A 57,671-nucleotide genomic window follows, 5' to 3' on the forward strand; every position below is an offset into this window, starting at 1 on the left:
AGTTGCGCTCGCGTCACACACCACGGTCTACCGGATCAGGACCCGCCGCGAAGGTGAATCACACAGATTGATCACGACCGAATACGCGCCCTAGTACCCGTTGAGCTACGCCGAGACCGCAACGGTCGCTCACGTCTTCATGCTGCCGAGGATCAGGACGCCATCCACAACCCCGCACTCGCCGTCAAGCTCGCCCGGATGGGAGTGGACTGGACTTCCGTCGGAAAGGCCGACGTCTCCGATCTCGGTGCGGTGCTCGCGGCGGCACGGCGCATCGCTGCCGGCCGACAGGGCTGGACGGTGAACGAGCGGGTCGTACTCAGCCTGTTCGCCTCCCACAAGGAGGCGATGTACCAGGACCTGCAGCAGAACGAGGAGAAGATCCTCGCCCACCCCCTGGTCCGGGCGGTAGCCCTGGGACCGGATGCAGGGCTCCCCGGTGACCTCGTCGGCTTCGACCCGCCCAGCCTGGACCGGATCGACGACGTTCAGCCGCCCGAGCGCACTCCCCTCGTACTGGACGCGGACGCCTCCCAGCGGCAGTGCATCGCGGCTGCCCTCGACGGCCGCTCCTTCGTCGTGAGCGGTCCTCCGGGGACGGGCAAGAGCCAGACGATCACCAACCTGATCGCCGCACTGATCCACGCCGGCCGCACCGTGCTGTTCGTCAGCGAGAAGGCGGCCGCGCTCGACGTCGTGCGCAACCGCCTGAGGGACGTCGGCCTCGCGGACTTCGTCCTCGCCCTGCACAGCGGTGACACGTCCAAGAAGGCCGTGGCGACCGAGCTGGGCCGGGTGCTCAGGACCGAGGTACGTGCCAACGGCGCCGCCGCACACGAACTCGACAAGGCTCGTGAACTCCGTGAGGCCCTGTCCGCGTACGCGACCGCGGTGAACGAACGCCGCGAACCCCTGGGACGCACGCTGCACGATGTCCTCGGACGCCTGGTCATGTTGGAGCGGGGAGACGCCGGCCAGCCGGGAATGCGCCTCGACGGAGCTCGGATCAGCCGGGAGCTCTCCGCCTCCACCTTGCAGCAGATGCTCGGCGCGGCAGAGTCGATCAGCCGCGCCTGGCGCCCGGCCGTCGAGGGCGAGGATTTCCTGTGGCGACAGCTGATCGGAGCGTCACCGCTTGACGTACTGGCACAGGCGGACGACGCGCTGGAACAGGTCGAGGCGGCGTGCCGACGGCGTCCCCTCGCCGAGTCCGAGAGCGAACCGAGTAGCGCCCGGGAGCTCACGGCACTGATTGAGACGCTTCGCGTAGGACTGCCCACAACCGCCGCCCCGGCTCAGACCTCGCTGCCGGACGATCCGTCGGCCATGCTCGCCGAACTGGCCGACGCCTTCGGCATGCCCAAGCCCACGACCGCAGCAGCAGCCTTCAACATGCTGGAACTCGCCGACCTGGCCGGAGCCGATCACCGGCCACTCGCCGCCTGGCTGGATGCGGGAACCTTGGCGCGTGTGGAAGCGGCGACGGTCGAACTGGCCGGAGCCGTCACCGCAAAGCGGGCGGCGGCGGAGCGGGCTGCCGACGTGTTCGGCGACCAGGTGCTCAAGGCCGAGGATCTGGAGGCTCTGGTGCAGCGGTTCGCCGAGCAGCACCACGGTCTGCTGGTCCGCTTCTCCGGCCAGTACAAGGCCGACCGGGCCGCTGTGGCCGCCCTGACCAAGACCGGTGCCTGGCACAAGGATCTGCCCCGCCGACTCGGTGACGCGCTTGCCTGGCAGCAGGCCACAGCCAAGGCCGCCGCACTGCTCAGCGACCACGGATCCTTGCTCGGCCACTACACCCCGCGGGACGCACTCGGCTTCGACCGACTTCAGCAGGCCCTGACAACCACCCGGCGCGTCGTTGCTCTCTCCGCAGCGGCCGACCGACCGGATCTGGTGGCGGCCCGGGTCGCTGACGGCGCTGCCGCCGATCCTCAGATCCCGCTGCTGGCTCGTGCGGTACGTGGTGCTCTGACGGGCTGGTGCGACATTGCAGACCGGCGACTCCGTCGATGGACCGAACAGGTCGGCGCGCTGATCGGGCTCTTCGCCGACTCCCGTACCGTCCAGCTGTCACTCCAGCTGTCGGGCACCTTCGGACAGGCGCGTGCCTTGGTCGACCGGCTGCTCCAGGACCCGCAGGGCGCGGAGGAATGGCGCGCGTTCAGCGCAGGCTTGGAACAGCTGCGCCCGCTGCGCATCGACGAACTGGTGACGCGCAGTGTGGAGCGGGGAGTCGCGGCGGCGGACTTCCCTGCGGTCGTCGAAGGTGCACTGCTGCGAGCGTGGGCCAACGCCGTGCTCGACGCGGATCCCCGGCTGCGGGTCAGCCGCTCGACCGACCTGGACGCGAGGACCGAGGACTTCCGGGAGGCCGACCGCCGGCTGGTCGCTGCAGCCAGAGGCGCAGTGATCGGGGCGGTCAACAGCCGTCGGCCTCGCAGCTTTGCCGGCGGTTCCGCGGCCGTGATCGCACGGGAGGCCGAGAAGAAGACCCGTCACATGCCGGTCCGAGACCTGCTGTCCCGGACCGGTGAGGTGGTGCGGCTCGTCAAGCCCTGCTTCATGATGAGCCCGCTCACTGTCAGCCAGTTCGTCCCGGCCGACTACCAGTTCGACGTCGTCATCTTCGACGAGGCGTCTCAGGTGCGGCCCAGCGACGCGGCCAACTGCATCTACCGTGGTACGGCCCTGATCGTCGCGGGAGACGAGAAGCAGCTCCCACCGACGTCGTTCTTCGACTCAGCAGTCGGAGACGACTCCGACGAGTGGGACGAGGACCTCCCCGACAGCTTCGAGTCGCTGCTTCACGCCTGCCGTGCCGGAGCAATGCGCACGCTGGACCTTCGCTGGCACTACCGCAGCCGTCACGAGGACCTGATCACCTTCAGCAACCGTTCGTTCTACGGCAACTCGATGGTCACCTTCCCCGGAGCCCATGAGTCCGGCAACCACGTCGGCGTCGAGTTCTTCCGGGCCAATGGTGTCTATGACCGCGGCGGGCGCGCAGACAACGTGGTGGAGGCAGAACTGGTCGCACAGCGCGTCCTGCACCACTTCGACACCCGCCCCGGCCAGAGCCTGGGCGTCGTCGCCCTCTCACAGGCGCAGGCTTCCGCCGTCGAACTCGCGGTCGAGCAGGCCCGCCAGGCACGCCCCGACCTGGACCGGTTCTTCACCGAGGACCGACTCGACGGCTTCTTCGTCAAGAACCTGGAGTCGGTCCAGGGAGACGAGCGCGACGTCATGATCATGTCGGTCGGCTATGGGCCGGACCAGCACGGCAGAATGTCGCTGAACTTCGGCCCCATCAACCGGCCGGGCGGCTGGCGCCGCCTCAACGTCGCCGTCACCCGCGCCCGCTACCGCATGGAACTCGTTGCCTCCTTCGCCGGGGACGAGCTCGGCGACAGCGACAACGAGAGCGTCCAGCACCTCAAGCGCTACCTCCAGTACGCCCAGCACGGCCCGGCCGTCCTCGCCCAGCAGGTCGTTCAGGACGAGGCGGTGCCGGAGAGCCCGTTCGAGGAGTCGGTGCTGGAAGTGCTCCAGGACTGGGGATACCAGGTGCAGCCGCAGGTGGGCGTGGCCGGATACCGCATCGACCTCGGCTTGAGACACCCGGACGCACTCGGCTCCTACGCTCTCGGCATCGAGTGCGACGGGGCCATGTACCACTCCTCGAAGGTCGCGCGCGATCGCGACCGGCTGCGCGAGGAGATTCTGGCGGGCCTCGGATGGAAGCTGTACCGGATCTGGGGGACCGACTGGTACCGCGACCGTGTCGGAGCGCAGAGCCGGCTGCGGGCCGCCGTCGAGGCAGCTGTTGCCAAGGCGCCCGGTGCGATGACCCCCACCCCAGCGCCCGCCCCGGCAGCGGCACCCGGAGTGGGGCGCCAGCCGGACCAGAACGTGGACCGCCCGCACGGTGAGCCGGAGCGGGTTGCCGTCGACGCCGACCACGCACGAAGGTGGGCGGCGCCGTACCGTACGGCGCAGGTTCAGACCTTCTCCAGGTACGACATGCACACCGTGGAAGCGCGGCCCGAACTGCGTCGACTCCTGTCCGCCGTCCTGAAGACCGAGGGCCCCATCCACGAGGACCTCCTGATTCTCCGCGCACGTGAAGCCTGGGGTGTGGCCCGCTCCGGCAGCCGGATCCGCGACAACATCCAGGCCGTGCTGGCCGGCTTGGTGCGTGCCGGTAGCGCCAGGAAGATCGAGTCGGGCGTCTACGGTCCTGCGGGAGACGCCCCTCTGCTAGCCCGCACGCCTGACGCGCACGGGCCCCGCAAGGTGCTGCACGTGCCGTCGGCCGAGCGCCGACTTGCTCTGTACGAACTCGCTTCGGAGTGCCCGGGCATGAGCCGGGAGGAACTAGTCCGGGCAGCTTGCGACTTCTTCGGCTGGGGGCGCCTGGGAACCGACATCCGTTCTGCGCTGGAGGCCGACATTGCTCAGATGTTCAAGGACAGGCGGCTGACCGGTACAGGCGACTGCATTACGGCCGTGCCGCTGAGCTGACGAAGTCGGACCGCAGAGGCCTGCGGCTTTCTGCTCACGCAGTTCCTCGCAGTGTTGGGTGGGCTCGATGAGGACGAGCGCGCGGCCCCGATTCCTGCGAGCGCTATGGGGCCGGCGTGCGGGGGCCATCTGCCGTTGCTCGCATGACACGGTTGTGGTCGGCGGGGCTGCAGCAGGCGTGGCCGACCTGCCGCGTGTCCCTTCGTAGATGCGGCAAGGCCATCGGGCCTCGCGGCCTGATCGCCCTTGAAGTACTTGCCGCTGTGGTCCAGGCCGAGGCGTTCGGCGCCCCCGCATCGCCTGGGTGCGTGGTCAGGCCCTTCCTCTGCGGTATTGGACTGGATGACCTGGTGCTCGATACGGCAAAGTTCGAACCTGATCGAGAGGTCGGAATCACTCTTGAGAGGGAACTTTCAGCCCCGTTTTTCGCGAGACAGGCTGGCGTCCATCATTGCCTCTGAGGTGTCACTAGACGCCGCCCGGTTGCTGATTGGGCGCTGATTTCCCCGCATGCTTCCTTGTGCCGCATGGGGTCATCCCGCCGATATGCGGCACAAGGATGCATGCGGCCACGTGCGACGTGAGCGCGCGAGTGGATGCCGGGCGCATGGGGGAGGTCTTGGTGAGGCTTGCGACCGCGACTTTGCTGCCTCTAGCGTGATCACTGCGACGCCCGCTCAGACCTTTGGGGAGATTCGTATGGCCGGCGCATCTGAAGGTATGCGCGCGACGAAGCAGGTGCTTCCAACCGCACGTGTGCACCCGCCGAACGCCATCAAGCTGGCGAACGCCGTCGTGGACCTCAGCGGCGAGAATATCGAGCCCGTCAAGATCGAGGATGCCGCAGACCGGATCGGTATGAGCCGACAGCATGCAGCTATGGTGCCTCGTTTCATGATCTCGTGCGATCTGATGATGGCCGCAGACGGCGGAAAGTACGCCCCGACCACTGGACTTCTTCGGTTCTGTCGTCTGTGGAAGCAGGGTGGAGACCGCCAGCCGGCCCGGGAAGCGCTCGGCGAGATCCTCGGTCGTTTGTGGTTCGCCACAGAGGCGCGATCGCTCCTTGCGTCGGGTCCGCGACTCGTCGAGGACCTCACCGAACGGCTCCGCCTGGCGGCCGGGGTGGACACGAACAAGAACAGTGCAGTGGCCCTGGCCTACCTGGTCGAATGGATGATTATCGCGAACCTCGTGCGACGGGACGAGAAGGGCCAGATCGTCCTGCCGATGCCGGCTCGGGAATCCCGGAATGAGGAGCCGATGAGCACTGTCGGAGCTGAAGGAAAGGTGCCTCTGCAGGCGAAGTCCGAGGATCGACAGGAGCGCCGCGCCTCATCATCGACTGCTGACGAAGTCTCGTATGCCGTTAGTGTGGATATTCGGTTGACGCCTGCAGATATCGCACTGTTCGATCCGAAGGAATTCTCTGACATTATGATTGCGATGTGCAAGGTCATGCGAGTGCAGGCGGCTGAAGCTGTGGCCTAAAGCCGGAGCGCCCGAAGAGGTCGAATCTGCGAGGATTTCGTAACTCTTCGGACGCTCCAACGGGTGGCGGCTGGTCCCGAGCAGGCCTCTGGAAACCTTTGCATCGGAGGGTTCAAGTCCCTCGCCATCCACGTGACGAACATGATGCCAGTTCTCTAGCGGGCACCTCGCCGCCTCGGCGGCGGTTTCCTGCTGTTTTCCATGGCTAGCCGATAGCGGATTCACCCGATTGGGTGGTTCGTTGTGGCAGGCTGGCCAGTCCGGGCCACAGCTCGATGTCGAAGACGACCTCGAGTCGGGCGAGCGTCCCCAGATCCGGAAGCACCTCTCCGCGCAACACGCGCCCGATCGTGGTGTGCGTGAGGCCCGCCTCGTCGGCCAGAGTGCGCAGGCTGTGCCCGGAGGAGTGGAGTGCCGCCTCAAGGTTCCGGGCAAGAGCCTGCGAGTAATGGGCGCTGGCCGGCGCGTCTTCCCGAAGCTCTGCGCGTGGCCATGTCCCGGAGCTGACGTACTCCTTCGGGACTTGGTCGTTGCTGCTTCGGGGCATGCCGAGATCATCCCATGTACCCACGGCTCCAATCCCTTCCGGTTGCCGAGTCGCGATACGACTTCCACGATGGTGCAAGTATGCACCGCACTCTATGTGGAAGAGCAGCCATGTCCCTCGCTTTCGGGCAGATGTCGCCGCGTGTCATCGCCGCCACATTGGTGGGCAGTTGGCATGGCTGAGAGCGTGGCCCTGTTGGACGCTGTGGGTGACGTCCTCGCTGCATGGCACCTCGACACGGAGCGCGGCGCGCTGTCCGTTCAGTCCCTGGACAAGTTCGGGTTGCTGATCGGCCGGTTCAGCCGCTTTGCAGCAGCGAACGGTGTAGAGCTCGTCGGGGAGGTTTCCGAAGCCCTCGCGGACGACTTCATCCATGCTCGGGGCAGGACTCGCCATGGACGGATCGATGACGTTTCCCTGTCCACCAGGCACCTTCGCCGCTCCGTCCTTCGGATGTTCTTCCGAGCCGCTCGTCAGCTGGGGCTGGCCGACAACGATCCGACCTGGAGTATCGAGCTGCCTCCCCGCACCGGGCAGTCAGCGAGGCCGCTCACCACAGAGGAGGCCGCCTGCTGCCGCCTCTTCGCAGAGTCGACGGCTGACCGCACCAGGCATGCCGCCGTGGCTGCACTGGCGTTGGCGGGAGCCAACACTGGTGAGATCGGCCATATCTGCGGAACAGACCTTGATCTGGAGGCCAATCGAGTATGGGTTCACGGGTCCAGCAAGACCGACGAACGATGGTGCGCCCTCGATGCCTGGAGCAAGAACATCCTCGTTCTGCGCATTCACCAACTGGCTGGACGGTACCCGGCGTCCCGTCGCCGAGAGCCGCTGGCAACCAGCCGTCATGGCAGTGATGCTCAACGCCAAGCGCGGGCCTGTGTGGCCCTGCGGGATGTTCTCGTGCAGGCAGGATTGGGGCGCGAGAGCGACCTCAAGCCCGCATCCGTCACGGCGCATGCCGGCCTGACTGCATTCACGGCGAGCGGCCGCATCGAGGACGCGGCCCGCCTGCTCGGGCTCAGGTCCCTCGACCGGGCTGCAGCGGTCATCGGCCACCACTGGCGTGACGGGAGTGGCTGACGCGTGCCTACGGACATCTTCGGAGAGGCCGTCCCCAAGGGGGAGCGATCACCGCGCAAGAGCTCAAGGGACAAGGACGCGGTCACTCGCGATGACTGGATCGCAGCCGTCGCCGCTCACCCTGCCGTTTACGAACTTGCCCGCCTCATCTCCCCGCACACCCCCAAGAATGTTGGACGCCCCGGCCACTACCCGCCCTATGTCTACGTGATCTTCAACGCCCTGACCATGGTGTTCGGCTCGGCGCGGAGTACCGCGGCACACCTGCAATGCGGTGAGATCTGGGGTCGCGTCCGTGAGGGTGTCGCCGCCAACCTCGGAAAACAGGAGGCCGATGCGTTACCGGCCTGCGGCCCCACCAGGCACCACTGGCTCTACAACCGTACGCGGCTGCTGTTGCCCCGCCTGGCCGACCTCCTGGAGGCTCATCGGGCCTTGGCGGTGCGGCAGGCAGAGGCCCAAGGCCTCCTTGACCCTGGCGCCCCCAAGAACTGGTCCAATCCGATGAGGCAGCAGCTCATCGTCGGTGACGGCACGGTGGTCAAGGCGCCCACGGCGGCCACTGCCGCCGAGACAGTCGACACCACCACCGGCGAAATCAAACGCCACCGCTTCGATCCTGGCTCCGGCCTACATGCGGAGAGCGGGGACAAGACGATGGTGTGGGGGCCCAAGTTCGTCCTGTTCTCTGCGCGCGGCGACGACTACCGCGACCGCGTCATCCTCGAAGCGCGCCATCAGCCCGCCGGCCAGGAGGGTGGTGAGGCCCGGGTGGCCCTCGACGGTCTCAGGGAGCTGTTCCGGGAAGCCCGTGGTGCCCTCGGTACGGTCTGGGATGGCGCTTTCCGTGGGGTTCATCGTGACGAGATCGCTCGCCAGGGCAAGTTGGTGGTCAACAAGCAGCACGGCACGTGCGGCCCGAGGCGCCTCGTGCCCTATCTCGGTTCCAAGTGCCGTCATGACCTGTGGGCCGTCGACGGGCGGGTCGCCGAGCGTCGCACCACCGAAGACGGCACCAGCGAGAACATCCAGTTGCCGGTCGTCAAGCTCGAGCAGCGGCCCTCCGTCAACGATTGCCGGTGGTACCACCTGCTTCGGATCCCGTGCCGCCACGGGGACCACAAGGTGCGCATCCGGGTGGCCACCAATGCGAGCGACGAGGACCTGGGGCAGATCAACCGCCCCGAGTGGCTCCGCCAGATCCCACCGGGCACCAGAGCCTTCCAGAAGCTCGCCGGCTACCGGGCAGACGCGGAGTCCACGAACGCCTCTCTGGACAGGCGGCTCTGGAACGGTCGCATGATTGCCTACGGCGCTCCCCGGCAGACCCTCGTCATGCTTGGATTCGTGATGGCGGAGAACGCTGCCAGCCGTGCCCTCCACCGTCGACGGAGTGGATCATCCGCCGGGTAGGTGCCCACCGGCAGGCGGCTCGTAGCTCGACTCGCAAACCCGCACCAACATCACGGCGCTGGTCCGCTAGGCTGTCCCCAGGTCCACCACGGGACTCCGCCAGCTGCGCCACCTGCATGGGTGTCGCTGGTTCCGGAGCCTGCGAGGGGCCGATCGACTTGTTGGGGCCTTGGCCGCAGACTCCGGTGGGAGTTTTCTACAAGGATTTCGACACGTCCCGCCTCAGTAGCTCAGGGGATAGAGCACGGCTCTCCTAAAGCCGGTGTCGCAGGTTCGAATCCTGCCTGGGGCACAGAGAACGCACAGGTCACAGGCCCTCCGCCCACCCGGGCTGGAGGGCCTGTGGCGTTCCGGCGCACATGCGGTACACGTGGTCGGGGCGGGGCCGCCCGGGAAGCGCCGCCGCCCCCGCCGCCGGTTCGCCGGCCATGGGCCCGGGCCGGGTTTCGGGGGAGGTGAGGGTCGGCCTACGCCCGGGGGAGGAGGCCGGACGGGACGGGGTCCGCCTCGGGGATGATCAAGGAACCGACGTTGTGGCGACGGAAGCGGACGCTGTCGCTCCGTAGGCTCTTCATGATCCTGACGGCGCATCATGGCTGATCAGAGGCGTGAAACCGAGGAACGATGACGACGTACAGGTACACCATGGCCGAGCTGCGCGGACAGCTTCGGCAACTGCTCCTCACCGGGGCGGCGATCGCGATGGGCGTGGCCTTTCTGATCGCCTCGGTCAGCGGGAGCGGGGCGCTGGTGGACTCCTTCAGCCAGACGGCGGCCGCCGAGGTGGGGCCGGGCGATCTCCAGGTGACCGGGGCCACGGCGCAGAGTGTGCTGGACGAGGGGACGGCCGCCCGGGTGCGGCAGGTGGCCGGGGTGACGGAGGTCTCGCTGCGGCAGACCGGCAGGGGTGGCGTACTGACCCCGGCCGGTCTGCCGCTGGACGAGACCGCCGTGGTGAGCTCCGTGGCGTCCGACCCGGCCCTGCGGTGGCAACTGCTCAAGGACGGCCGGTGGCCGGGCGGCCCCGGCGAGGTGCTGCTCGACGCCGAGACCGCGCGGCGGATCGACGCCGCGCCAGGTGCGGACGTCCGGCTGGCCCTGGCCGACGGCGGCACCGCCACCGTCCGGCTGGTCGGGACCCTGGACGGGCGCGGCGCGCCCAGCTTCGCCGGCCGGCCCGTGGTCGCCGTCCCGGACGGGCAGGTGGAGCGGTACGCGACCGGCGTCAGCGGCACCCGGCTCGACCTCCGCCTCGCTCCCGGCACCTCCCGCTCGCAGACCGCCGAGGCGCTGCGCGGCGTCCTCGACGGCCAGACGGAGGTCCGCACCCGGGAGGCCTCCGTCGCCGAGGCGACCAAGCAGAGCCGCACGCTCTACGGGGTGGTGCTGATAGCCGCGCTGTCGTTCGTGCTGATCGCCCTCGCCGTCGCGCGCATGGTGGTCAGCAACACCTTCGCCGTCGTGCTGGCGCAGCGGACCCGTCAGCTCGCCCTGTTGCGGTGTGTCGGCGCCGACCGTGCCCAGATCCGGCGACTGATCCGTCGTCAGGGCCTGTTGCTCGGCGCGGGCGCGTCGGCCGCCGGAGTGCTGCTCGGCACCGGGTTGTGCGCGGTCGGGACGGCGCTGGCCGGCACCGTCGACCTCGGACCGGTGCACCTCTCGCTCATGCCGTCCCCGCTCACCTGTGTGCTGGCCGGGCTGTTCGGCGTCGCACTCACCGTTCTCGCCGTACGCGGCCCGGCGAAGGCCGCCGCGGCGGTGCCGCCGATCGCCGCGCTCGGCGGCGCGCACAGCGCCGGCAGCGGTACGGCCCGGCTGCGCGCCGCCGCGCTGTCCGTGCTGCTGCTGGTGGCGGGCGTCGGTCTGCTGGCGGCCGGGGTGGTGGCCGGACCGCCGTTGTCGCTGCTCGCCGTCACCCTCGGTGCGATCAGCAGCTTCTTCGGCGTGCTGCGGCTCTGCCACCGACTGCTGCCCGCGGTCGTCGCCGCGCTGGGGGCACCGGCCCGACGGCTCTGCGGCACGGCGGGGCGGCTCGCCACGCAGCAGTTGCGGCTCAACCCGGCCCGGACCGGGGCCACCGGGTCGGCGTTGCTGCTCGGTGTGACGGTGATGGTCAGCGCCGTCACCGCGCTGGAGATCACCTCCAACTCCCTGGTGCCGGCGTTCTCCGCCCGCCAGCCCGGTGTCTTCTCGGCCACCGCCACCGGTGGTACTCCGCTGCCCGCCGGGGCGGTCACCGCGCTCGGTGCGGAGCCCGGACTGATCGTCACACCCGTCCGCTCGGCCACCCTGGAGGTCGACGGCCGCAGTCTGCTCGTGGCCGGCGCCGACCCGGCCCGGCTCAACGCGACCGCCGACGGCGTCGACCGGGCCCGCGCGCTGGCCGACGGCGCCGCGCTGACCGGCTTCGGGGACGGTCCGGCGGGCACCGGTGCGGCCGGTGCGCACCAGGTCGCGGGGGCGGTGGGACAGCCCGGCACCACCCTGCGGGTCGAACCCGGGCGCAGCGCCCTGCCGTTCACGCTCCAGACCGGGGCCGCGCTGTTCGTGACCCCGGCGACCATGGAGCGGCTCGCCCCCGGTGCGGCCGTCACCACGGTGTGGATCAGTCCCGCCGAAGGCACCGACCGGCTCACCGCCCGCCGGGCGATGGACCGGGCGCTGGGCGGATATCCGCACGTCGACGTCGTCGACACGGCTGCCCAGGCCGAGACCATGCGTTCGCTGCTCGACCGGATGATGCTGATCACCATGGCGCTGCTCGGCTTCTCGGTCCTGATCGCCGGGCTCGGTGTCGCGGCCACCCTGATGCTCAGCATCAGCGAGCGTGCCCGGGAGATCGGCATGCTGCGGGCGATCGGGATGTCCCGGCAGCAGCTGCGCCGGATGCTGACCCTGGAGGCGGTGCTGCTCTCGACGGCGGGCGCGCTGGTCGGTACCGGCCTCGGGCTGGCCTACGGCTGGGCGGCCGCGCGGTCGGTCACCTCCACGCTGGGGACGACCGGTGGCCCGCCGGTCCTGCTGGTGCTGGCGGCGCTGGTGCTGACGGTGCTGACCGGGCTCGCCGCCGCCGTCCTGCCGGCTCGGCGGGTCGGCCGGATGACCGTCGTGGCCGCGATGCGGGCGGTCTGACGGCCGGCCGACGAGGACAGCCGAGCGCGTGGCCGCCGTCCGGAGCGGCCACGCGGCAGGCGCGTCAGCGGACCGCGCTGTCCGGGTGGCCGGTGCCCTCGTCGAGGGCGTTGTCGTAGGCATTGCCGAGAGTGCTGCCGAGGGTGCCGTCGAGGGCCGGGCCACCCGGGGCGGGGCCGGCCGGGGAGACGAGGACGCGCTGGACCCGGGGTCTGGTCCGCCAGTTGACCCGTCGGACGTCCCGGGCCAGGGCGCCGGGGCGCCAGAGCTCGATGACGGTGGTGACCGTACCCAGCACGATTCCGGCGGCCAGCCAGCCACCGAGGACGTCGCTCGGCCAGTGCACCCCGAGGGCGGTCCTCGTCCAGCCGATCGTCAGCACGGTCACCGCGGCGACGGCGCAGGCGGCGATGCGCCCGCCGCGCCCGACCCGGGGCCAGAGCAGCCCGACCAGGACGGCGCAGGTGGTCGCGGAGGCCATCGCGTGACCGGACGGGAAGGCCGGGCCGCCGGCGTGTGAGACGGGGTCGCTGAAGTGCGGCCGCTGACGGTCGAAGGAGAGCTTCAGCAGCCACTGGCCACCCCAGCCGACCAGGGTCTGCGCGACCACCCAGCCGGCCAGCACACGCGCGCCGATCAGCCAGAGCCAGAGGGCGGCGATGCCCAGCAGCGTACGCATGGTGATCGTGCCGCCGATGTCGGAGAGCGTCTGCACCGCGGCCGTTCCGGCGGTGTGCTCCCGGGCGTAGCGGTGCATCCGGTCGATCCAGCCGTGGTCGAGGGCGCTGAGCGGGTGCCAGCCGGTCTGCACCAGGGCCGCCAGGACGCCGAACAACGCGGCACAGCCGACCGCGAGTGCCGAATACCGGAGCAGGCGACGGTCACGCGGGGTGATGGTGGATGCGCTGTTGGTCAGGTGCATGGCTGACACCTTCCCAGTGCGCCGGGCCGATCGGGCAGCGGGGTGATAGCGATTTTGCATCTTTTGTGCGGAGAACTTGCGCACGCCGGGGTGTGTGCGCCGGTGAAAGCGAAGGCGCTCGCCGTCGGGTCCGGCGGCAATGTTGGCCGGACGGTGCGGGAACGTGGGCGGCGGCCCATGGGTTCACGATGTGGAGGAGTTGCGAAGCGGTGTGCCGCAACGGGGTGTCTGTTCCGAATCGGCCGCCCGATTGGCACCCGATGTGTCGGGGCGGTCACCCTCCGTCCAAAACCGGGGTGAAAATCGGCAGGATACTGCATCGCTGGAAGAATCTGAGCGACTTGGGAATGTTGTCCGGAATCTGTTCGTTAGATCGTTACGTGTGAGCCCTGCGGGGCCCGCATTTCTTGCCCTCTCGGGGCAGGCAGGCAGACCCCGGCAATACCAGCAAAGGGAGCAAGCATGGCCACCCGTGCCGTCGTTCGCGACAGGGCCGACCGGACTCGCGCGGCCCGCCCGACCAACCTTGAGGCCGACCGCGACCTGGTCGGTATGTACCTCGACGAGATCGCCAGGACGCCCCTGCTCGATGCCGCCGAGGAGGTCGAGCTCTCGCTGCGGATCGAGGCCGGTGTGTACGCCCAGCACCTGCTGGAAGCGGGCGAACTGCCGAAAGGCGTGAAGCGCAAGGAGCTGGAGGCGATAGCCGAGGACGCCGAGCGCGCCAAGGACGTCTTCATCCGGTCCAATCTCCGTCTCGTGGTCGCTGTGGCGCGCCGTTACCCGCGCAGTGGCCTTCCCCTGCTGGACCTCATCCAGGAGGGCAACGCGGGCCTGGTGCGGGCGGTGGAGAAGTTCGACTACGCCAAGGGGTTCAAGTTCTCCACCTATGCCACCTGGTGGATCCGGCAGGCGATCACCCGGTCGATCGCCGACCAGTCGCGCACCATCCGGCTGCCCGTCCACCTGGTCGAGGAGCTGGGCCGGATCCGGCGGGTGCAGCGGGAGAAGTCCAAGGAGCTGGGCCGCGAGGCCGAGCCGGCCGAGATCGCGGCCGAGCTGGACACCACCGAGGCGCGGATCAAGGACGTGCTGGACTGGGCCCGGGACCCGGTCAGCCTCAATATGTCGGTCGACGACGAGGGTGAGACCCAGTTCGGCGACCTCGTCGAGGACACCGGAGCGACCTCCCCCGAGGACGCCGTGATGGTCATGCTCCGCCGTGAGGAACTGGACGGTCTGATCGGGCGGCTGGACGACCGTACGGCATCGATCATCCGGTCGCGGTACGGGATGGAGGACGGCCGCGAGCGCACCCTGACCGAGGTGGGCAAGCAGCACGGGCTGACCCGTGAGCGGATCCGCCAGATCGAGAAGCACGCGCTGGCCGAGCTGAAGCGGATCGCCGACCACTCGGGCTTCGAGGCTGCCTGAGCTGCCTGATCTCCCAGCCCGAGGGGAGCGGCCGGCAGGCCGCGTGCGGGTGTGCTGTGCGTGCCGTGACCGTCGTGGCGGGCCGTGCTGCGGAGCGCTCCGCACCAAGGCCCGTTCTCTCCCGACGGCGGCGGCTCGGCGAGCTTCTAGGCTGTAGGGGCAGGTGGGGGTACGGGTAGAAGCGGCAGGGGATCGGGACGACAGTGAACAACGGAGGCGGGTCGGTGAGCGAGCAGGATTCGGTACGGGGTGCCGAGAGCGCCGAGAGCGCCAAGGGCGGGAACGAGGACAAGAAGGCGCCGAAGGCCCGGCTGGTCTTCCGGGACCCGCTGGACCAGCAGTCCCGGGACGACACCGACGCCGGCTGGGGCGACCGCCCGGGAGCAGGCTCCGGGGGCGGTGGCGGACGGGGGCTGGACTGGTACCTGAGCCAGCGCCCGCCGCACCACGGGGACTGAAGGGGTCGACGGGTCCGCCGTCGGCGGGGGCGGTCAGCGCTCCCGCGTGACCAGCGCGTCGCGGATCTCGGTGAGCAGGACGACCTCCTTGGCCTCGGCTTCGATCTGCGTCTCGGCGAGGCTCTTGCGCTTGGCGGCGAACCTGGTCATGGGCAGGATCAGGCAGAAGTAGACGACGGCCGCGGTGATCAGGAACTGCAGGGCCGCGCTGAGCACGGAGCCCCACAGGATGAAGACGCCGGAGGTGACCTCGCCGGTCGCGCTGACCGCACAGGGACCCTTGAGGCAGGAACTGTAGGACGCCAGATCCTTGGCTCCGAAAACACCGACGATCGGATTGATTACGCCCTTGACGAAGGCGTTGACGATGTTGGTGAAAGCCGCACCGATGACAACGGCGACGGCGAGGTCGACGACATTTCCACGCAGCAGGAATTCCTTGAAGCCTTTCATGTCGCGTGAACGACGAAGTCGTTGTCCGGTTACGGGTGATCTTCCTCCTTTCCCAATTGGCAACCCGTTTGGTGCAGGGCCGCGGCTCCCGGTGGCCAGAGCGCCGCTCGCGCCGGTCCACTGGCGAGCGCGGTGACCACGGCGAGCAGGACCAGAACCGGCACCCCGCCCCGCCGCCGTACGGGGTGCCACAGCCGGTGCCACCCGCCGGCGCCGCGCCGGATCGGCGGAAACCGGGGCACCTCCCGCTGCGGCGGGACGGCCGGCGCGGGCGGCGGAGCGGTGTACCTCCGGGCCGGAGCCGACTGCGGGGCGCGGGGCAGCGGGGACGAGAGCGGGAGAGTGAGGGGGAGGGGGAGCGTGAAGCTCGGGGTCGTCATCGGGCACCACCGGTGGTCGCAGGGCGCCGGCCCCAACCGGGCCGGTCTCTTGTGACCCACACTCTGCGCCGCGCCCACAGCGGACGGAACCCCTCTTTCGGATCCTGTGGAAAACCCGGGGTTGTGGATAACTTCGTACACCCACACGGGTGAGCCTGCCCGTTTCCGGGAATGCGACGGGAATGCGAAAGGCCCGCCGACTCCGCCAAAAAACGGGTCAACGGACCTTTCGAATGCCTGGATCGGCCGGGGTGCCAGAGGTTCGGCGGTACCCGGCCTGAGCCGCTCCGGCTCAGCCGGCCGACTTCGCCGCGGGAGCCGGGCTCGCCGCGGGGGCCGAGCCGTTCGAAGCAGCGGTCGACGGGGACGACGCGCCGGACGACACCGAGGACGAGCCCCCCGCCGGGGACGACGAAGCGGCGCCCACCGAACTGCTGGAGGACGAACGGCTGTCGGTCCGGTAGAAGCCCGAGCCCTTGAAGACCACGCCCACGGCCGAGAAGACCTTGCGGAGCCGCCCCTGGCAGTCGGGGCACGTGGTCAGTGCCTCGTCGGTGAACTTCTGCACCGCCTCCAGGCCGTTGCCGCACTCGGTGCACTGGTACTGGTACGTGGGCACTTGTCTTCCTCCTGGCACTCTCGCCTGATGAGTGCTAACGATGGTCAATGATGCGGCATTCCGCTGGATCAGTCCAGCGACTCCGGTGTGAGATGAGCCGGGGCGCGACCGCGGACCACCGCCCGGACCGGTCGGCTCAGCCCTTGACCGCGCCCACCAGCTGCGCCGTCGCGGTCCGCCCGGACGCCTCCACGCCCGGCGAGTCCACCGAACCGACCGCGCCCGCCGAGTCCGGCGTGCCCGCCGAGTTCGCCGAACCGGCCACGCCCGGCGCGACCAGCAGGTGCCGCAACGCGATCAGCGTCACCAGGCCCAGCCCGGCACCGGCCACCGTCACCAGGAACCCGGCCGACGGGCCCCACCCGTCGATCAGCTGCCCGGCCACCGTGGACCCGGTCGCCAGACCGAGGCCGATGGCACCGGTCAGCCAGGTGAAGGCCTCGGTCTTGGCGCCGTCCGCGACCAGCGTCTCGACCAGGGTGTACCCGGTGATCAGCGTCGGGGCGATGGCGAGGCCGCAGACCAGCCCGGCGGCCGTCAGCGCGACCAGGTCGGGCATCGCCCAGAGCGTCGAGCAGCCGAGCACCAGCAGCGCGTAACTGGCGAGCAGCCGGTGCCTCGCGGCCCTGCGCCAGGCGACCAGACCGTACAGCACACCGGCCAGCATCGAACCGCCGGCGAAGACCCCGTACACGATGCCACCGGCCCCGTGCCGTCCCACCGAGTCGGCGAAGGCGGTCACCGAGACCTGCATGGCGCCGAAGACGGAGCCGACCCCCAGGAACACGCCGGCCAGCAGCCGGACGCCCGGGGAGGCGAGCGCGGAGGCACGACGGACGCCGGGCTGGTGCGGGTGCCGGGCCGGGGCGGTGCGGCGCTGGGCGGCGAAGGCCAGCCCGCCGGCCACGGTCAGCGCGGCCTCGCCGATCAGCCCGGCGGACGGGCTGACCGAGGTGGCGATGGCGCCGGCCAGCACCGGACCGATCACGAAGGTGAACTCGTCCGTCACCGACTCGAAGGCGAAGGCGGTGTTCAGCTTGGCGGCGGGCGCGCCGTCCGCGGAGAGCTTGGCGACCCAGCGGGCCCGGACCATCGCGCCGACCTGCGGCACGCTGGCGCCGGCCGGGGCGGCGGCGAGGAACAGGCTCCAGACCGGGGCGTGGCCGAGCGCCAGCGCGATCAGCGCGCCGACCGAGAGCGCGTGCACCAGCACGGTCGGGACCAGTACGGCCGCCTGGCCGTAGCGGTCGGCCAGCCGGCCGGTCTGCGGGCCGATGAGGGCCTGGGCGACGGCCGAGACCGCCGCGACGCTGCCGGCCGTGCCGTACGAGCCGTGGGTGTCGAGGACCAGCAGCACGATGCCCAGGCTGAGCATCGCGTAGGGGAGCCGCGCGGCGAACGCGGGCGCCAGGAACGTCCAGACGCCGGGCGTGCGCAGCAGCGCGCCGTACCCGATCCGGGCGGGCGCGCCGGCACCGGTGTCCGGGGCGGTACGGGCGTCCGCGGTGTCCAGGGCGGCGCGGGTGTCCGCGGTGTTGTCGACCGTTCGGCGGGCCGTCACGGTCGGTCCTTCCTGCTGCCTGGTAGCGCGGAAGGGACATGGGACGGCCCCGACGGCGCCGAGAGTCGTCCTCTCGCGCGTCGACCGGGGTAGTTACCGGGCCGGGCCGGCGCGGTGCGCCGAGGGCCGGGCCGCGGCCGCCGAGCGGTCGCGCCAACTCTGCATCAGGCAGATGCTGGGTGTGTATCAACCATCATACGTATACGCGCGTAGATAGCGCGCTGACCCCCACTTTACAGGGCAGATCCAAAACTGTCCCGCCGGATGAAGGCGCCGGGCCGGTGAACAGCGGTGAACGCGGGGAGAAGCCCCCGCGCCCACCGCCCGGGACCGCCCGGCCGGCCACCCGCCCGTTCAGTCACCCCGCCCGTTCAGCCACCCCGCGAGCTTGCCGCCCTTGTCCACGGCCCGCAGCCGCCGCTCCGCCGCCTCGCCGACCTCGTCCGTGGTGACCACCAGCAGCTCGTCGCCGCCGCGCAGCACGGTCGCCTTGTCGGGCACGAAGCTGTTCCCCTCGCGCACCACCAGGGTCACCGCCGCGCCGGCCGGCAGCCGCAGCTCGCCGATCTCCACGCCGGACATCCGGGAGGCGGGGGAGAGCGCCACCGACAGCAGGTGGCCGTGCAGCTTCTCCAGCGGCGCGGACTCGATGCCCAGGTCCTGGCCCATCGAGCCCTCGGAGATCCGCAGCCGCTTGGCGACCCAGGGCAGGGTCGGGCCCTGGAGCAGGGTGAAGACCACGACCAGGATGAAGACGATGTTGAACACGTCCTGGGCCCTGGGCGTGCCCGCCACCATCGGGATGGTGGCCAGCACGATGGGCACCGCCCCGCGCAGTCCGGCCCAGCTCAGCAGCGCCTGCTCGCGGCCGGGCAGCCGGAACGGGGTCAGCGTGAGCATCACCGACAGCGGCCGGGCCAGGAAGACCAGCACGGTGCCTATCACCAGCGCGGGCACCACGGCGGAGCCCATCGTCCCGGGGGTGCAGAGCAGGCCGAGCAGCACGAACATGCCGATCTGGCCGATCCACGCCAGGCCGTCGGCGAAGCCGCGGACGGCCGGGCCGTGCGGCAGTTTGGCGTTGCCGAGGATCACGGCGCTTATGTAGACGGCGAGGAAGCCGGAGCCGTGCAGCAGGGCACCGCCGGCGTAGGCGAGCACGGTCAGTGCCATGACGGCGATGGGGTAGAGGCCGGAGGACGGCAGGGCGACGTGCTTGATGCCGTACGCGCCGAGCTTGCCGATCGCGAGGCCGACCGCCGCGCCGATCGCCAGCTCGGCGGCGATCGTGCCGATCAGGACGTACCAGGAGTCCAGCTCGCCGGTGGTGGCGAAGGCGACGACCAGGATGACCACGGGCGCGTCGTTGAAGCCCGACTCGGCTTCCAGCAGGCCGGTCAGCCGGTGGGGCAGCGGCACCATCCGCAGGACCGAGAAGACGGCGGCGGCGTCGGTGGAGGAGACGATCGCGCCGAGCAGCATGGAGGTGCGCCAGTCCAGGCCGACCAGCCAGTGCGCGCCCGCGGCGGTGACGAAGACGCTCACCCCGACGCCGACGGTGGCGAGCACGGTGGCCGCCGGCATCACCGGTTTGACCTCGCGCCAGCTCGTCTTGAGACCGCCCTCGGCCAGGATCACCACCAGGGCGGCGTAGCCGAGCACCTGGGTCAGCGCGGCGTTGTTGAAGGAGACGCCGAGGCCGTTCTGGCCGAGGGCGACGCCGATCCCGAGATAGATCAGCAGGCTTGGTAGCCCTGATCGGGTCGAGATGCGCACGGCAACCACCGCGACCAGCAGGATCACGGAGAACTCGAGGAGCAGCTGGTTCAGGTGGTCGACATTCACGCAGGGGCACCTCGAGCGGGCTGGGGGCGGGCGGGGTGTCTGACGGCGGTGAGGCCGAAGGGGGAGCCGACCGGCAAGGGTCGATGCTCCCCTTGCGGATCGTTACTCAGTCTAACATTTTGCCATATCTTTAGTTTCGCTTCTCACACAGGCCTTCATCGGGCGTCCGGGGCTTCCCAGTTGACCTCCTCCGATCCCACGGTGAGCGTCCCCCGTGCACGCCCGCCAGCCGACTCGGCCTAATGTGGTGCCCTGCCATGGCCGAGTGCCCTGGACACGCCCGCCCGCCCCCCAGTCGAGGACCGCAAGGACCCAGATGCCCCGCTCGAAGAAGTTCCGGCGCGCCCGTCTGATCGTGATCGTGCTGGTAATGCTGCTGGTGGCCGGCGCCGGCTACGGCGGCTACCGGGGGGTGGCCGCGGTCCGCGCGTCCTTCCCGGAGGTCGACGGCAGCGTCAAGGTGGCGGGCCTGAGCGCGCCGGTCGACGTCAAGCGGGACGCCAACGGCATCCCGCAGCTCTACGCCGACACCTCCGCGGACCTCTTCCGTGCCCAGGGCTATGTGCAGGCCCAGGACCGGTTCTGGGAGATGGACGTCCGACGGCACATCACCGCCGGCCGGCTCTCCGAGATGTTCGGCGACGGCCAGGTCGAGACCGACTCCTTCATCCGCACCATGGGCTGGCGCCAGGTGGCGCAGAAGGAGTACGACACCCAGCTCTCGGCGGACACCAAGAAGAACCTCCAGGCGTACGCGGACGGCGTCAACGCCTGGCTCGCCGAGCATCCCGGCGGCCAGAGCGCCTCGCTGGAGTACACCCTGCTCGGCGTCGTCAACAGCGGCTACAAGCCCGAGCAGTGGACGCCCGTCGACTCGGTCGCCTGGCTCAAGGCGATGGCCTGGAACCTCTCCGGGAACCTCCAGGAGGAGATCGACCGCTCGCTGCTCGCCCAGGACTTCAGTCCGGAGAAGATCGCCGAGCTGTACCCGGAGTACCCGTACGCCCGCAACGGCACGATCGTGAAGACCGGCACCGTCGTCGGCGACAGCTACCGCCCGGCCGACGGCTCCAGCCAGGCCGGTGCCGGGACCACCGCCCAGGGCGCGGCCGCCACCAAGGCGATGCTCAAGGACGTCACCGACCGGATAGACGCGATGCCGCAGATGCTCGGCCGTCAGGGCCAGGGCATCGGCTCCAACTCCTGGGTGGTCGCCGGTACCCACACCACCACCGGAAAGCCGCTGCTGGCCAACGACCCGCACCTCGGCCCCGGCCTGCCCTCGGTCTGGTACCAGATGGGCCTGCACTGCCGCACCGTCTCGCCGACCTGCCAGTACGACGTCTCGGGCTTCACCTTCGCCGGCATGCCGGGCGTGGTGATCGGCCACAACAAGGACATCGCCTGGGGCTTCACCAACCTCGGCGCCGACGTCACCGACCTCTTCCTGGAGAAGGTCACCGGCCCGGACACCTACCAGGTCGACGGCAAGGACGTGAAGTTCGAGCTGCGCAAGGAGACCATCAAGGTGGCCGGCGGCGAGGACCGCACCATCACCGTCCGCACCACCCAGACCGGTGCCCCGCTGATCTCCGACCAGAGCACCGAGCAGCAGAACGTCGGCAAGTACGCCCCGAACGGCAGCGCCGCCCCGGACCGCTCCACCAGCGGCTACGGCGTCGCCCTGCAGTGGACGGCGCTCAGCCCCGGCAAGACCATGGACGCCGTCTTCGAGCTGGACCGCGCCAAGAACTGGGAGGAGTTCCGGGCCGCGGCCAAGGACTTCGCCGTCCCCGCCCAGAACCTGATCTTCGCCGACTCCAAGGACATCGGCTACCAGGCCCCGGGCAACATCCCGATCCGCGGCAAGGGCGACGGCAGCAACCCGGCGCCCGGCTGGGACTCGGCCTACCAGTGGAAGGGCTCGGTCCCCTTCAGCGCCCTGCCGTACAGCATCAACCCGTCGTCCGGCTACATCGTCACCGCCAACCAGGCCGTGGTCGATCCGTCGTACAAGTACCTGCTGACCAAGGACTGGGAGTACGGCACCCGGGCCAAGGAGATCACCGACCAGATCGAGTCCAAGCTCAAGAACAACGGCAAGATCTCCCCGGACGACATGCAGGAGATGCAGCTCGACAACACCAGCATCCTGGCCAAGACGCTGGTCCCGCTGCTGCTCAAGGTGCCGATCGACGACCCGTACGTGCGTGAGGCGCAGGACCTGCTGAAGGACTGGAACTACCACCAGGACGCCGACTCGGCGGCCGCCGCCTACTACAACGGCGTCTGGCGCCAGCTGCTCAGCCTCTCCTTCGGCCAGAAGTTCCCGGCCGACCTGCGGGCCAAGGGCAACTGTCTGCTGGTGCGTCAGCAGGCGGATCCGACCAAGCCCGACACCGGCACCAGCGCCCCCATCGTCACCGAGTGCGGCACCCGCGACCCGGGCAAGGCCCAGCCGGACGGCGGCGACCGCTGGACCGAGGTGGTGCGCCAGCAGCTGGAGAAGCCCGACAGCAGCTGGTGGACGTACATCGACTCGCAGCACCACGAGCAGAAGGGCCTTGACCACCTGCTCGCCGAGGCGATGAAGAACGCCCGCCAGGACCTCACCGCGCTGCTCAGCAAGGACGTCTCCACCTGGAGCTGGGGCCGCCTGCACAAGCTGACGCTGCGCGAGCAGACCCTGGGCACCGACGACTCCTCGCTCGCCTCCGGGGCGGTCCACCGGCTGCTCAACCGCGGCCCGTACCGCCTCTCCGGCGGCTCGGCGGCGGTCGACGCGGCCGGCTGGAACGCGGCCGCCGGGTACGAGGTGGACTGGATCCCCTCGATGCGGATGGTCGTCGACCTGAGCGACCTCGACGCCTCGCGGTGGGTCAACGTCGGCGGCGCCTCCGGGCACGCCTTCCACCCCAACTACAACGACCAGACCGACCTCTGGCTCAAGGGCAAGCTGCTGACCTGGGCCTACTCGCCGGACGCGGTCGAGAAGGCGACCAAGAACAAGCTGGTGCTCACCACCGGCTGACCCCGCCCCGCCACGGCGGCCCCGCCCACCCCGGGCGGGGCCGCCGTCGTTTCCGGCCCGCCGGGCACCCGGCCGCCCGTTCGCCCGGCACCCGCCCGCTACCGCGCCAGCCGGTGCGGCCCGGCCGGAGTGAGCGCGACGTCCACCGGCAGATCGTGCGGTTCGGCCGGCACCCGCTCCAGCAGCTCGTGCTCGTACAGCAGCACGGCCAGCAGCGGCCGGGCCCCCGCACGGCCCAGCCGGGCCAGCACCCGGTCGTACGAGCCGCCGCCCCGGCCCAGCCGCAGCCCCCGGCGGTCCACCGCCAGGCCGGGCAGCAGCACCAGCGACGCCCCGGTGACGGCCTCCGGGCCGAGCCGGGCGCCGACCGGCTCCACCAGCCCGCGCCCGGCCGGCGCGAGCGCCTCCGCCCCCTCGTACTCCGCCCAGTCCAGGTCGTTGTCGGCCAGCAGCACCGGCAGCAGCACCCGCACCCCGCGCGCCCGCAGCGCGTCCAGCAGCGGCCGGGTGCCCGGCTCGGCCCCGACCGACACATACGCGGCCACCGTGGCACCCGGCCCGGCCAGCTCCCCGGCGTGCCCGGCCAGGGCGTCCGCGGCCGCCTCCCGGGCCCGCGGTGACAGGGCACGCCGCTCGGACAGCAGCCGTGTCCTCAGCGCGCTCTTCTCGTTGTGCATGCGATCCTCCACAGCTCTGGGTCCGTGACGCTCAGAGCCTGACACGCGGAAGGCGCCCCGATGTCCACCCCGCTGCTGGTCCAGGCCCTGGCCGCGCTCAGCGTCCCCGCGCTGGCCGGCACCACCGTGCTCGGGCTGCGGCTGCGCCGGGGGGACGGCGCCGCCGCCGTCCGCGAGGCCGGGCTGCGCGAACGGGTCGGCGAACTGGAGGCCCGCTGCGCCGAGCTGGAACGCACCGCCTCCTGCGACCCGCTCACCGGGGTGTGGAACTACCGGCACCTCCAGCTCACCCTGGACCGGGAGATCGGCCGGGCCCGCCGCGGCGAGCAGACCGACCAGCAGGGCGGGCCGCGCCCGCTGGCCGTCCTGCTGCTGGAGATCGCGGGCTTCGACGCGGTCATCGCCGAGCACGGCCGGGGCCGGGCCAACGCGATACTGCGGGACCTCGCCCAGCGCCTCGGCATGGAGATCCGCCGCTCGGACACCCTCGGCCGGTACAGCGGGGAGGAGTTCCTGATCGTCCTGCCGGACACCGGGGCCGAGGGCGCCGCACAGGTCGCCGAACGCCTGGTCTGGTCGGTCCGCCGCCACCTGCTGCTGGACTGGTCCTCCGGCCCGCGCGAGGGCCGCCCCCCGCACGGCAACGGGCTCACCGCCGCCGTCGGGGTGGCCGTCCTGCCCGAGCACGGCACCCACACCGCCGTCCTGCTCAGAGCCGCCGACGGGGCCCTCGCCGAGGCCCGCGCGGCGGGCGGCGACTGCTGGCGCGCAGTGGTCTCCCCACGGTCGGACAACGGCTCCGTGACCGAACCTGATCGTTCGGGAAAGCCCGGTAGTCTGTCGCCCTGTGTCGGAGGGGACCCCCTCGCCTCCCCCGTCACTTCCCATACGCATGCCACTGTGGCCGGGCCCCGCGACGTGCTGCCATAGCCGTTCGACCGCGCTCGGCCAGGCGAAAACGTGCCTTAGTAAGGTAAACGCATGACGACGACCAACACCCGAATTCCGGTAACCAAGGCCGTGGTACCCGCGGCCGGACTGGGCACCCGCTTCCTCCCGGCCACCAAGGCCACGCCGAAGGAGATGCTGCCCGTCGTCGACAAGCCGGCGATCCAGTACGTCGTCGAGGAGGCGGCCTCCGCCGGGCTGTCCGACATACTGATGGTCACCGGCCGGAACAAGCGCGCCCTCGAGGACCACTTCGACCGCGCCTACGAGCTGGAGGAGCTGCTCGCCCGCAAGGGCGACCAGGACCGGCTGCGCCGCGTGCGCGAGTCCGTCGACCTGGCGAACATGCACTACGTCCGCCAGGGCGACCCCAAGGGCCTCGGCCACGCCGTCTCGGTCGCCGAGCAGCACGTCGCCGGCCAGCCCTTCGCCGTCCTGCTCGGTGACGACCTCATCGACCCGCGCGACCCGCTGCTCGCCCGCATGATCGAGGTCCAGCAGGAGCTCGGCGGCTCGGTCGTCGCCCTGATGGAGGTCGACCCCGCCCAGATCCACCTGTACGGCTGCGCGGCCGTCAAGGCGAACGGCTTCGGCGAGGACGTCTTCCAGGTGACCGACCTGGTCGAGAAGCCCGACACCGCCGACGCCCCGTCGAACTACGCGGTCATCGGCCGCTACGTCCTCGACCCCTCGGTCTTCGACGTGCTGCGGGAGACCGAGCCCGGCCGCGGCGGCGAGATCCAGCTCACCGACGCCCTGCGCGAGCTGACCACCCGTGACCCGGAGACCGGCGGCCAGGTCCACGGCGTGCTCTTCAAGGGCCGTCGCTACGACACCGGCGACCGCGCGGACTACCTGCGCGCCATCGTCCGGCTGGCGTCCGAGCGTGACGACCTGGGCCCGGAGTTCCGCTCCTGGCTCCGTGAGTTCGTCGCCTCCGAGATGCAGGACTGACACACCGACAGAGAGTGAGTGAGCCGATGACCGGGTCCACGGAGAGCACCAGCCCCGCCGCAGCCTGCTGCGACGAATCCGCGGACCCGGCACCGGACGCCCGCCCGGACCGGCTCTGGACGGTCGACGAGCACCTCGCCGACGTCCTGGCGGCCGTCGCCCCGCTGCCCGCGATCGAGCTCCAGCTGCTCGACGCCCAGGGCTGCCGGCTCGACGAGGACGTGATCGCCGACGGCGACCTGCCGCCCTTCGACAACAGCTCGATGGACGGCTACGCCGTCCGCACCGCCGACACCGTGGGCGCCACCGCCGAGTACCCCTCGGCGCTCACCGTGGTCGGCGACATCGCCGCCGGCGCCGGCGCCCTGCCCCGGGTCGGCCCCGGACAGGCCGCCCGGATCATGACCGGCGCCCCGGTGCCGCCCGGCGCCGAGGCCGTCGCCCCGGTCGAGTGGACCGACGGCGGCACCGGCACCGGCCGCGCCGCCGACGCGATGACCGCGCCCGTCGCCGACGAGGAGGTCCGGGTGCTGCGCCCGGTCGCCGAGGGCGCCCACATCCGCCGCCGCGGCAGCGACGTCGCCACCGGTGCGCGCGTCCTGGACGCGGGCACCCGGCTCGGTCCCGCCCAGCTCGGCCTGCTCGCCGCGATCGGCCGGGCCACCGTGAAGGTCCGCCCCCGGCCCCGGGTCGTGGTGCTCTCCACCGGCAGCGAGCTGGTCCAGCCCGGCGAGCCGGTCGGACCCGGCCAGATCCCCGACTCCAACAGCTTCACCCTCACCGCCGCGGCCCGGGACGCCGGAGCCATCGCCTACCGGGTCGGCGGCGTGCCGGACGACGCGGCCCTGCTGCGCGCCGTCCTGGAGGACCAGCTCGGCCGGGCCGACCTCATCGTCACCAGCGGCGGCGTCAGCGTCGGCGCGTACGACGTGGTCAAGGAGGTCTTCGAGTCCTACGGCGGGGTCGACTTCCGCCGGCTGCGGATGCAGCCCGGCAAGCCGCAGGGCTTCGGCCGGATCGGCGCCGGGGCCGGCGTGCCGCTGCTCGCCCTGCCCGGCAACCCGGTCAGCGCGTACATCTCCTTCGAGCTGTTCGTCCGCCCGGTGATCCGCACCATGCTCGGCGCCGCCGACGTGCACCGTCCGGTGGTCCGGGCCGTCTGCCCGGTGACACTGCGCTCACCCGCCGGGCGGCGGCAGTTCCTGCGCGGCCGCTACTCGGCCGCCGACGGCATGGTCGAGCCGGTCGGCGGGGCGGGATCGCACCTGGTCGGCGCGCTGGCCAGGGCGGACTGCCTGATCACCGTGGAGGAGGACGCCGTCGAGCTGCCGGCCGGCAGCGAGGTCGACGTCGTGCTGCTGGGCGGCTGAGCCTCCCACCTGCCCCGGGCCGTCCCGCGCACCGGCATGGCCCGTCCCACGCACCGGCCTGGGGGAGGGGTACCGTAGCGCGGTATTCGACCTGCGCGTCCCCCTGGAGCCACCCGTGACCACCTCACCCCCCGGCGACCGCCTCACCCACGTCGACGACCAGGGCGCGGCCCGGATGGTCGACGTCTCCGAGAAGACGGCCACCGTGCGCACCGCCGTCGCCGCCGGCCGGGTCCGGGTCGCCCCCCGGGTGGTCGAGCTGCTGCGCGGCGAGGGCGTCCCCAAGGGCGACGCGCTCGCGGTGGCCCGGATCGCCGGGATCATGGGCGCCAAGAAGACCCCGGAACTGATCCCGCTCTGCCACCCGATCGCGGTCTCCGGCGTCCAGGTGGACCTCACGGTCACCGACGAGGCGGTCGAGATCACCGCCACCGTGCGGACCGCCGACCGCACCGGCGTCGAGATGGAGGCGCTGACCGCCGTCGCGGTGGCCGGCCTGACCGTGATCGACATGGTCAAGGCCGTGGACAAGGCCGCCGCCATCGAGAACATCCGGGTGCTCGGCAAGACCGGCGGCAAGAGCGGCGACTGGTTCGCCCCGGAGACCGCGGAATGAGGGCCCTCGCCGTCACCGTCTCCAACCGCGCCTCGGCCGGCGTCTACGAGGACAGGGGCGGCCCGCTGCTGGTGGCCGGCCTGCGCGCGATGGGCTTCACCGCCGACGGCCCCCGGGTCGTCCCGGACGGCGAACCGGTCGAGGCGGCGCTGCGCGAGGCCGTCGCGGCCGGCTACGACGTGGTGCTGACCACCGGCGGCACCGGCATCTCGCCCACCGACCTCACCCCCGAGATGACCGCCCGGGTCGTCGACCGGCCGGTCCCCGGCATCGCCGAGGCCATCCGGGCATACGGGCGGGAGAAGGTCCCGGCCTCGGCGCTCTCCCGCGGGCTGGCCGGCCTCGCCGGACGCACCCTGATCGTCAACCTGCCGGGTTCCACCGGCGGTGTGAAGGACGGCCTGGTGGTCCTGGAGCCGCTGCTCGCGCACGCCGTCGACCAGCTCGGCGGCGGGGACCACCCCCGGCCCGACACACCTGCCGCCGGGAGGGCGCACTGAACGCCGGCTGGCCGGTGGAGCTCCACGAGGGGGAGGTCACGCTGCGCCCGATCCGGGCCCGCGACCAGCGCGACTGGCAGGAGGTCAGCCTCCGCAACCGGGACTGGCTGCGGCGCTGGGAGGCCACCGTGCCGCCCGGCGCGGCCGGCCGGAGCGCCGGTCCGCGCCCGACGTACCGGCAGATGGTCCGCTTCCTGCGCGGCGAGGCCTCGGCGGGCCGGATGCTGCCCTTCGTGGTCCTCTACAAGGGGCAGCTGGTCGGCCAGCTGACCGTCGGCGGGATCACCTGGGGCTCGATGTGCTCGGCCAACGTCGGCTACTGGATCGACGAGGCGGTGGCCGGCCGGGGCATCATGCCGACCGCCGTGGCGCTCTCGGTGGACCACTGCCTCGGCACCCTGGGGCTGCACCGGATCGAGGTCTGCATCCGGCCGGAGAACGGCCCGAGCCGCCGGGTGGTGGAAAAGCTCGGGTTCCGTTCGGAGGGAATGCGGCCCCGCTATCTGCACATCGACGGTGACTGGCGGGACCACCTGGTGTACGCGCTCACCGCCGAGGAGGTCCCCGAGGGGATGCTGGAGCGGTGGCGGGCGATCAGTTCGGGCCGCGAGTCAGGTAATTGAATATATGTTCGAAAAAAATATCAATATGGCATCGCCGTGGCGACGGACAGGCACAAATAGCGGCAAAATAGTCGGAGAATCAGCTTGATCGCACGACACGCCGTGTCAAATTGCTGCCGGGCCTTCCCCGGCGCCCGTACGGTGTGAAACGTGAGCAGTAGCGGCCTTATCTACGCCGTCATCGTAGGGGCCTGGGCCGCCTATCTGGTGCCAATGTGGCTCCGCAGGCAGGACGAGCTCAACGAGGCGCGCCCCACGGAGCGTTTCAGTACCGCCATCCGCCTGCTGGCCGGGCGTTCGGCGCTGGAGCGGCGGGCGTCCCGGACCCTGGGTGACGAACCGCGTGACGACGAGCAGAGCAATGACGACGGTCCTCCCGTACGGGACGAGGCCGCCTCCAGCGATCCCGGAAGCGGGGCCGACGGAAGGACCGAGGAGGGGGCCGAGGAGAAACCCGCGGCGGAGCCGGCGTCCGAGCGCCCGCCCGCCCAGGCCGCCGAGCGCCGGGCGCGGCTGCTGGCCCGCCGGCGCCGGATGGTCACCGTCCTCTTCATGGCCTTCGCCCTCGGCGCGGTCGTCGCGGCGGTGGCCGGTCTCGCCTTCCTCTGGGTCCCGGCCGTGCCGGCGATCCTCCTCACCCTCTACATCGGCCACCTGCGCAAGCTGGAGCGCCAGCGGTACGAGGTGAAGCTCGACCGGGCCCGGGCCGCCCAGGCCGCCGAGCGGCTGCGCAAGCGCGAGCGGCAGCGCGCCGAGGCCCGGCAGACCGAGGGCGCCGAGGCGCCCGCCCCGGCGCCCGTACCCGCCCCCGAGGGCCGGGCCGGGCGCGGCCGTTCGCACCTGCGGCTCGCCACCGAGGCCGACCAGGTCCCGGCGGAGGCGCGTCCGTCCGGCTCGGCCTCGGCCCTGGCGGAGGCGGAGGCGACCGAGCACGAGGAGTGGGTGGACGGCATGCGCGAACGCGGTGCGGCCGGTCCGGACTCGTGGGAGCCGGTGCCCGTCCCGCTGCCGACCTATGTCACCGCCCCGGTGGCTCCCCGGGTCAGCCGTGGCCTCGACCTGTCGGCCCCCGGAACCTGGACCGCCGGCCGCCCGGCGGAGTCCCGCAACAACACCCCGCTGTTCGACCAGTACGCCGAGGCCCCCACCCCCGAGACCCGCCCCCGCGCCGCCAACGAGTGAGCCGCCCCGCCCCCGACCAGGAGCGCGTCCAGGGGGGTGGTCACGGACCCCCTCCGAAAGGTGCTAGAGTTTCTTCTCGTTGGGGCTGTGGCGCAGTCCGGTAGCGCACCTCGTTCGCATCGAGGGGGTCAGGGGTTCGAATCCCCTCAGCTCCACCCAACAAGAAGTCCCGTCCGATCATCAGATCGGGCGGGACTTCTGCGTTGTCTGGGGTGCGGCGGTGGGTGACCGGGGGTCAGCTAGGGCGGGACGGCCGAGGGCCGGCCGGAGGTGGTCCGGCCGGCCCTCGGGGCGGGGCTGTCAGGGGCGGCCGGAGCCGGCGTACGGGTCCGGCTGCGGGGCGCCGGACTGGGGCGGGACGGCCCCGTAGCGGGCGGGGCGGTACCCGCGCGGGTGGCGGGTGAGGGTGTAGCCCGCGACGCCCGCCAGGGCGGCCAGGATGCCGCCGCCGACGGTCCAGAACCAGCGGCTGTTCCAGCCGGAGAACCAGCCGGTGTACCAGTGCTCCTCGGGCTCCTCCGGTGCGGCGGCCTTCGTGGTGGCGGCGCCGCCACCGACCGGGGGCACCAGCGGGGCCTTCAGCTCGCCGCCCTCGGGCTGGGCGTTGTCCGCGTCGCCCTTGGCGCTGACGTGCAACTGGACCGAGGCGGCGAGGCCGAGGTCCGGCTGCGGGGCGTCGGAGAGCGAGAGCCGGACGTAGTAGGTGCCCGGCAGCGGGTCGCCGGACCACGGCTCGGCCCAGGAGCGGACCTCGCGCAGGGTGCAGCTCAGGGCGAGCGAGGTGGTGGTCGTCTCACCGGTGGCGTTCTGGGTGCCGGCGGTGCAGGACTGGCGGCGGCGCAGCCCGTCGAACACCTCGACGCTCCAGGTCTGCGGCCCGTGCCGGTCGGGCGTGGGGGCCAGGTTGACGGTCAGGCCGACCGTCGCGGTCTGGCCCTCGGAGGCGCCGAACGCCCAGTACAGGTAGTCGCCGGTGGAGGCGGCCACGTTGGCGTCCTGGCCGGGGGCGAGGTTGATGGCGGTCAGGAAGGACGTCCCCGCCTTGGTGGCCGGGGCCGGCGTCCCGCTCTCGCTCGCCGAGGGGGACGGCGAGGCGGCGGAGGCGGCCGGGGCCGCGACCGCGAGGGCCGGGAACAGGGCGAGCGCGGCGAGCGCGCCGCGGAAGGCGCCGCGAAGTGTCGAGATGGGCATGGTCAGTTCTCCCGCCAGACAGCGATCCGCCAGCGTGCGATCCAGCCGAACACCAGGCCGGCCAGCAGACCGGCGAGGGTGAGCACCAGCAGCAGGATCCAGCCGCGGCCGAGACCCATCGCCGGGCCGTCCGGGGCGGACGAGGCGCTGGCCAGGTCGACCGTCAGCTCCAGCGGCATGCCGGGGTCGGCCTGGACGCCGGGCTGGGCCGCGAGCGAGTTGCTGACGACCAGGCAGACGGTGGTCTCCGGCTTGGCGCTCGCGGAGCTGGACGGCGACGCGGTGACGTAGCCCTTGGAGTCGTTGGTGGACCAGCGCAGGCCGGTGGAGATGACGTCCGTCCGGCCGTTGCCGGCGTCGGTGCCGCGGACCAGTTCCTGCCCGGCCGTGCTGGTGGCCTGGAGGAGGACGCCGTAGTCACGGGCGACCGCGCGGTCGAGCGAGACGCTGACCGAGGCGCGCAGCTCCTGGCCGGCCTTCACCGGGACGCGGTAGACGCGGTGCTCGGAGAACTTCTCCCGGTCGCTGTAGACGCCGGGGGAGAGCACCGGGGCGTTCTCGCACTTGTCGGTGCCCGCCGTCTTGGTGGGCGTCACGGTGTAGGTGTCGTTGGAGCGGTCGACCAGCTGCTTCACCTTGTCGGTGAGCTGCTCCTGGGTGCGGACGTCGGTGTAGGTGCCGCCGGTGGCGTTGGCGATGCAGAGCAGCTGCTGGCGGGTCTTGTCGTCGTGGGCCAGACCGAGGGTGTCCACCACCAGGTGGATGCCCTGGGCGGCGAGTTCGCGGGCGACGTCGCAGGGGTCGGGCGGGGTGCAGGTGTCCTCGCCGTCGGTGATCAGCACCACCCGGCGGGTGGTCTCGCCCTTGCCGAGGTCCTGGGCGGCGCCGCGCAGGGCCAGGCCGATCGGGGTCCAGCCGGTCGGGCGCAGGGTGGCGACGGCGGTCTTGGCCTCGACCTTGTTGGTCTTGCCGACCGGGAAGAGCTGCTTGCTGTCCTGGCAGCCCTGGTTCTTGTCGTCGCCGGGGTAGTTGGCGCCGAGGGTGCGGATGCCGAACTCGGTCTCCGCGGGCAGCGCGTCGATCACCTCGTTCAGGGACTGCTGGGCCACCGCGATGCGGCTCTTGCCCTGGATGTCGGCGGTCCGCATGGAGCCGCTGACGTCCAGCACGAGGTCGACCCGGGGGGCTTCCTTGCCGGCGGAGCCGGCTGATGGTTCGTCGGCATGGGCGGGCAGGCCGCTGAGCAGCGCACCGCCTGTTATCGCCAGGGCGGCCAGCAGGCTGCCGAGCCTGGCCTTCGGTCGTCGTCCGGTAGTCACCCGCCGATCCTAGGGATCATCAGTTCGCCATGGCCAACGAGGGGAGGTGTGCGTGCGGTGCGGATCCGGCGTGAACTCCCGCTCGCCGATGGGAGATCGAGCGCCCGGCGCGGAGCTTCACGCCGGTCCTGCCGGGGCTGGCCGACCTTCTGTGGTGGCCGCCTCGCCCGCGAACTCGGCGGTGCGCGGGCTGGTCGCCGCGGTCCGGACCGGGCGGCTCGGCTACCCGTGGGCCGAACTGCTGCTGGCCGCCGGGCTGCTGGCCCTGGCGGGGCGCCGCCCGGAGTGAGCATGGCGGGGCGCCGCCAATAACAGGACACACCGGATGGAAGAGCCGATACATGGGGATAGCACTCGTTAGGGTGCAGAACAGGGCATGGGCGCCGCCGCACCGGCGTCCGGACCCGGCCGGCATGTCCGACTGATTGGAAGGATCAGCACGTGAGCAACCTCTTCGCGATCGCCTACCCGGATCTGGCCACCGCCCGGGCGGTGCGCGACGAAGCGGTCGGGCTGCAGACGCAGAAGCTGATCGACCTGGAGGACGCGGTCGTGGTGGAGCGCCGCGACGACGGCAGGATCAAGCTGCACCAGCAGGTCAGTACCACCGGAGCGGGCGCGGCCTCGGGCGCGCTCTGGGGCGGCGTCATCGGCCTGCTGTTCTTCATGCCGTTCCTCGGCGCGGCGGTCGGCGGCGCCGCCGGAGCGGCGGTCGGCGCCTCCACCGACATCGGGGTCGACGACGACTTCATGCGCGAGGTCGGACGGCACCTCCAGCCGGGCACCGCCGCGGTGTTCCTGCTGGTCCGCAAGGCCACCGCGGACAAGGTCGTTCCGGCGCTGGCCCGGTACGGCGGCCAGATCATCCAGACCTCGCTCTCGGCCGCCGCAGAGGCCGAGCTGAAGGCGACCGTCGAGGCGTCCCGGGCGGCCGCCGCCCCGGCCGCGCCGCCCGCCCCGCCCGCGCCGGCGTCCGCCTGAGCCGTACCGGCCTGACCTGACCAGCCGCTCACGTCGGGGCGGACGGGCCCGCCGCCCGTCCGCCCCGATCGCCATCCCGGCAGAAACACCCCCGCAGGACACCCCTACGCAGGACGGTCCGTGGTGACACCCTCCGCCGCGACGAGAACCGCCGGCCGGCCGCGCCGGACGGCGCGGACCCGGCGCACCACCGAACTCGCGCTGGTCCTGGCCGCCGTACTGATCGCCGTCTTCGGCTACGCCGAGGTCGGGGTCAACATCGACGGCACGGTGCCCGCCGACGCGGGCGAGTACGGCGCCGCGCTCGGCGTGCTCGCCCTGCTGGCGCACGTCGTGGTCCGCCGGCGGGCGCCGTACGCGGATCCGCTGCTGCTGCCGATCGCCGTCCTGCTCAACGGGATCGGACTGGTCGTCATCTACCGCCTCGACCGGGCCACCCCCGGCGCCGGCGCGGCGCCCACCCAACTGCTCTGGTCGACGCTCGGGGTGGCGCTGTTCATCGCGGTGGTGCTGCTGCTGCGCGACCACAGACGGCTGCAGCGCTACGCGTACATCGGGGCGCTGGTGGCCCTGGTGCTGCTGGTACTGCCGATCTTCTTCCCACCGGTGTACGGCTCGCGGATCTGGATCACCGTCGGACCGCTCTCCTTCCAGCCGGGGGAGTTCGCCAAGATCCTGCTGGCGGTCTTCTTCGCCGCCTACCTGGCGGTGCACCGGGACGCGCTGGCGCTCACCGGCCGCCGGGTGTGGAGGTTCCGGCTGCCGCCCGGACGGGTGCTCGGACCGGTCCTGCTGATCTGGGCGGCCTTCGTCGGCATCCTCGTGCTGGAGACCGACCTCGGCACCTCGCTGCTCTTCTTCGGCCTCTTCGTGGTGATGCTGTACGTGGCCACCGCGCGCAGCGGGTGGATCGCCATCGGGCTGTTCCTGGCCGCGGTGGCGGCGGTCGGGGTCGGCTGGCTCTCGCCACACGTGCACAGCCGGGTCGCCGACTGGCTGGACCCGCTCGGCTCGATCACCGCGGGGCGGGGCGCCAACCAGATCGCCCAGTCGCTGTTCGCGTTCGCCTGGGGCGGCGAACTGGGCACCGGCCTCGGCAACGGGCACTCCGTCCTGATCGGCTTCGCCGCCAAGTCCGACTTCATCCTCGCCACCATCGGCGAGGAACTGGGGCTGACCGGTCTGATCGCGGTGTTCCTGCTGTACGCGCTGCTGGTCTCCCGGGGCTTCCGCACCGGCATCGCGCTGCGCGACCCGTTCGGGCGGCTGCTGGCGATCGGGCTGGCCGCGATCGTCGGCCTCCAGGTGTTCGTGGTGGCCGGCGGGGTGCTCGACCTCATCCCGCTGACCGGGATGACCCTGCCGTTCGTCGCCCAGGGCGGTTCCTCGGTGGTCACCAACTGGATCATCGTCGCCCTGCTGGTGCGGATGAGCGACATCGCCCGCCGCCCGGCCCCGGAGGAGGTCTGATGTCCGGTCGCACCCGTCCGAAGAGCGCCGGGAACGGGCCCCAGGGCCTGCCGGGGATCTCCGTCACCGGCCGCCGGGCGGGCACCTTCTGCCTGCTGCTGATCGTGGCGCTCTGCGCCCAGGCCACCCGGATCCAGGTGTTCCGGGCCGACGAACTCGACCACAACGCCGCCAACCAGCGGCTCACCATCGAGCGCTACTCCCAGCCGCGCGGCAACATCCTGGTCGGCTCCGACACCGTCACCGGCTCCACGCCCACCGGCGGCCGCTACGACTACAAGCGCACCTACACCGACGGCCCGCTGTACGCGGCCGTCACCGGGTACTCCTCGCAGGCGTACGGCAACACCCAGCTGGAGGGGACCGAGGACGACCTGCTCTCCGGCACCGACGGCCGGCTGGCGAGCTGGGCGGTCTGGGACGCCGTCGCGCGCCGGCAGAACCCGGGCGGGGACGTCTACACGACCATCAACCGGGCCGCCCAGGAGGCCGCGATGCGCGGCCTCGGCAGCCAGAAGGGCGCGGTCGCCGCGATCGAGCCCGCCACCGGCCGGATCCTGGCCCTGGCCAGCACCCCCTCGTACGACCCGGGGAGCTTCGCCGGCTCCACCGCCGCCGACCAGGTGGCCTGGAACCGGCTCCAGGCCGACACCGACCAGCCGATGCTCAACCGGGCGCTGCGCCAGACCTACCCGCCCGGGTCGACCTTCAAGGTGGTCACGGCGGCGGCCGCGCTGGCGAACGGGGTGGTCACCGACATCGACGCGCCGACCGACACGCCCTACCCGTACGTCCTGCCGGGCACCACCACCCCGCTGGTCAACGACACCTCGGCGTGCGACCGGGCCGGGCTGTCGCTGGACACCGCGATGGTCTACAGCTGCAACAGCGTGCTGGGCCACCTCGGGGTGTCGACCGGCCTGGACCGGATGACGGCGATGGCCGAGAACTTCGGCTTCAACGACCCCAGGCTGGACATCCCGGTCCGGTCGGCCCGCTCCAACTTCGACACCGAGATGAACCAGTCCCAGGTCGCGCTCTCCGCCATCGGCCAGTTCGACACCGCGGCCACCCCGCTGGTGATGGCGATGGTCGCGGCCGGGGTCGCCGACAACGGCACGGTGATGCGTCCACAGCTTGTGGAGAAACTGACCAGGAACGACGGCACCACGGTGCGGCTGAGCCGGCCCACCCGGTACAAGCAGGCGATGAGCCCGGCGGTGGCCGCGCAGGTGCAGCGGCTGATGACCGACGTGGTGGAGAGCGGCACCGGGCGCAACGCCCGGATCGCCGGGGCGGTGGTCGGCGGCAAGACCGGTACCGCCCAGCACGGGGTGGACAACAGCGGGACGCCGTACGCCTGGTTCATCTCCTGGGCCAGGCCGGCCGGCTCGGACCAGGTGGCGCCGGTGGCGGTCGCCGTGGTGATCGCGGACAGTGACGCCACCGATGTCACCGGCGGCGGACTCGCGGCGCCGATCGCCCGCTCGGTGATGCAGGCCGTCCTGGCCGGCTGAGGGCCTTCGCACCCCGGCCGACCTGCCGCTTAGCTGCTCGGTGGCAGATCCGCCGTCTGCGAAGTGTCCGGTTTGCGCAGTCCGGCACGACGATTCGTCCAATGCGCGCGACGAGACTGTTCGTTTGCGACACTGGTGCTTTCGGGGGGTACTGTCCCATCTTTGTTCGGTTGGTCCCTGATGTCACCCCACGGCAGATCGAGTGACCGGCTCCTAGGACACCCTCCCCCGCCTAGAAGGATCCGCGTTTTGACCAGCAACACCCTTGGCGCGCGTCTTCTGCGACGCAAGCCCGTCGCCACCCTGATCGCCGAGAGCGAGGGCCGGGACGCCCTCCCCGCCGGTGCGCCCGAGGAGGGCGGACGCTCCGGCATCCACCTGCGGCGTTCCATCGGCCTCTGGCAGCTGTCCTCGATCGGCATCGGCGCCACCATCGGCACCGGCATCTTCTTCGTGCTCAGCACGGCCGTTCCGTCGGCCGGCCCGGCCGTCATCCTGTCCTTCGTGATCGCCGCGGTCACCGCGGGCCTGACCGCGCTCTGCTACGCCGAGATGGCCTCCGCGATCCCGGTCTCCGGCTCCTCGTACTCGTACGCCTACGCCACTCTCGGCGAGGGCGTCGCGTTCGGCGTCGGCATCTGCCTGCTGATGGAGTACGGCGTCTCCGCCTCCGCCATCGCGGTGAGCTGGGCCGAGTACCTGAACAAGTTCCTCGACCTGACCGTCGGCTGGCAGATCCCCGCCCAGTTGTCCGGCGCGCCCGGCGGCGGCCACTGGTTCAACCTGCCGGCGCTCATCCTGGTCGCGATGGTCTGCCTCCTGCTGGTGCGCGGCGTCAGCGAGTCGGTGAAGGTCAACGCGGCCATGGTGGGCATCAAGATCCTCATCCTGCTGCTCTTCGTCGGGATCGGCCTGACCGGCTTCCACTCCGGCAACCTGACCCCGTTCATGCCGCTGGGCATCGGCGGCGTCCAGGTCGCGGCCTCCAGCATCTTCTTCTCGTTCATCGGCCTGGACGCCGTGTCCACCGCCGGTGAGGAGGTCAAGAACCCGCGCCGCACCCTGCCGTTGGCGATCATCATCTCGCTGGTCGTGGTCACCCTGCTGTACATCCTGGTCGCCCTGGCCGGCATCGGCGCCCAGCCCTGGCAGAAGTTCGAGGGCCAGGAGGCCGGCCTCGCCCAGATCCTGCAGGACATCACCGGCCAGAGCTGGCCCGCGGTGGTCTTCGCGATCGGCGCGATCGTCTCGATCTTCAGCATCACCCTGGTGGTGATCTACGGCCAGACCCGCATCCTGTACTCGATGGGCCGCGACGGCATGCTGCCGAAGCGCTTCGCCCAGCTCTCCCCGCGCACCGGCACCCCGGTCTGGAACACCCTCGTGGTCGGCCTCGGCGTCGGCGCGCTCGCCGCCTTCGTGCCGCTGCGCGTCCTGGCCGACATCACCAGCCTGGGCACGCTGATCGCCTTCTCGGTCGTCTCGATCGGCGTGATCATCCTGCGCCGTACCCAGCCGGACCTGCCGCGTGGCTTCAAGGTCCCCGGCTACCCGGTCGTCCCGCTGCTCAGCGTCGGCTTCTGCGTCTACCTGATCACCGGCCTGCACGCCGACACCTACCGGGCCGGTGCGATCGCCCTGGCCGTCGCCCTGGTCGTGTACTTCGGGTACAGCGTCAAGCACTCCAGGCTGAACCGGCCGGAGCAGACCGCCCTCGCCGACCGCGCGACCGGCTGAGGCCGCAGAACCACGAGTAGGGGCACGAGGAGGGGACCGCCGGACGCCATGACACCCCGGCGGTCCCTTTCGCCCCGGTGGACACACCCCGCGCCGACATGGCGACAGGGTGCCACCCCCACCCATAACCTTCCACCATGGTGAGCACCCGCACGCCCGGCACCTCCCGCCCGCGCGGCCGCTTCACCGGCCGTAGCGGCACGCCGGCCCCGCCCGCACCGGCCGGACCGTCGGTCAGGTACGGACGCCTGCGCCGCGGCCTGGCCCCCGGACCGTTCCCCCGCCAGCGCGGCGGGAGCGCCCCCGCCCCGCCGCCCGATCGGCTGAACCCGGCCCGGCTCGCCTCCCTGCGCCGCGTCCAGGTGCTCGGCTGCGCGATCGCCGCGGGGTGGGCCGCCGCCTTCCCCCTCGTCTCGAACCTGCCCAACCAGCGGCTCTGGGGCACCGTCGCGGCCCCCGCGTACGCGGTCGCCGGGCTGTTCTGCCTGGTCCTGCCCCGGCGGTTCGCCGCCCGTGCCGCCGCCGTGGCCGCCCTGCTGGGGGCGGTCCTGGTGCCGCTGGTGCTGCTGGCCCTCCAGGGCCGCCACCAGTCCGAGGTGATGGTGGTCGAACGCTCCGCGCACCTGCTGCTCACCACCGGCAGCCCGTACCTGCCGCACCCGGCGGTGGTCACCGACTACGACCCGTACCTGCCCGCGATGACGCTGTTCGGGATGCCCCGCGCCCTGTTCGGCAACGGCAGTCCGGCGGCGCGGCTGGCCGGGGACGCCCGGATCTGGTTCGCGCTGGCCTTCCTGGGCTGCCTGCTGGCCAGCTGGCGGCTGCTGCGGCCGTCCCGGGACCGCGCCCCACTGCTGCCGCTGGCCGCGCTCACCGCCTCACCGCTGATCGCGCTGGCGCTGGTGGTCGGCGGGGTGGACCTGCCGCTGATCGGGGTCTGCTGCCTCGCCATGGCGCTGGCCGAGCGGGACCGCACCATCGCCGCCGGGCTGGTGCTCGCCCTGGCCTGCACCCTGAAGTGGACGGCGTGGCCGGCGCTGCCGGTGGCCGTCCTGCTGCTCTGGCGGCTGTACGGGCGGCGGCCGGCCGCCCGGGCCGGGCTCACCGCGCTCGGCGCGGGCCTGGTGGTGATCCTCCCGTCCGTCCTGGCCAGGGCGGACGCGCTGCGCGAGCAGGTGGTGCGGTTCCCGCTGGGGCTGACCGCGATCCACACCCCGGCGGGCAGCCCGCTGCCCGGCAAGGTGCTCGCCGGGCTGGGGCCGACCGGGCACACCGTCTCGCTGGCGCTGATGACGGTGGGCGGGGCCGGGGTGACGATCTGGCTGCTGGCCCGGCCGCCGGTCTCCGCGATCGCCGCCGCCGACCTGCTGGCGGGCGGGCTGGCGATCGCCTTCATGCTGGCGCCGGCCGGGCGCTTCGGGTACCTGGCGCTGCCGGTGGTGCTGCTGATCTGGCCCCGGCTGGCGGCCCGGCGGCTGAGCGGGCGCAGACCCGTCCCGGTGAACTGTCTGCTGGCCCGCCCGGACCCCGTCCTGCCCCGGAGCTGAGCACACCGGGACCGGGACGGGGACCGGACGGGCCCGTGGGCCGCGTCAGCGGTTGCCGGCCGCCTTGATCACGGCGGCCACGGCCGGCCCGGCCGCGTCGACACCGTGGCCGCCGCCCTGGACCTCGGCGGCGACGGCGATGTTGCCCCGGTAGGCGGTGAACCAGCTGTTGGTGGTGGCCATGCCGGCCACCTCGGCGGAGCCGGTCTTGGCGCCCGCGTTGTCCGAGATCCCGGCCATGGCGGCCTTGGCGGTGCCGTCCTTGGCGGTGGCGGCCATCATGTCGCGCAGCTTGCCGGCGGCGTCGGGGGAGAGGTTGCGGGCGGCCTTCTGCTGGGGCAGGTCGGCGACCAGGATCGGCTGCCTGAACTCGCCGCTCTGCACGGTGGCCGTGACCGAGGCGATGGCCAGCGGGTTCATCTGGACCTTGCCCTGGCCGATGTACTGCATGGCCTGCTCGTCCTTGTTGCCGCCCGCGTCCGGCACCCGGCCGTCGGTGTTGGGCAGGCCGGTCTTCCACTCCAGGCCGATGCCGAAGACGTCCTTGGCGGTGGAGGTGAGGGCGCCCGGCTTGAGGCTGGCCAGGCCCTGATTGATGAAGGCGGTGTTGCAGGAGATCATGAAGTCCTGCTTGAGGGTGTTGTTCGGGTAGACGTCCTCGAAGGAGTTCGGGATCGCCTGCGGGTTGCTGCTCTTCGCCGGGCAGGGCACCACGGTGTCGGGGTTGACGCCGGCCTCCAGCAGGGCGGCCGAGGTGAGGATCTTCATCGTGGAGCCGGGGGCCAGCAGGCCGGTGAAGGCCCGGTTCTGGCCGCTGGCGGGCGCGTTGGCGAAGGCCAGCACCTGACCGGTGCTCGGCTCGATCGCGACGATCGAGCCCGACTTGCCGGCGAGGTCGCTCATCGCCTTCTCGGCCGCGGCCTGCGCCGCGTTGTCGATGGTCACCTTGAACGGCTTGGCGGGCTTGGGCTCGACGATGGTGAACAGCTTGTCCGAGGCGCCCTTGCCGGCCGCGTCGGTGATCACCACGCCGCTGCCCGCGTCGCTCTGGTCCTTGGTCGGGTCGGCCTGGAGGATCTTGCGGGCGCTGTCCTGCAGGGCGCTCAGCAGCGCCGGGGTGATCGAGGCGCCCTGGAGCGCCTTGCCGTTGCGGTCCACCACGGTGGACGGCGGGGCGAAGACCGGCTGGGTGGCGATCACCTCGCCCGGGCCCAGGTGCGGGTGGATCACCGTCGGCGCCCAGTGCACGGCCGGGGTGTTGTCGCTCATCTTCACGACACTGAGGAAGCCGTTGTAGTCCCAGGCCCGGCTGGTGCCCTCGAACTCGGCCCGGGCCTTGAAGCCCATCAGCACGCCGGCGGGGCCCGCGGCGGCGGACGGCGACTCGGTGCCCGCCGCGGTGCCGGTCGCCGAGGGCGTGCCGGAGGCGGAGGGCTTGGCGGCGGTCGGCGCGGGGGTGCCGGTGGCGGACGCGAAGGCGGCCGGGGTGGCCGGACCGGCCGGGGTCAGGGTCAGCCCGCTCGGCTTGACCTGGTCCTTGAAGGAGTTCAGCGCGGTGGTCGCGGCCGCCGGGTCGTCGGTCAGCCCGGCCGCCTTGGAGATGTCACCGGCGGCCCAGGCGTCCAGGAAGTCCTTGGCACCGGCCGAGGCCTGCTCCGCCGTGGGCGGCTCGGCGACCACGGTGCGGGCCTTCTTGGCCTTCGGCGCGTCGGCGTCGTCGGAGCCGCCGATGAGGCTGTACGCCCCGTAGCCGCCGCCCGCCAGCATGGCGACGGACACGCCGGTGATGATGCCGATCTTCGCGCCTCTGCGCATGGTGCTGATCCCCCTGGGGTCTGGCGACAGGTCGCAGCCGACGGTGGCCGGATACGGGTTCCGGGTTCAGCGTAGGCAGACGGACTCCGTACGCCGACGAAATGACCGGGTCTTGTGACGGATCTGGTACGTGTCGCGTACCACGCCGGTACCGGTCCCGCGCTCAGATCCAGCTGGTGAACCACATCCGCCGGCGCCAGTCCTCCATCGGGATCGCCTGCCCCGTGTAGAGGGGGTAGAAGAAGAGGAAGTTCCACATGATCAGCAGGACCAGCAGGCCGGCCGCCGCGGAGCCGATGACCCGGCGGTCCCGGGAGGCGCCGGGGGGCCCGATCAGCGCGCCGACCATCATGGTCACCGCGAGCACCAGGAACGGCACGAAGGCCACCGCGTAGAACAGGAAGATCGTCCGCTGCTGGTAGGCGAACCAGGGCAGATAGCCCGCGGCCAGGCCGCAGAGCACCGCGCCGGCCCGCCAGTCCCGGCGGGCCGCCCAGCGCCACAGGCAGTAGACCAGGGCCACCACGCCCGCCCACCAGAGCAGCGGGGTGCCGATGCCCAGCACCTCGCGGGCGCACTCGCTCGCGGTGCAGCCGCTCTGGCCCTGCTTCGGGGACTCGTAGAAGAAGGAGACCGGCCGGCCCAGCACCAGCCAGCTCCACGGGTTGGACTGGTAGGTGTGCGGGTCGCTCAGGTGGGTGTGGAACTCGTACACCGTGGAGTGGTAGTGCCACAGCGCGCGCAGGCCCTCCGGGATCCAGGTCGCACCGTCCCGGCCGACCGCCCAGTCCCGGCCCCAGCCGCCCTTGCCGGGTGCGTTGCTGCTGGCGAACCAGCCCCACCAGGAGGTGATGTAGACGACCACCGAGACCACGACCACCGAGACGAAGGCCGGCACCACGTCCCGGACCAGCGTCGCCAGGTGCGGCCGGCCCGCCCCGGCCAGCCGGCGCGCGCCCACGTCCCAGAGCACCGTCAGCACGCCGAACGCGGCCGCCACGTAGAGGCCGCTCCACTTGGTGGCGCAGGTCAGCCCCACACAGACGCCGGCCGCGATCCGGTACGGCCGCCAGCCCAGGTTCAGCCGCCCGGCCAGCGCCGGGTCCGCCACGCCGCCGAGGCGCTCGGCGATCCGGGCCCGGGTGCGGTCGCGGTCCAGCAGCAGGAAGCCGAACGCGGCGAGGATCCAGAACATCACGATCAGGTCCAGCAGCGCCGCCCGGCTGAGCACGAAGTGCAGACCGTCCACCGCCAGCAGCAGCCCGGCCACGCAGCCCAGCAGGGTCGAACGGAACAGCCGACGGGCGATCCGGGCCACCATCAGGATGGAGAGCGTGCCCAGCAACGCCACCGAGAACCGCCAGCCGAACGGGTTCATCCCGAAGAGCTGCTCGCCCGCGCCGATGATCCACTTGCCGACCGGCGGATGGACCACATAGCTGGCGACGGCCTGGTACGGCACCGCCGCCCCCGGCGTCATGATCTGTTCGTTGGCGCCCTCCGGCCAGCTGATCTCGTAGCCGCCGTGCCAGAGCGCGTAGGCGTCCTTGGCGTAGTACGTCTCGTCGAAGATGATCGCGTGCGGCTGGCCGAGGCCGGTGAACCGCAGCAGCCCGCCGAACAGCGCCACCGCCAGCGGGCCCAGCCAGCCCGCCCAGCGGCAGAGCCAGGACCAGAGCCGGTCCGGCAGGGCTATCCCGAGCCGCAGCAGCAGCGGGGAGGGCGCGACCCGGTCGGGCGTCACCCCCGGGCCGTCCGGCATCGGCGGCACCAGCCGCTCGGCCAGCGGGACCGCGGGCGCGGGCGTGTAGCCGTGCCGGACCAGGCCGCGCAGCCAGGCCGGGCGCGGCGGACCGGGCCGGTCCGGTCCGGGCTCGCGGGGGCCGGGGACGGCGGGGGACGGCTGGTCCGTCAGGACCGGCACGCCAACGCCACCCTGCGCGGTGTGGTCTGTACCAGTAGGCGTCTGCGCCGCCGTGTCGCCGTTCATCCGCCACATCGTAGGGGCGGTCGCCGGCCGGGGAACGGCTCCCTCCGAAGCTGCCCGAATCGTCACCAAAAGCGCCCGGCGGCCGGAAGCTGAAAGGATGGGGGCGTGACAGGAGTACTCGTTCTCGCAGGCACCCCCATCGGCGACGTCTCGGACGCCCCGCCCCGGCTGCTCACCGAGCTGGCCGCCGCGGATGTGATCGCGGCCGAGGACACCCGGCGGCTGCGCCGGCTCACCCAGGCGCTCGGGGTGACCCCGGCCGGGCGGGTGGTCTCCTACTTCGAGGGCAACGAGGTCGGGCGGACCCCCGAACTGGTCGAGGCGCTGCTCGGCGGCGCCCGGGTGCTGCTGGTGACCGACGCCGGGATGCCGTCCGTCTCCGACCCCGGCTACCGGCTGGTGGCCGCCGCCGTGGCCGCCGACGTGAAGGTGACCGCGGTGCCCGGGCCGTCCGCGGTGCTCACCGCGCTCGCGCTGTCCGGCCTCCCGGTGGACCGCTTCACCTTCGAGGGCTTCCTGCCGCGCAAGACCGGGGACCGGGCCCGCCAGCTCGCCTCGGTCGCCGCCGAGCCGCGCACCATGGTCTTCTTCGAGGCCCCGCACCGGATCGCCGAGGCGCTGGCCGCGATGGCCGAGGCGTTCGGGGCCGAGCGGCCGGCCGCGGTCTGCCGCGAGCTGACCAAGACCTACGAGGAGGTCAGGCGAGGACCGCTCGGCGAGCTGGCGGCCTGGGCCGCCGAGGGCGTCAGGGGCGAGATCACCGTGGTGGTCTCGGGCGCCCCGCCGGCCGCGCCGCAGGAGCTGGGCCCGGCCGAACTGGCCCGCCGGGTGGCCGTCCGGGAGGAGGCGGGGGAGCGCCGCAAGGAGGCCATCGCGGCGGTCGCGGCGGAGCTCGCGCTGCCCAAGCGGGAGGTGTTCGACGCGGTGGTCGCCGCCAAGAACGAGGCGGGGAAGCCGGCCGGGAAGGCCGGGTAGCCGGGCCGGAACCCGCGCCGGGAACGCCGGGAACGGGGCCCGGAGCGGGCCCCGGAAAACGGGTGGAAACCGGGAGTGCCCGGGGCCGGGAGGGCGCGTACCTTGGAGAGGAGGCCCCGGTAAACACTCGTTGAGCTGAAGCTTTGGGCGCGCTTTTCGTACAGGATCCCTCCTTTCGTATAGGGATTCCCAACCAGCGTCCAAGTCTTCACAAGACGGGTATCGGCCGGGGCGGTCCGGGCATTTCCTGGGAAGGAAAGACCCAGCCGGGCGAGCGCCCGGCGGGCGCTGGGAGACGGCTATGAGCGAGACGATCGGTAGCCCCCTCGGTGGTAACGCGCTGAGCGACCCCGGCCCGGCGGGCCGGCCGCACACTCCCGTGGAGACCGTTCGGGAGGCCTACTCCTTCGCGTGCCTGAGCTGCGGGTACGGCTGGGAGCAGGCGTACGACATCGAGCACCACCCCGCCCGGGACGGGCACGTCGTGTTCGAGTACCACGCCAACGGTGTCCGGGTGCCGTCCCCGCTGCTCAAGCCGACCTGCCCGGGCTGTGGTGGCCACACCGTCCGGATCATGCGCGAGGGCCGGGTGGCCAGCGCCGAACGGCACTGGCAGCACGCCCCCGGCTACCCCGCGCACGCCGAGCCGGCCGGGGCCCCGGCGGCCACCGACACCGTCCGCCCGCAGGGCCGGTGGGCGCGGTTCTGGTCGCGGCTGCTGGGCTGACCGCGGCGACGGCGCCGACCGCGACCGCGACCCCCTCCGCGGCGGGCGGCGACCGTCCAGCGGCGTGAGCGGCCGACGGTGCCGGGCCGCCCTCGACCGACCGGTCGAGGGCGGCCCCCGCACGCGACTAAGATTTCCGACCATGGCGGCCACTGCAGACCACAGCACCACCGGGACCCCGACCCCGGCGTACTACGTTTCCACCCCGATCTACTACGTCAACGATCGCCCGCACCTGGGCCACGCGTACACCACCGTGGCGGGCGACGTCCTCACCCGCTGGCACCGTCAGCGCGGCGAGAAGGTCTGGTACCTGACCGGCACCGACGAGCACGGCCAGAAGATCCTGCGCACCGCCGAGGCCAACGGCGTCAGCCCGCAGGAGTGGTGCGACAAGCTGGTCGAGGAGGCGTGGAAGCCGCTCTGGGAGCACCTGGAGATCGCCAACGACGACTTCATCCGCACCACCCAGCAGCGCCACACCGACCGGGTGCAGGAGTTCGTCCAGGACCTGTACGACAAGGGCGAGATCTACAAGGGCGGCTACTCCGGCCCGTACTGCGTCGGCTGCGAGGAGTACAAGCTCCCCGCCGAACTGCTGGACGGCGCCGCCGAGGGCGAGAAGCTCTGCCCGATCCACAAGAAGCCGGTCGAGTGGCTGGAGGAGGAGAACTACTTCTTCCGCCTCTCCGCGTACGGCCCGAAGCTGCTGGAGTTCTACGCCGAGAACCCCGGCTTCATCGCCCCCGAGTCGGCCCGCAACGAGGTGCTGCGCTTCGTCGAGCAGGGGCTGCAGGACCTCTCGATCTCCCGCTCCACCTTCAACTGGGGCGTGCCGCTGCCCTGGGACGAGAAGCACGTCCTGTACGTCTGGGTGGACGCGCTGCAGAACTACATCACCGCGGCCGGCTACGGCGCCGACCCGGAGCGGTTCGCCGAGCTGTGGCCCGCCTCCGTCCACCTGGTGGGCAAGGACATCCTGCGCTTCCACGCGGTGATCTGGCCGGCCATGCTGATGGCCGCCGGGCTGCCGCTGCCCAAGCGGATCGTCGCCAACGGCTGGCTGATGGTCGGCGGCGAGAAGATGTCCAAGTCCAACCTGACCGGCATCGCGCCCACCGACCTGACCTCGCACTTCGGCGTGGACGCGTACCGCTACTACTTCCTGCGGGCGATCCCGTTCGGTACGGACGGCTCCTTCTCCTGGGAGGACTTCACCGCCCGGTACACCTCCGAGCTCGCCAACGACTTCGGCAACCTCGCCTCGCGGGTCGCCGCCATGGTCGGCAAGTACTTCGACGGCGTGCTGCCGGCCTCGGCCGCCCACGGCGACGCCGAGCAGGCCGTCGCGGACGGGCTCACCGCCGCCGCGGCGACCGCCGACCGGAAGATCGGTGAGGAGCTGGACTTCGCCGGCGGCCTCGCGGCGATCTTCGAGTTCGTCAAGCAGGTCAACGGCTACCTCACCGAGCAGGAGCCCTGGAAGGTCGCCAAGGACGACTCGGCGGAGGGCCGGGCGCGCCTCGCGACCATCCTCTACACCGCCGCCGAGGCGCTGCGGGCCACCGCCGTCCTGCTCAACCCGGTGATGCCGAGCACCGCCGAGAAGCTCTGGGCCTCGCTGGGCGCGGCCGACGCGGGCCTCGGCGAGCTGGCCGGCCAGACCGTCGCCACCGTCGCGGACTGGGGCCGGCTGCCCGTCGGCGCCACCGTCACCAAGGGCGACATCCTGTTCCCCCGCCTGGAAGAGAAGTCCGCCTCCTGATGGCCAAGACGGACGACCGGTCGACCCCACCGCCGCTGCCCGCCCCGCTGGCGGTGGCGGTGGCCGACTCGCACACCCACCTGGACATGCAGTCCGGCACCCCCGCCGAGGGCCTCGCCAAGGCCGCCTCGGTGGGGGTCGCCACCGTCGTCCAGGTGGGCTGCGACGTGCCCGGCTCCCGCTGGGCCGCCGACCTCGCGGCCGAGTTCGGGCAGGTGCACGCGGCCGTCGCCCTGCACCCCAACGAGGCGCCCCGGATCTACCTCGGCGACCCCGACGGCTGGTCCGGGCAGCAGCGCCCGGCCGGCGGGCAGGCCGCGCTCGACGCGGCCCTCGCCGAGATCGACGCGCTCGCCGCGCTGCCGCAGGTCGTCGCGGTCGGCGAGACCGGCCTCGACTACTTCCGCACCGGCCCGGAGGGCGTGGAGATCCAGAAGGAGTCGTTCCGCCGCCACATCGCGATGGCCAAGCGGCACGGCAAGGCCCTGGTGATCCACGACCGGGACGCCCACGAGGACGTCATCGCCGTCCTGCTGGAGGAGGGCGCCCCCGAGCGGACGGTCTTCCACTGCTACTCCGGCGACGCCGCGATGGCCAGGATCTGCGCCGAGCACGGCTGGTACCTCTCCTTCGCCGGCCCGGTCACCTTCAAGGCCAACCAGCCGCTGCGGGACGCCCTCGTCGCCACCCCGCTCGACCGCGTCCTGGTCGAGACCGACGCGCCCTTCCTCACCCCCCACCCCTACCGGGGCCGGCCCAACGCGCCGTACCTGATCCCGGTCACGGTCCGCTCGATGGCCGGGACGCTCGGCCTGCACGAGGACGAACTCGCGACGGCGATCGCGGCGAACACGGCCAGGGCCTTCGGCTACTGAGCGGGTCGCACGAATGTTCGGTTCAGGGGAAACGGTTCGGCACTCTCGTGGCGCTGTAAGGCTGGTTGGCATGAGTGCGGTGGGGGAGGTGGCGATGGCCGCCGAGCCGTCGTCCATGAGTTCCACCGGGACGAGGAGAAGGGCGTCTATCTGCCCGTCGCCCGGCACGAAGGGGTGCTGCGCACCTCCGTGGCCGTACCCCGTGGAGATCGACCTCGCGGCGGTCGTCGAACTCTGAGCGCCCGCCGCGCCCGTATCCTTGGCGCGTGAGCACCACCGATCCCACCCCTGACAGCCTCCCGCAGCCCCCGGCCGGAGGGGCCGCCCTGCTGGGCGGCGCCGACATCCGGGAGCTGGCGGCCGCGTTCGGCGTGAAGCCGACCAAGCAGCGCGGGCAGAACTTCGTCACCGACGCCAACACCGTGCGGCGGATCGTCCGGGCCGCGGACGTGACGGGCGAGGACGCGGTGGTCGAGGTCGGGCCCGGACTCGGGTCGCTGACGCTGGCGCTGCTGGAGGTCGCCGAGCACGTCACCGCCGTCGAGATCGACCCCGTCCTGGCGCGCCACCTGCCGGACACCGTCGCCGCCCGGCTGCCCGGCAAGGCCGACGCCTTCGACCTCGTGTTCAGCGACGCGATGGACGTCACCGAGCTGCCCGGCCCGGCGCCGACCGCGCTGGTCGCCAACCTGCCCTACAACGTGGCCGTGCCGGTGCTGCTGCACATGCTCGCCACCTTCCCCAGCATCGAACGCACCCTGGTGATGGTGCAGAGCGAGGTCGCCGACCGGCTCGCGGCCAAGCCGGGGAACAAGGTGTACGGCGTCCCGTCGGTCAAGGCCAACTGGTACGCGGAGGTGAAGCGGGCCGGCGCCATCGGGCGCAACGTGTTCTGGCCCGCGCCCAACGTCGACTCCGGGCTGGTCTCGCTGATCCGCCGCGACCCGCCGCGCACCACCGCCAGCCGCGAGGAGGTCTTCGCGGTCGTCGACGCCGCGTTCGCCCAGCGACGCAAGACCCTGCGCGCCGCGCTGGCCGGCTGGGCCGGCTCCCCGGCCGCGGCCGAACAGGCGCTCGCCGCCGCCGGGATCGACCACAAGCTGCGCGGCGAGATGCTGACGGTGGAGCAGTTCGCCGCCATCGCCGAGCAGAAGCCGGCGGGATCGGCGGGTGCGGCGGGCCGGACGGAGCAGGCCGATCAGGCCGATCAGTCGGAGAAGACGGAGCAGCAGTGATCACGGTACGGGTCCCCGCCAAGGTCAACGTCCAGCTGGGGGTCGGCGGACTGCGGGCCGACGGCTACCACGACCTGGCGAACGTCTTCTTCGCCGTCGCCCTCGGCGACGAGGTGACGGCCACTGCGGCCACCCCCGGCGAGGGCGTCACCCTCAGCTGCTCCGGCCCCGACGCGGCCGCCGTCCCGCTCGACGACAGCAACCTCGCCGCCCGCGCCGCCCGGCTGCTCGCCGCCCACCACGGACTGGCCGCCCCCGACGTCCGCCTGCACATCGCCAAGGCCATCCCGGTGGCCGGCGGCATGGCCGGCGGCAGCGCCGACGGCGCTGCGGCGCTGGTCGCCTGCGACGCCCTCTGGGGCCTGCGGACCCCCTTCGAGACCCTGCTGGAACTCGCCGCCGAACTCGGCTCCGACGTACCGTTCGCACTGGTCGGCGGCGTCGCCCTCGGCCGGGGACGCGGCGAGATCCTGGAGCCGCTGCCCGTCGGCGGGACGTTCCACTGGGTCTTCGCCGTCGCCGACGGCGGGCTCTCCACCCCCGCCGTCTTCCGCGAGTGCGACCGCCTCCGCGACGAGGCCGGCACCGGCTCCACCGACACCGAGGTGCCCACCCCCGACGCCGACCCCGCGCTGCTCGCCGCCCTCGCCGACGGCGACGCCGTCGCCCTGGCCGCCGCGCTCGCCAACGACCTCCAGCAGGCCGCCCTCTCGCTGCGCCCCGCGCTCGCCGACACCCTGCGGGCCGGCACCGAGGCCGGTGCGATCGGCGCCCTGGTCTCCGGCTCCGGCCCGACCTGCGCCTTCCTCACCAAGGACGCCGACTCGGCGGCCGCCGTCGCCGAGGCCCTGCGCGCGTCCGGTGCGTGCCGTACGGCGCACGCCACCTACGGGCCGGTGGCGGGGGCGGGCGTCCCGGCGTAACGGGAGCCCAGGGCCGTTCCGGGCGGCTCGTCGGGGTGGGGCGGGCGGCGTGTCGGGGCGGCCCGGTACGGGCGTGACCGGTGCCGGGCAGGGGCCCGGCGTCCGGCGGGGCAGGGGGCCCGTGTCGGCGCATTAGGCTGGGAAGGATCGGGGTCCACCCCGAGATTTCGGGCCAGCCCCGAGACCGCCGAACCCAGGAGCGCAGCACACGTGGCCGTCAACCTCGCCACCATCGAGTCCGTCACGAAGGTCTACGGCACCCGCGCCCTTCTGGACGGGGTCAGCCTCGGCGTCAGCGAAGGGGACCGGATCGGCGTCGTCGGACGCAACGGGGACGGCAAGACCACCCTGATCCGGATGCTCGCCAAGCTGGAGGAGCCGGACGGCGGGCGGATCACCCACTCCGGCGGGCTCCAGCTGGCCGTCCTCACCCAGCACGACTCGCTCGACCCCCAGGCCACCATCCGGCACGAGGTGATCGCCGACCGGGCCGACCACGAGTGGCTCGGCGACGCCCGGATCCGAGACATCATCGAAGGCCTCTTCGGCGGCCTCGACCTGCCCGGCTTCGCCGACGGCCTGGACACCGTCATCGGCCCGCTCTCCGGCGGCGAGCGCCGCCGGATCGCCCTCGCCAAGCTGCTCCTCGGCGCGCCGGACCTGATCGTCCTCGACGAGCCCACCAACCACCTCGACGTCGAGGGCATCGCCTGGCTCGCCAAGCACCTCCAGGGCCGCCGCTCCGCGCTCGTCTGCGTCACCCACGACCGCTGGTTCCTCGACCAGGTCTGCACCCGGATGTGGGACGTCCAGCACGGCTCGGTGCACGAGTACGAGGGCGGCTACTCCGACTACGTCTTCGCCCGCGCCGAGCGCTCCCGGATCGAGGCCGTCGAGGAGCAGAAGCGCCAGAACCTGGCCCGCAAGGAGCTCGCCTGGCTGCGCCGCGGCGCCCCCGCCCGGACCTCCAAGCCGCGTTACCGGATCGAGGCCGCCAACGCCCTGATCGCCGACGTGCCGGACCCGCGCGACAAGAGCGAGCTGATGAAGTTCGCCAACGCCCGGCTGGGCCGGACGGTCTTCGAGCTGGAGGACGTCACCGTCAAGGCCGGCCCCAAGCTGCTGCTGGAGAACCTCACCTGGCAGCTCGGCCCCGGCGACCGGATCGGCCTGCTCGGGGTCAACGGCGCCGGCAAGACCTCGCTGCTGCGCGCGATGCGGGACGCCTACGCCTCCGAGGGCGACGTGCAGCCCGCCTCCGGTGTGATCAAGGTCGGCAAGACGGTGCGGCTGGCCTACCTCTCCCAGGAGGTCGCCGAACTGGAGCCGACGACCCGGGTGCTGCAGGCGGTCGAGCAGGTGCGCAGCCGCGTCGACCTCGGCAAGGGCCGGGAGATGAGCGCCGGGCAGCTCTGCGAGCAGTTCGGCTTCGGCAAGGACAAGCAGTGGACGCCGGTCGGTGACCTCTCCGGTGGCGAGCGGCGCCGGCTCCAGCTGCTGCGGCTGCTGATGGACGAGCCGAACGTGCTGTTCCTGGACGAGCCGACCAACGACCTCGACATCGAGACGCTCAACCAGCTGGAGGACCTGCTCGACGGCTGGCCCGGCTCCATGGTCGTGATCAGCCACGACCGGTTCTTCATCGAGCGGACGACCGACGTGGTGCACGCGCTGCTCGGCGACAAGAAGCTGCGGATGCTGCCGAACGGCGTCGACGAGTACCTGGAGCGGCGGGCGCGGATGGCGGCGGCCGCCGCCTCTGCCGCCTCCGCCGCTTCGTCCGCCGCCGCCGCGGACTCCGCCGGAGCGCCGGCCGGGGCCCCGGCGATGTCGGCCGGGGACGTGCGGGCGGCCAAGAAGGAGATGCAGAAGCTGGAGCGGCAGATCGCCAAGCTGGACGAGAAGGAGGCCAAGCTGCACGCCCAACTCGCCGAGCACGCCGCCGACTTCTCCAAGGTCGCGGAGCTGGACGCGCAACTGCGCGCCGTCCGGGGCGAGAAGGAGGAGCTGGAGATGGGCTGGCTGGAGCTGGCCGAGCAGGTCTGACCCGGTTCAGCCGCTGCCCAGCAGGGTCTCCAGCTCGTCCGCCGCACGGCCCAGCGCGCTGCGCGTCGGGTCGTGCGGCCTGGTCGGGCGGACCGCGGGACCGGCCGGCGGGCGGTGCTCCCGGGCGGCCGCGGTGAGCTCGTCCAGCGCCTGCCGGACCCGGGCCACCTCGGCCGGGTCGGGCACCCGTCCGCCGTAGCGGATCTGCGCCGCGTACGCCGCCACCGCGCCGCTGAGGCGCTCCAGCGCGACCGTCGCCGGCAGCCACTGCTCGGCCAGCCGGCCGGTGGGCGGCGGCTCGGTGAGCCCCTGCTGCACCTCCCGGTGGGCTTCCGCCAGCGCGCGGTAGGCGGTGCGGCGCAACCAGACCTCGGCGACGGGCTGCCGCGGACCGGGGCGGGCGGGCCCGTCCGCCGGTGCGTCCCGGGTGAGCCCCGCCACCGAGGAGAGGTAGGCCTGGAGGGCGGTCGTCGCGGCCACCAGACGGGGCTCGATCCGGTGGCGCGTGCGCTCCGGCCAGAGCAGATAGCCGAAGAGCAGCACGATGGCACTGGCCAGCGAGGTGTCCAGCACCCTGGGCCAGAACTCGGCCGCGCTGCTCTGCCCGCCGAGCTGCAGCAGGATCAGCGCCATCGGCGTCATGACGACGGTGTTCAGGCCGTAGTGCGCCGCCGTGGCGTACGGCAGCAGGGCCACGCAGAACGCGGCGATCGCGGTCAGCGCCCACTCGTCGGTGGTGAGCGAGAGGACGGCCGCCGTCACCGCCACCCCCAGCACGGTGCCGATCGAGCGGCTGACCGCGCGCAGGAAGACCGAGCCGAGATCCGGCTTGAGGACGAACGCGATCGTCATCGGCACCCAGTAGCTCTTGCTGAGCGGGTAGGCCGCGGTGGCCGCCGAGCCGACCGCGATGCACAGCGCCACCCGCAGGCCGTACCGGACCGAGCCGCGGGAGAGCAGCCGGACCCGCAGCCGCCAGGGGTCGGGCGGCGGGGGCGGCGCGGTGCCGAGCACGGCCTCCCGGCCGGCGACGGTCTCGGCGGCGGCGCGCAGCGCCACGTCCAGGGCCTGCCGGGACGGCGTGTCGGGCTGCCAGTCGGGCACCGCCACCTCGCCGCCGCCGCGCTCCACCGCGCGGGCCAGCAGGCCGGGGACCGCGGCGACCTCCGGCGGGACGGGCCGCCTGGCCCAGAGCAGCCCGCTCGCCGCCTCGGTGGCGGCCAGCGCGGCCTCGTACATCCGGCGGAGCCGGACGGTGCGGGGGGACTCGGGGACCCGGGGGTGGGGCGGGGGGAGAAGATCCTGGAGCTGGTTCAGACGGGCCGTCAGAACCTGGCGGGAGGCCGCGCCCCGCGGTGTGCCGAGGTCGGCCAGGGTGCGCCCGAGCGCGTCGTACGCGGCCGCGAGGGCGCGGTTGCGCGGATCCCCGCGAGGACGGCGGTAGCTCCGGTGCGGCAGACCGAGCAGGACCACGAACGCCGCCCCCACCAGCATCATCGGCGGCGCCGCCCACCAGGGGCGGGCCATCGGCATGCCACTGCCCAGCGCCGCGGAGACCAGCAGGAGCATCCCGGCCGCGGACCCGCGCGGCCCGGTGGCGCTCAGCGCGCCGGAGGCGAAGGCCGTCACGGTGAGTGCCGCGCCGAGGGTGAGTGCGCCGGCCCGGAACTCCTGGAGCGACATCCCGATCAGCATGCCGAGCGCGGAGGCGAGGACGGCGGAGGCGATCCTGGGGGCGCGCAGGCGGGTCGGCTCGATGCGGTCGTTCATGGTCGCGTGCATCGCCCCGAGGCCGGCGAAGACGCCGAGGTCCAGGCGGTGGGCGAGCAGGCCGGCCGTCAGCGGGACGGCCATGCCGACCGCCGCGCGCAGCATCAGCGCCAGCGGAAGCGGCGGCCGGGCGGGGCGGGCGGCGCGGGCCCACCAGGGGGCGCTCCGGCGGGGGCTCGGGCCGGGGGTGCTGGGGCCGGGGGTGCTGGGCTGCCCGGGAGGCACGTGATCACGTCCGTTCCGCTGCTGGGCCCGCCCCGTGCGGGTGAACGATGGCGGGGGTCGCTGCTGTGCGACATTGCGCGGCAGATGAGGTCGTACCCGGTCGAACCGGGCCCGGCCAGTCTACCGGCCGGCGCCCGGCATTCCCGGGGTGGTCCGGGCCCGGGTCGAGCCCCCGGCCCGGGGCGCGTGTCAAGTTCGTACCGATCGCGCCCGGTCGTGCCATGGGCCCTGCCGGTGCGACAGAGGTGATGACTACGATGGCCGGGGCGACGACCGTCCCACGGGACGGTCGGTTCGCCGAGCAGGACGGTACGACCGAGAAGTTGACGGTGTGTCGCGGTGCGGCGGCCCAGGGGGCGCCCCCGCGCGCGGGGGAGAGGTGGATTGCGGTGGCTGGCGAGGCTGGACCGGGCGGCGCGGGCTGGGCGGACGGGCCCAACGGCGAGGTGAAGCCGTGGTCGCTCAATGACAGTTGGATCGGCAGAGTGGTCAGCCAGGTCCAGACCGACGTCAGCGCCAGCGCCCTGGTGACGGCGTTCGGGTCCAATGACGTCAAGATCGAGCTGGACACGCTGACGAACTTCAAGAAGAAGGTCGACGCGCTGCTGGCGTCCCTGGAGGGCTCGGACGCGGCACAGCACAAGATCCAGGAACAGAAGCTGACACCGGGGAACTTCGGGACGGGGTTCACCGAGTCCTCCGACCTGATGGCGGCCTACGAGAAGACGCACGCGGCGATCGCCCAGCTCTCGAAGGACTTCGCCGATCAGATCGCGAAGATGAGCGAAGCGGTGGCCCGGACGGCGGGCAACTACGGGACCAACGAGGAGCACCAGACCGCCGCCGCGAAGACCGTCGCCAAGAACGCCGGCAGCTACACCCCGGCGGCCGGACCGAACGGGCCGGCGCCGGAGCAGGGTGGCGTTGGCGGTACGTACTGATGGTGGGCCGGGGAGAGAGTCTCAGCAAAACGGGGAGTAAGTGATGGCAGGCGGAACGAAATTCGAAGGGTTCGAGCACGGCAATCTCAAGGCCATGGTCGCCAACACCGATCCGTCCAAGGTCACGAGCCGGGGCAACCAGCTCAAGGCCGCGAGTCGGGTCCTGGACGACCTGAGCCGGGCTCTGGCCGCCCACCTCGGCCAGATCCAGTGGGAGGGGCCGGCCGCCGACAACTTCAAGACCTGGGCTGGCGACCTGAACAAGTCTGCCGCCATGATCAGCGAGTACTCGAAGGGCGCCGGCGAGGCCATGGTCCAGGCCGGCGAGGCGCTCAGCACCGCCAAGACCGGCGTACCCGAGGTGCCGAAGACCGACATCGCGACGGTCGACAAGCGCAACACTCAGCCATGCCCGAACGTGACGCCCACTCAGCAGGCTGTGTACGGCTTCGGGAGCGCCACTACGACCCCGTCCGTCGACGACATCATGAAGCGGGTCAACCACAACTGGGTCACCGCGACGGAGGCACAGGCGGCTCAGAAGCGGGTCGAGGCGGCGCACCAGGAGGCCATCCACCAGATGGAGAAGCTGGGGCAGGCGTACGAGGCGGCGACGACCAAACTGAACGGGCTGAAGCTGCCGACCCTGCCGGGGACGCCAGGCGACGGCAGCGGTATTGGCGGAAGCCAGGAGGTCTCTCCCGGCGGTGGCGGCAGTACCGGCTCCGGCGGCACCGTTCGCACTCCTCGTACGGGCGGCAGCAGTAGTGGCGGTGGCGGGAGCTACACCCCGTCCGGCGGCGGCTACAGCGGCGGGTCGGTTCCCCCTCACCTGCCTGCGTCGGGCCCACAGGGGTCCGACGGGTCGGGTCACATCGACTCGGTTCCGCCGCACCACGGGCCGTCGTCGCTGCCGCACGACCCCGGTGTCCCCGGGCCGTCGCCGCAGCCCTGGTACCCGACCGACCGTCCTGGCACCGACCTCAACAGCCTGCCGTCCGTGCCGACTTTGCCTGGGCAGACCGGTCCGGTCGTGCCGGGTGGTGGCGGCAGCCTGCCTCCGAGCGGTCCGGGTGGCAGCCCCGGTTTCCCTGGCGGCCCGGGCGCAGACGGTGGGTATCCGGGCGGTGGTTCGCTTCCTCTCGGAGGCTTTGGACCCGGCGGAGGCGGGTCGGTCCCGGCGAAGGGCGGCGGCGGTGGTTCGATTTCGAGCCGAGCCGGCAGTTTCGGTGGGGGCGCTCTGCCTGCGAAGGGCGGGGCCCCGGGGCCGACCGGTGGTGGAACGGTCTTCGGTGCGCGCGAGGCCCAGGCGGGTCGGTCCGCAGCGGCCGGTGGCATGGGGGGCGCGGGCGGTATGGGTGGCGGTATGCACCCGGGCATGGGCGGCCACGGTGCCGGCGGCTCGGGCGGCAGCGCGCGCGGGCGCGGTCTGACCTCGACCAGCGGCGGCACCGTCGGCGGGCGCAAGGGCCCGGTTGTCGGTGGTGAGTTCACGCCCGGCGGCACCGGCCTGCGCAATCGGGCCGGCGCCGCCGCGGGAGCCGAGGGCGGAGCCCGTTCGGGCCAGAACGGCATGATGAGCCCCGGCATGGCGGGTGGCGCGGGCAAGAACGAGCGCGACCGTCGCAAGCGGGCCGACTACCTGCACGAGGACGAGGAGACCTGGACCAGCGGTACTCCGCAGAGCAATCCGGGCGTGATTGAGTAGTTGTGGAACAACTGCCCGGCCATTGGGTCCGTCCCGGTGGCCGGGCAGATCCGTCCGGGGCGCGGTCCTCGGCTGACGGGGAGACTGACGAGGGAGTTGTGATGCGGCGGACTGGCGTGCGGGTGCGTGGGCGACGTTTCGCCGTGGCGTCCTTGGTAACGGCTGTGGTCGTCGGTCCGGCGGCAGTTCCTGCCGCAGCGGCCGATTCGATTCGTGAGCAGCAGTGGCATCTCGATGCCATGAAGGTGTCGGACATATGGAAGATCAGCAAAGGCCAAGGTGTCACGGTCGCGGTGATCGACAGTGGCTTCAAGCTGGACCACCCAGACCTGGTGGGGCAATTGCTGCCAGGTAAGGACTTCAGCGGGCTCCCGGGTGGTGTCGGTGCCTATACCGAAAGCCATGGCACTGAGATGGCTGCCCTTGTCGTGGGCTCCGGAAAAGGGCTGAATGGCAATGGGGCTTATGGTCTGGCGCCGGGGGCCAAGGTTCTCCCAATCAAAATCAAGAACAATGACAACGCTGCCGGAGTGAGTTCCGCGGAATTCCTCAACCAAATCGGCCAGGGGATCGTCTACGCGGCCGATCAGGGCGCCAAGGTCATCAGTATTTCCCAGGCGACATCCGCAGTGCGGGTATCGGCCGACGACATCGCGAGTCTCAAGGCCGCCGTGGCGCACGCGAGCACGAAGGGTGCTCTGGTGGTGGCGGGTGTCGGGAACTCTGCTCAATCGGGCAACCCGGTGCAGTATCCAGCGGCGCTTCCCGGCGTTGTTGGGGTTGGCGCCGTGGACCGAGACGGACTCGCCACGGCAGAATCCGAGCAGGGGCCGCAGGTTGATCTAACCGCACCAGGAATTGAGATCTACAACGCCTGTACCGCGAATTCTGGTTACTGCAAGGGACATGGCACGTCCGACGCCACGGCACTTGTGTCTGCGTCTGCGGCACTGGTCTGGGCAGTGCATCCCGATTGGACTGGTAATCAGATCGCACGTGTCCTTGTCAACACTGCTGGTAAGCCGACGGATGGGTCGAGCCGGAATGACGCTGTTGGGTACGGGATCGTCCGGCCCCGAGTCGCTTTGACGGAGCCGGGGGATCCGGGGCCGGCGGATGTGAACCCGATTTCGGAGCAGTCGGCTGGA

The 57,671-nt window shown here is 71.9% G+C and carries 43 protein-coding genes and 2 tRNA genes (1 of these 45 running past the window's edge); 33 read left to right on the plus strand and 12 right to left on the minus strand.

Features of this window, described 5'->3' with window-relative positions; all coding sequences use genetic code 11:
* The first annotated feature begins 198 nt into the window (after nucleotides 1-198).
* Both ACIQIB_RS27015 and ACIQIB_RS27020 read left to right on the plus strand, forming a co-directional pair.
* A complete protein-coding gene (locus tag ACIQIB_RS27015) occupies nucleotides 199-4,524 on the plus strand; it encodes a DUF3320 domain-containing protein (RefSeq protein ID WP_400761198.1) in 4,326 nt (1,441 codons plus the stop codon).
* 657 nt (nucleotides 4,525-5,181) lie between these two features.
* On the plus strand, nucleotides 5,182-6,015 hold the full coding sequence (locus ACIQIB_RS27020) for a hypothetical protein (RefSeq protein ID WP_400761200.1): 834 nt from the start codon (nucleotides 5,182-5,184) through the stop codon (nucleotides 6,013-6,015).
* A gap of 205 nt (nucleotides 6,016-6,220) precedes the next feature.
* Here the strand turns inward: ACIQIB_RS27020 and ACIQIB_RS27025 are convergent, their stop codons facing one another.
* Nucleotides 6,221-6,562 carry a helix-turn-helix domain-containing protein gene (locus ACIQIB_RS27025; protein WP_400761201.1) on the minus strand — a complete coding sequence of 114 codons (342 nt, stop codon included), beginning with the start codon at nucleotides 6,560-6,562 and terminating at the stop codon, nucleotides 6,221-6,223.
* Between the two features lie 174 nt (nucleotides 6,563-6,736).
* Between ACIQIB_RS27025 and ACIQIB_RS27030 the strand changes: the two genes are divergently transcribed.
* From ACIQIB_RS27030 to ACIQIB_RS27045, 4 genes are all read left to right on the plus strand, one after another.
* Nucleotides 6,737-7,648 (plus strand): hypothetical protein, encoded by a 912-nt coding sequence (locus ACIQIB_RS27030; RefSeq protein WP_400761204.1) that lies wholly within the window; start codon nucleotides 6,737-6,739, stop codon nucleotides 7,646-7,648.
* 3 nt (nucleotides 7,649-7,651) lie between these two features.
* Nucleotides 7,652-9,061: a hypothetical protein gene (locus ACIQIB_RS27035; RefSeq protein WP_400761206.1), complete on the plus strand. Its 1,410-nt coding sequence runs from the start codon at nucleotides 7,652-7,654 to the stop codon at nucleotides 9,059-9,061.
* A gap of 219 nt (nucleotides 9,062-9,280) precedes the next feature.
* Nucleotides 9,281-9,353: transfer RNA gene (locus tag ACIQIB_RS27040), tRNA-Arg, on the plus strand.
* A 332-nt stretch (nucleotides 9,354-9,685) separates the two neighbouring features.
* Nucleotides 9,686-12,193 carry an ABC transporter permease gene (locus ACIQIB_RS27045; RefSeq protein ID WP_363606907.1) on the plus strand — a complete coding sequence of 836 codons (2,508 nt, stop codon included), beginning with the start codon at nucleotides 9,686-9,688 and terminating at the stop codon, nucleotides 12,191-12,193.
* A gap of 64 nt (nucleotides 12,194-12,257) precedes the next feature.
* On the opposite strand, the gene ACIQIB_RS27050 is transcribed toward ACIQIB_RS27045, so the two are convergent.
* Nucleotides 12,258-13,115 (minus strand): phosphatase PAP2 family protein, encoded by an 858-nt coding sequence (locus tag ACIQIB_RS27050; protein ID WP_400761208.1) that lies wholly within the window; start codon nucleotides 13,113-13,115, stop codon nucleotides 12,258-12,260.
* A gap of 462 nt (nucleotides 13,116-13,577) precedes the next feature.
* Here ACIQIB_RS27050 and ACIQIB_RS27055 point away from each other — a divergent pair, with 462 nt between their 5' ends.
* Nucleotides 13,578-14,549 (plus strand): sigma-70 family RNA polymerase sigma factor, encoded by a 972-nt coding sequence (locus tag ACIQIB_RS27055; RefSeq protein ID WP_363606909.1) that lies wholly within the window; start codon nucleotides 13,578-13,580, stop codon nucleotides 14,547-14,549.
* Between the two features lie 224 nt (nucleotides 14,550-14,773).
* Nucleotides 14,774-15,007, plus strand: coding sequence for a hypothetical protein (locus tag ACIQIB_RS27060; protein WP_363606910.1), 234 nt, complete (start codon nucleotides 14,774-14,776; stop codon nucleotides 15,005-15,007).
* Nucleotides 15,008-15,040: 33 nt separating this feature from the next.
* On the opposite strand, the gene mscL is transcribed toward ACIQIB_RS27060, so the two are convergent.
* From mscL to ACIQIB_RS27080, 4 genes are all read right to left on the minus strand, one after another.
* A complete protein-coding gene (gene mscL / locus ACIQIB_RS27065) occupies nucleotides 15,041-15,460 on the minus strand; it encodes a large conductance mechanosensitive channel protein MscL (protein WP_363606911.1) in 420 nt (139 codons plus the stop codon).
* A gap of 672 nt (nucleotides 15,461-16,132) precedes the next feature.
* Nucleotides 16,133-16,459, minus strand: coding sequence for an FmdB family zinc ribbon protein (locus tag ACIQIB_RS27070; RefSeq protein WP_400657050.1), 327 nt, complete (start codon nucleotides 16,457-16,459; stop codon nucleotides 16,133-16,135).
* 136 nt (nucleotides 16,460-16,595) lie between these two features.
* On the minus strand, nucleotides 16,596-17,972 hold the full coding sequence (locus tag ACIQIB_RS27075) for an MFS transporter (protein WP_400657125.1): 1,377 nt from the start codon (nucleotides 17,970-17,972) through the stop codon (nucleotides 16,596-16,598).
* A 402-nt stretch (nucleotides 17,973-18,374) separates the two neighbouring features.
* Nucleotides 18,375-19,865, minus strand: coding sequence for a potassium/proton antiporter (locus tag ACIQIB_RS27080; RefSeq protein WP_363606914.1), 1,491 nt, complete (start codon nucleotides 19,863-19,865; stop codon nucleotides 18,375-18,377).
* A 316-nt stretch (nucleotides 19,866-20,181) separates the two neighbouring features.
* Between ACIQIB_RS27080 and ACIQIB_RS27085 the strand changes: the two genes are divergently transcribed.
* On the plus strand, nucleotides 20,182-22,896 hold the full coding sequence (locus ACIQIB_RS27085; protein ID WP_363606916.1) for a penicillin acylase family protein: 2,715 nt from the start codon (nucleotides 20,182-20,184) through the stop codon (nucleotides 22,894-22,896).
* A gap of 98 nt (nucleotides 22,897-22,994) precedes the next feature.
* Here ACIQIB_RS27085 and ACIQIB_RS27090 read toward each other — a convergent pair whose 3' ends face one another.
* On the minus strand, nucleotides 22,995-23,573 hold the full coding sequence (locus tag ACIQIB_RS27090) for a 5-formyltetrahydrofolate cyclo-ligase (protein ID WP_363606918.1): 579 nt from the start codon (nucleotides 23,571-23,573) through the stop codon (nucleotides 22,995-22,997).
* 60 nt (nucleotides 23,574-23,633) lie between these two features.
* On the opposite strand from ACIQIB_RS27090, the gene ACIQIB_RS27095 reads away from it, so the two are divergent.
* From ACIQIB_RS27095 to ACIQIB_RS27130, 8 genes are all read left to right on the plus strand, one after another.
* Nucleotides 23,634-24,503 carry a GGDEF domain-containing protein gene (locus tag ACIQIB_RS27095; protein WP_363606920.1) on the plus strand — a complete coding sequence of 290 codons (870 nt, stop codon included), beginning with the start codon at nucleotides 23,634-23,636 and terminating at the stop codon, nucleotides 24,501-24,503.
* 51 nt (nucleotides 24,504-24,554) lie between these two features.
* Nucleotides 24,555-25,475: a UTP--glucose-1-phosphate uridylyltransferase GalU gene (gene galU, locus ACIQIB_RS27100; RefSeq protein ID WP_363606922.1), complete on the plus strand. Its 921-nt coding sequence runs from the start codon at nucleotides 24,555-24,557 to the stop codon at nucleotides 25,473-25,475.
* Between the two features lie 26 nt (nucleotides 25,476-25,501).
* Nucleotides 25,502-26,845 carry a gephyrin-like molybdotransferase Glp gene (gene glp / locus ACIQIB_RS27105; protein WP_400761212.1) on the plus strand — a complete coding sequence of 448 codons (1,344 nt, stop codon included), beginning with the start codon at nucleotides 25,502-25,504 and terminating at the stop codon, nucleotides 26,843-26,845.
* A 175-nt stretch (nucleotides 26,846-27,020) separates the two neighbouring features.
* Nucleotides 27,021-27,461 carry a cyclic pyranopterin monophosphate synthase MoaC gene (gene moaC / locus ACIQIB_RS27110; RefSeq protein ID WP_400657123.1) on the plus strand — a complete coding sequence of 147 codons (441 nt, stop codon included), beginning with the start codon at nucleotides 27,021-27,023 and terminating at the stop codon, nucleotides 27,459-27,461.
* Nucleotides 27,458-27,961 (plus strand): molybdenum cofactor biosynthesis protein B, encoded by a 504-nt coding sequence (locus ACIQIB_RS27115; RefSeq protein WP_400761214.1) that lies wholly within the window; start codon nucleotides 27,458-27,460, stop codon nucleotides 27,959-27,961. Before moaC ends, ACIQIB_RS27115 begins: the two co-directional genes overlap by 4 nt.
* Before the next feature lie 14 nt (nucleotides 27,962-27,975).
* A complete protein-coding gene (locus ACIQIB_RS27120) occupies nucleotides 27,976-28,584 on the plus strand; it encodes a GNAT family protein (RefSeq protein WP_363606927.1) in 609 nt (202 codons plus the stop codon).
* A gap of 150 nt (nucleotides 28,585-28,734) precedes the next feature.
* Nucleotides 28,735-29,766, plus strand: a complete 1,032-nt coding sequence (locus ACIQIB_RS27125) for a hypothetical protein (RefSeq protein WP_400761216.1) — start codon at nucleotides 28,735-28,737, stop codon at nucleotides 29,764-29,766.
* Nucleotides 29,767-29,847: 81 nt separating this feature from the next.
* Nucleotides 29,848-29,921 (plus strand) — tRNA-Ala (locus ACIQIB_RS27130).
* 145 nt (nucleotides 29,922-30,066) lie between these two features.
* Here the strand turns inward: ACIQIB_RS27130 and ACIQIB_RS27135 are convergent.
* Nucleotides 30,067-30,957, minus strand: coding sequence for a peptidase (locus ACIQIB_RS27135; protein WP_400761218.1), 891 nt, complete (start codon nucleotides 30,955-30,957; stop codon nucleotides 30,067-30,069).
* 2 nt (nucleotides 30,958-30,959) lie between these two features.
* Nucleotides 30,960-32,276, minus strand: coding sequence for a VWA domain-containing protein (locus tag ACIQIB_RS27140; protein WP_363606930.1), 1,317 nt, complete (start codon nucleotides 32,274-32,276; stop codon nucleotides 30,960-30,962).
* A gap of 154 nt (nucleotides 32,277-32,430) precedes the next feature.
* Here ACIQIB_RS27140 and ACIQIB_RS27145 point away from each other — a divergent pair, with 154 nt between their 5' ends.
* The 6 genes from ACIQIB_RS27145 (at nucleotide 32,431) to ACIQIB_RS27170 (ending at nucleotide 39,528) form a co-directional block, all read left to right on the plus strand.
* Complete coding sequence (locus tag ACIQIB_RS27145; RefSeq protein WP_363606931.1) at nucleotides 32,431-32,565, plus strand: hypothetical protein; 135 nt, start codon at nucleotides 32,431-32,433, stop codon at nucleotides 32,563-32,565.
* A gap of 152 nt (nucleotides 32,566-32,717) precedes the next feature.
* A complete protein-coding gene (locus tag ACIQIB_RS27150) occupies nucleotides 32,718-33,257 on the plus strand; it encodes a DUF1269 domain-containing protein (RefSeq protein WP_400761220.1) in 540 nt (179 codons plus the stop codon).
* Between the two features lie 120 nt (nucleotides 33,258-33,377).
* Nucleotides 33,378-34,727 carry an FtsW/RodA/SpoVE family cell cycle protein gene (locus tag ACIQIB_RS27155; protein WP_400657037.1) on the plus strand — a complete coding sequence of 450 codons (1,350 nt, stop codon included), beginning with the start codon at nucleotides 33,378-33,380 and terminating at the stop codon, nucleotides 34,725-34,727.
* Entirely contained in the window at nucleotides 34,727-36,244 is a 1,518-nt protein-coding gene (locus ACIQIB_RS27160; RefSeq protein WP_400761221.1) for a penicillin-binding transpeptidase domain-containing protein, read from the plus strand. Before ACIQIB_RS27155 ends, ACIQIB_RS27160 begins: the two co-directional genes overlap by 1 nt.
* A gap of 180 nt (nucleotides 36,245-36,424) precedes the next feature.
* The gene (locus ACIQIB_RS27165; RefSeq protein WP_400657121.1) at nucleotides 36,425-37,981 is read left to right on the plus strand and encodes an amino acid permease; all 1,557 of its coding nucleotides are present in this window, start codon (nucleotides 36,425-36,427) and stop codon (nucleotides 37,979-37,981) included.
* Nucleotides 37,982-38,118: 137 nt separating this feature from the next.
* Nucleotides 38,119-39,528: a glycosyltransferase 87 family protein gene (locus ACIQIB_RS27170; protein ID WP_363606937.1), complete on the plus strand. Its 1,410-nt coding sequence runs from the start codon at nucleotides 38,119-38,121 to the stop codon at nucleotides 39,526-39,528.
* Between the two features lie 45 nt (nucleotides 39,529-39,573).
* On the opposite strand, the gene ACIQIB_RS27175 is transcribed toward ACIQIB_RS27170, so the two are convergent.
* Nucleotides 39,574-41,343: a penicillin-binding transpeptidase domain-containing protein gene (locus ACIQIB_RS27175; RefSeq protein WP_400657029.1), complete on the minus strand. Its 1,770-nt coding sequence runs from the start codon at nucleotides 41,341-41,343 to the stop codon at nucleotides 39,574-39,576.
* A 163-nt stretch (nucleotides 41,344-41,506) separates the two neighbouring features.
* Nucleotides 41,507-43,333 (minus strand): dolichyl-phosphate-mannose--protein mannosyltransferase, encoded by a 1,827-nt coding sequence (locus ACIQIB_RS27180; protein ID WP_400761224.1) that lies wholly within the window; start codon nucleotides 43,331-43,333, stop codon nucleotides 41,507-41,509.
* Nucleotides 43,334-43,438: 105 nt separating this feature from the next.
* On the opposite strand from ACIQIB_RS27180, the gene rsmI reads away from it, so the two are divergent.
* From rsmI to ACIQIB_RS27215, 7 genes are all read left to right on the plus strand, one after another.
* A complete protein-coding gene (rsmI, locus tag ACIQIB_RS27185; RefSeq protein WP_363606943.1) occupies nucleotides 43,439-44,308 on the plus strand; it encodes a 16S rRNA (cytidine(1402)-2'-O)-methyltransferase in 870 nt (289 codons plus the stop codon).
* Between the two features lie 301 nt (nucleotides 44,309-44,609).
* Nucleotides 44,610-45,035 carry a hypothetical protein gene (locus tag ACIQIB_RS27190; protein WP_363606945.1) on the plus strand — a complete coding sequence of 142 codons (426 nt, stop codon included), beginning with the start codon at nucleotides 44,610-44,612 and terminating at the stop codon, nucleotides 45,033-45,035.
* 142 nt (nucleotides 45,036-45,177) lie between these two features.
* A complete protein-coding gene (gene metG / locus ACIQIB_RS27195) occupies nucleotides 45,178-46,800 on the plus strand; it encodes a methionine--tRNA ligase (protein WP_400761227.1) in 1,623 nt (540 codons plus the stop codon).
* A complete protein-coding gene (locus ACIQIB_RS27200; protein WP_400657020.1) occupies nucleotides 46,800-47,675 on the plus strand; it encodes a TatD family hydrolase in 876 nt (291 codons plus the stop codon). Before metG ends, ACIQIB_RS27200 begins: the two co-directional genes overlap by 1 nt.
* A gap of 266 nt (nucleotides 47,676-47,941) precedes the next feature.
* A complete protein-coding gene (gene rsmA / locus ACIQIB_RS27205; protein WP_400657018.1) occupies nucleotides 47,942-48,910 on the plus strand; it encodes a 16S rRNA (adenine(1518)-N(6)/adenine(1519)-N(6))-dimethyltransferase RsmA in 969 nt (322 codons plus the stop codon).
* Nucleotides 48,907-49,833 (plus strand): 4-(cytidine 5'-diphospho)-2-C-methyl-D-erythritol kinase, encoded by a 927-nt coding sequence (locus ACIQIB_RS27210; RefSeq protein WP_400761230.1) that lies wholly within the window; start codon nucleotides 48,907-48,909, stop codon nucleotides 49,831-49,833. Before rsmA ends, ACIQIB_RS27210 begins: the two co-directional genes overlap by 4 nt.
* Before the next feature lie 210 nt (nucleotides 49,834-50,043).
* On the plus strand, nucleotides 50,044-51,879 hold the full coding sequence (locus tag ACIQIB_RS27215) for an ABC-F family ATP-binding cassette domain-containing protein (RefSeq protein WP_363606955.1): 1,836 nt from the start codon (nucleotides 50,044-50,046) through the stop codon (nucleotides 51,877-51,879).
* 6 nt (nucleotides 51,880-51,885) lie between these two features.
* Here ACIQIB_RS27215 and ACIQIB_RS27220 read toward each other — a convergent pair whose 3' ends face one another.
* Nucleotides 51,886-53,874 (minus strand): FUSC family protein, encoded by a 1,989-nt coding sequence (locus ACIQIB_RS27220; protein ID WP_363606957.1) that lies wholly within the window; start codon nucleotides 53,872-53,874, stop codon nucleotides 51,886-51,888.
* Nucleotides 53,875-54,263: 389 nt separating this feature from the next.
* Between ACIQIB_RS27220 and ACIQIB_RS27225 the strand changes: the two genes are divergently transcribed.
* From ACIQIB_RS27225 to mycP, 3 genes are all read left to right on the plus strand, one after another.
* Nucleotides 54,264-54,815, plus strand: coding sequence for a hypothetical protein (locus ACIQIB_RS27225; protein WP_400761233.1), 552 nt, complete (start codon nucleotides 54,264-54,266; stop codon nucleotides 54,813-54,815).
* A 43-nt stretch (nucleotides 54,816-54,858) separates the two neighbouring features.
* Complete coding sequence (locus ACIQIB_RS27230) at nucleotides 54,859-56,523, plus strand: WXG100 family type VII secretion target (RefSeq protein ID WP_400761236.1); 1,665 nt, start codon at nucleotides 54,859-54,861, stop codon at nucleotides 56,521-56,523.
* A gap of 101 nt (nucleotides 56,524-56,624) precedes the next feature.
* Nucleotides 56,625-57,671, plus strand: the 5' portion of a protein-coding gene (mycP, locus tag ACIQIB_RS27235) for a type VII secretion-associated serine protease mycosin (protein WP_400761239.1). It continues 252 nt past the right edge of the window; the window shows 1,047 of its 1,299 coding nt (coding positions 1-1,047); its start codon is at nucleotides 56,625-56,627; its stop codon lies off the right edge, out of view.

It is taken from the genome of Kitasatospora sp. NPDC092286, from assembly GCF_044755565.1.
Lineage (GTDB): Bacteria > Actinomycetota > Actinomycetes > Streptomycetales > Streptomycetaceae > Kitasatospora.

Excerpts from the sequence above, each read along its gene's own strand:
- ACIQIB_RS27200 (WP_400657020.1), top strand. The coding sequence starts at position 46,800 with ATGGCCAAGACGGACGACCGGTCGACCCCACCGCCGCTGCCCGCCCCG.
- ACIQIB_RS27015 (WP_400761198.1), top strand. The coding sequence starts at position 199 with ATGGGAGTGGACTGGACTTCCGTCGGAAAGGCCGACGTCTCCGATCTC.
- ACIQIB_RS27175 (WP_400657029.1), bottom strand. The coding sequence starts at position 41,343 with ATGCGCAGAGGCGCGAAGATCGGCATCATCACCGGCGTGTCCGTCGCC.
- ACIQIB_RS27030 (WP_400761204.1), top strand. The coding sequence starts at position 6,737 with ATGGCTGAGAGCGTGGCCCTGTTGGACGCTGTGGGTGACGTCCTCGCT.
- ACIQIB_RS27055 (WP_363606909.1), top strand. The coding sequence starts at position 13,578 with ATGGCCACCCGTGCCGTCGTTCGCGACAGGGCCGACCGGACTCGCGCG.
- ACIQIB_RS27135 (WP_400761218.1), bottom strand. The coding sequence starts at position 30,957 with ATGCCCATCTCGACACTTCGCGGCGCCTTCCGCGGCGCGCTCGCCGCG.
- ACIQIB_RS27090 (WP_363606918.1), bottom strand. The coding sequence starts at position 23,573 with ATGCACAACGAGAAGAGCGCGCTGAGGACACGGCTGCTGTCCGAGCGG.
- galU (WP_363606922.1), top strand. The coding sequence starts at position 24,555 with ATGACGACGACCAACACCCGAATTCCGGTAACCAAGGCCGTGGTACCC.
- ACIQIB_RS27085 (WP_363606916.1), top strand. The coding sequence starts at position 20,182 with ATGCCCCGCTCGAAGAAGTTCCGGCGCGCCCGTCTGATCGTGATCGTG.
- ACIQIB_RS27190 (WP_363606945.1), top strand. The coding sequence starts at position 44,610 with ATGAGCGAGACGATCGGTAGCCCCCTCGGTGGTAACGCGCTGAGCGAC.
- mscL (WP_363606911.1), bottom strand. The coding sequence starts at position 15,460 with ATGAAAGGCTTCAAGGAATTCCTGCTGCGTGGAAATGTCGTCGACCTC.
- ACIQIB_RS27115 (WP_400761214.1), top strand. The coding sequence starts at position 27,458 with ATGAGGGCCCTCGCCGTCACCGTCTCCAACCGCGCCTCGGCCGGCGTC.
- glp (WP_400761212.1), top strand. The coding sequence starts at position 25,502 with ATGACCGGGTCCACGGAGAGCACCAGCCCCGCCGCAGCCTGCTGCGAC.
- ACIQIB_RS27045 (WP_363606907.1), top strand. The coding sequence starts at position 9,686 with ATGACGACGTACAGGTACACCATGGCCGAGCTGCGCGGACAGCTTCGG.
- ACIQIB_RS27170 (WP_363606937.1), top strand. The coding sequence starts at position 38,119 with ATGGTGAGCACCCGCACGCCCGGCACCTCCCGCCCGCGCGGCCGCTTC.
- ACIQIB_RS27160 (WP_400761221.1), top strand. The coding sequence starts at position 34,727 with ATGTCCGGTCGCACCCGTCCGAAGAGCGCCGGGAACGGGCCCCAGGGC.
- ACIQIB_RS27050 (WP_400761208.1), bottom strand. The coding sequence starts at position 13,115 with ATGCACCTGACCAACAGCGCATCCACCATCACCCCGCGTGACCGTCGC.
- ACIQIB_RS27025 (WP_400761201.1), bottom strand. The coding sequence starts at position 6,562 with ATGCCCCGAAGCAGCAACGACCAAGTCCCGAAGGAGTACGTCAGCTCC.
- ACIQIB_RS27165 (WP_400657121.1), top strand. The coding sequence starts at position 36,425 with ATGTCACCCCACGGCAGATCGAGTGACCGGCTCCTAGGACACCCTCCC.
- moaC (WP_400657123.1), top strand. The coding sequence starts at position 27,021 with ATGGTCGACGTCTCCGAGAAGACGGCCACCGTGCGCACCGCCGTCGCC.
- ACIQIB_RS27180 (WP_400761224.1), bottom strand. The coding sequence starts at position 43,333 with ATGAACGGCGACACGGCGGCGCAGACGCCTACTGGTACAGACCACACC.
- ACIQIB_RS27095 (WP_363606920.1), top strand. The coding sequence starts at position 23,634 with ATGTCCACCCCGCTGCTGGTCCAGGCCCTGGCCGCGCTCAGCGTCCCC.
- metG (WP_400761227.1), top strand. The coding sequence starts at position 45,178 with ATGGCGGCCACTGCAGACCACAGCACCACCGGGACCCCGACCCCGGCG.
- ACIQIB_RS27230 (WP_400761236.1), top strand. The coding sequence starts at position 54,859 with ATGGCAGGCGGAACGAAATTCGAAGGGTTCGAGCACGGCAATCTCAAG.